This is a genomic window from Agrobacterium sp. MA01 (assembly GCF_009650195.1).
Lineage (GTDB): Bacteria > Pseudomonadota > Alphaproteobacteria > Rhizobiales > Rhizobiaceae > Allorhizobium.
This window is the reverse complement of the sequence record NZ_CP045855.1, coordinates 1-57,138: the sequence shown is the minus strand read 5'-3', so window position 1 is coordinate 57,138 and position 57,138 is coordinate 1. Positions and strand designations below refer to the sequence as shown.

Annotated in this window: 55 protein-coding genes and 4 pseudogenes (1 of these 59 only partly in view); 33 read left to right on the top strand and 26 right to left on the bottom strand. The window is 56.1% G+C overall.

Annotated elements, in window-relative coordinates:
• The 3 genes in view from GH983_RS22285 to GH983_RS22275 are tightly spaced (at most 28 nt apart) and all read right to left on the bottom strand, a layout consistent with a single transcriptional unit that may run on beyond the window.
• Positions 1-1,829: the 5' portion of an excinuclease ABC subunit UvrA gene (locus GH983_RS22285; RefSeq protein ID WP_153763718.1), read on the bottom strand. 514 nt of this gene lie to the left of the window's left edge; the window shows 1,829 of its 2,343 coding nt (coding positions 1-1,829); its start codon is at positions 1,827-1,829; the stop codon falls past the left edge of the window.
• A 10-nt stretch (positions 1,830-1,839) separates the two neighbouring features.
• Entirely contained in the window at positions 1,840-2,229 is a 390-nt protein-coding gene (locus GH983_RS22280) for a VOC family protein (RefSeq protein WP_153763717.1), read from the bottom strand.
• 28 nt (positions 2,230-2,257) lie between these two features.
• Positions 2,258-3,073, bottom strand: coding sequence for an alpha/beta fold hydrolase (locus tag GH983_RS22275; RefSeq protein WP_153763716.1), 816 nt, complete (start codon positions 3,071-3,073; stop codon positions 2,258-2,260).
• Positions 3,074-3,141: 68 nt separating this feature from the next.
• Here GH983_RS22275 and GH983_RS22270 point away from each other — a divergent pair, with 68 nt between their 5' ends.
• From GH983_RS22270 to GH983_RS22260, 3 genes are read left to right on the top strand one after another with little or no spacing between them, the layout of a single operon-like run.
• A complete protein-coding gene (locus tag GH983_RS22270; RefSeq protein WP_153763715.1) occupies positions 3,142-3,825 on the top strand; it encodes a TetR/AcrR family transcriptional regulator in 684 nt (227 codons plus the stop codon).
• A gap of 3 nt (positions 3,826-3,828) precedes the next feature.
• Positions 3,829-4,431 (top strand): ASCH domain-containing protein, encoded by a 603-nt coding sequence (locus GH983_RS22265; protein WP_153763714.1) that lies wholly within the window; start codon positions 3,829-3,831, stop codon positions 4,429-4,431.
• Positions 4,428-4,910 carry a GNAT family N-acetyltransferase gene (locus GH983_RS22260; protein WP_194842853.1) on the top strand — a complete coding sequence of 161 codons (483 nt, stop codon included), beginning with the start codon at positions 4,428-4,430 and terminating at the stop codon, positions 4,908-4,910. The genes GH983_RS22265 and GH983_RS22260 overlap by 4 nt, the downstream gene beginning before the upstream one ends.
• A gap of 70 nt (positions 4,911-4,980) precedes the next feature.
• Here the strand turns inward: GH983_RS22260 and GH983_RS24595 are convergent, their stop codons facing one another.
• Positions 4,981-5,328 carry a cupin domain-containing protein gene (locus tag GH983_RS24595; RefSeq protein WP_371418516.1) on the bottom strand — a complete coding sequence of 116 codons (348 nt, stop codon included), beginning with the start codon at positions 5,326-5,328 and terminating at the stop codon, positions 4,981-4,983.
• A 157-nt stretch (positions 5,329-5,485) separates the two neighbouring features.
• Positions 5,486-6,112, bottom strand: coding sequence for a glutathione S-transferase family protein (locus GH983_RS22250; RefSeq protein WP_153763711.1), 627 nt, complete (start codon positions 6,110-6,112; stop codon positions 5,486-5,488).
• 427 nt (positions 6,113-6,539) lie between these two features.
• Here GH983_RS22250 and GH983_RS22245 point away from each other — a divergent pair.
• Positions 6,540-6,886: pseudogene (locus GH983_RS22245) on the top strand (transposase); the annotation flags it as partial.
• A gap of 70 nt (positions 6,887-6,956) precedes the next feature.
• Here GH983_RS22245 and GH983_RS22240 read toward each other — a convergent pair.
• Positions 6,957-7,532 (bottom strand): TetR/AcrR family transcriptional regulator, encoded by a 576-nt coding sequence (locus GH983_RS22240; protein ID WP_153763710.1) that lies wholly within the window; start codon positions 7,530-7,532, stop codon positions 6,957-6,959.
• A 30-nt stretch (positions 7,533-7,562) separates the two neighbouring features.
• On the opposite strand from GH983_RS22240, the gene GH983_RS22235 reads away from it, so the two are divergent.
• Positions 7,563-7,970 carry a hypothetical protein gene (locus tag GH983_RS22235; protein WP_153763709.1) on the top strand — a complete coding sequence of 136 codons (408 nt, stop codon included), beginning with the start codon at positions 7,563-7,565 and terminating at the stop codon, positions 7,968-7,970.
• 824 nt (positions 7,971-8,794) lie between these two features.
• Here GH983_RS22235 and GH983_RS22230 read toward each other — a convergent pair.
• A complete protein-coding gene (locus GH983_RS22230) occupies positions 8,795-9,637 on the bottom strand; it encodes a LysR family transcriptional regulator (RefSeq protein ID WP_153763708.1) in 843 nt (280 codons plus the stop codon).
• 90 nt (positions 9,638-9,727) lie between these two features.
• Between GH983_RS22230 and GH983_RS22225 the strand changes: the two genes are divergently transcribed.
• The 3 genes from GH983_RS22225 (at position 9,728) to GH983_RS22215 (ending at position 13,319) form a co-directional block, all read left to right on the top strand.
• The gene (locus GH983_RS22225) at positions 9,728-10,960 is read left to right on the top strand and encodes an MFS transporter (protein ID WP_153763707.1); all 1,233 of its coding nucleotides are present in this window, start codon (positions 9,728-9,730) and stop codon (positions 10,958-10,960) included.
• A gap of 80 nt (positions 10,961-11,040) precedes the next feature.
• A complete protein-coding gene (locus tag GH983_RS22220) occupies positions 11,041-11,694 on the top strand; it encodes a trans-aconitate 2-methyltransferase (protein ID WP_153763706.1) in 654 nt (217 codons plus the stop codon).
• Positions 11,691-13,319 carry an FAD-dependent monooxygenase gene (locus GH983_RS22215; RefSeq protein ID WP_153763705.1) on the top strand — a complete coding sequence of 543 codons (1,629 nt, stop codon included), beginning with the start codon at positions 11,691-11,693 and terminating at the stop codon, positions 13,317-13,319. The genes GH983_RS22220 and GH983_RS22215 overlap by 4 nt, the downstream gene beginning before the upstream one ends.
• 37 nt (positions 13,320-13,356) lie before the next feature.
• Here the strand turns inward: GH983_RS22215 and GH983_RS22210 are convergent, their stop codons facing one another.
• Positions 13,357-14,247, bottom strand: a complete 891-nt coding sequence (locus tag GH983_RS22210) for an NAD(P)-dependent oxidoreductase (RefSeq protein WP_153763704.1) — start codon at positions 14,245-14,247, stop codon at positions 13,357-13,359.
• Between the two features lie 218 nt (positions 14,248-14,465).
• Between GH983_RS22210 and GH983_RS22205 the strand changes: the two genes are divergently transcribed.
• The 3 genes from GH983_RS22205 to GH983_RS22195 all read left to right on the top strand — a co-directional run bounded on the left by GH983_RS22205 (position 14,466) and on the right by GH983_RS22195 (position 18,694).
• Positions 14,466-15,266, top strand: coding sequence for an endonuclease/exonuclease/phosphatase family protein (locus GH983_RS22205; protein WP_153763703.1), 801 nt, complete (start codon positions 14,466-14,468; stop codon positions 15,264-15,266).
• 469 nt (positions 15,267-15,735) lie between these two features.
• Positions 15,736-17,181 carry a toll/interleukin-1 receptor domain-containing protein gene (locus tag GH983_RS22200; RefSeq protein ID WP_153763702.1) on the top strand — a complete coding sequence of 482 codons (1,446 nt, stop codon included), beginning with the start codon at positions 15,736-15,738 and terminating at the stop codon, positions 17,179-17,181.
• Positions 17,182-17,185: 4 nt separating this feature from the next.
• A complete protein-coding gene (locus tag GH983_RS22195) occupies positions 17,186-18,694 on the top strand; it encodes a hypothetical protein (RefSeq protein WP_153763701.1) in 1,509 nt (502 codons plus the stop codon).
• Positions 18,695-18,754: 60 nt separating this feature from the next.
• On the opposite strand, the gene GH983_RS22190 is transcribed toward GH983_RS22195, so the two are convergent.
• The 5 genes from GH983_RS22190 to GH983_RS22170 form a co-directional block, all read right to left on the bottom strand.
• Positions 18,755-19,222, bottom strand: coding sequence for a TIR domain-containing protein (locus GH983_RS22190; protein WP_153763700.1), 468 nt, complete (start codon positions 19,220-19,222; stop codon positions 18,755-18,757).
• A 1-nt stretch (position 19,223) separates the two neighbouring features.
• A complete protein-coding gene (locus GH983_RS22185; RefSeq protein ID WP_153763699.1) occupies positions 19,224-19,817 on the bottom strand; it encodes a 7-cyano-7-deazaguanine synthase in 594 nt (197 codons plus the stop codon).
• Positions 19,814-20,518: a DNA lyase gene (locus tag GH983_RS22180; RefSeq protein ID WP_153763698.1), complete on the bottom strand. Its 705-nt coding sequence runs from the start codon at positions 20,516-20,518 to the stop codon at positions 19,814-19,816. The genes GH983_RS22185 and GH983_RS22180 overlap by 4 nt, the downstream gene beginning before the upstream one ends.
• Positions 20,515-21,918 (bottom strand): toll/interleukin-1 receptor domain-containing protein, encoded by a 1,404-nt coding sequence (locus GH983_RS22175; RefSeq protein ID WP_153763697.1) that lies wholly within the window; start codon positions 21,916-21,918, stop codon positions 20,515-20,517. The genes GH983_RS22180 and GH983_RS22175 overlap by 4 nt, the downstream gene beginning before the upstream one ends.
• Before the next feature lie 66 nt (positions 21,919-21,984).
• Entirely contained in the window at positions 21,985-23,166 is a 1,182-nt protein-coding gene (locus tag GH983_RS22170) for a carbohydrate kinase family protein (RefSeq protein ID WP_246727628.1), read from the bottom strand.
• A gap of 117 nt (positions 23,167-23,283) precedes the next feature.
• Here GH983_RS22170 and GH983_RS22165 point away from each other — a divergent pair, with 117 nt between their 5' ends.
• The 3 genes from GH983_RS22165 (at position 23,284) to GH983_RS22155 (ending at position 26,654) form a co-directional block, all read left to right on the top strand.
• Positions 23,284-24,627 (top strand): TRAFs-binding domain-containing protein, encoded by a 1,344-nt coding sequence (locus GH983_RS22165; RefSeq protein WP_153763696.1) that lies wholly within the window; start codon positions 23,284-23,286, stop codon positions 24,625-24,627.
• Positions 24,628-24,745: 118 nt separating this feature from the next.
• Positions 24,746-25,627 (top strand): DUF4231 domain-containing protein, encoded by an 882-nt coding sequence (locus GH983_RS22160; protein WP_153763695.1) that lies wholly within the window; start codon positions 24,746-24,748, stop codon positions 25,625-25,627.
• A gap of 193 nt (positions 25,628-25,820) precedes the next feature.
• Positions 25,821-26,654 carry an IS5 family transposase gene (locus GH983_RS22155; RefSeq protein ID WP_153763694.1) on the top strand — a complete coding sequence of 278 codons (834 nt, stop codon included), beginning with the start codon at positions 25,821-25,823 and terminating at the stop codon, positions 26,652-26,654.
• Between the two features lie 167 nt (positions 26,655-26,821).
• Here GH983_RS22155 and GH983_RS22150 read toward each other — a convergent pair.
• Positions 26,822-27,765, bottom strand: a protein-coding gene (locus tag GH983_RS22150) for an IS630 family transposase (RefSeq protein ID WP_194842851.1) whose coding sequence is annotated in 2 segments (ribosomal slippage) — positions 26,822-27,441 and positions 27,441-27,765 — 945 coding nt in all. Because the reading frame shifts where the segments join, the coding sequence is not laid out codon by codon here.
• A 137-nt stretch (positions 27,766-27,902) separates the two neighbouring features.
• On the opposite strand from GH983_RS22150, the gene GH983_RS22145 reads away from it, so the two are divergent.
• Positions 27,903-28,196, top strand: coding sequence for a TIR domain-containing protein (locus GH983_RS22145; RefSeq protein WP_153763759.1), 294 nt, complete (start codon positions 27,903-27,905; stop codon positions 28,194-28,196).
• Positions 28,197-28,264: 68 nt separating this feature from the next.
• Here the strand turns inward: GH983_RS22145 and GH983_RS22140 are convergent, their stop codons facing one another.
• On the bottom strand, positions 28,265-32,062 hold the full coding sequence (locus GH983_RS22140) for a hypothetical protein (protein WP_153763693.1): 3,798 nt from the start codon (positions 32,060-32,062) through the stop codon (positions 28,265-28,267).
• Between the two features lie 122 nt (positions 32,063-32,184).
• A complete protein-coding gene (locus GH983_RS22135; RefSeq protein WP_153763692.1) occupies positions 32,185-33,333 on the bottom strand; it encodes an RHE_PE00001 family protein in 1,149 nt (382 codons plus the stop codon).
• A 14-nt stretch (positions 33,334-33,347) separates the two neighbouring features.
• Here GH983_RS22135 and GH983_RS22130 point away from each other — a divergent pair, with 14 nt between their 5' ends.
• Positions 33,348-35,021: a transposase gene (locus GH983_RS22130; RefSeq protein ID WP_153763691.1), complete on the top strand. Its 1,674-nt coding sequence runs from the start codon at positions 33,348-33,350 to the stop codon at positions 35,019-35,021.
• 5 nt (positions 35,022-35,026) lie between these two features.
• On the opposite strand, the gene GH983_RS22125 is transcribed toward GH983_RS22130, so the two are convergent.
• The gene (locus GH983_RS22125) at positions 35,027-35,374 is read right to left on the bottom strand and encodes a hypothetical protein (protein ID WP_153763690.1); all 348 of its coding nucleotides are present in this window, start codon (positions 35,372-35,374) and stop codon (positions 35,027-35,029) included.
• 358 nt (positions 35,375-35,732) lie between these two features.
• Here GH983_RS22125 and GH983_RS22120 point away from each other — a divergent pair, with 358 nt between their 5' ends.
• From GH983_RS22120 to GH983_RS22095, 6 genes are all read left to right on the top strand, one after another.
• On the top strand, positions 35,733-36,026 hold the full coding sequence (locus GH983_RS22120; protein WP_153763689.1) for a type II toxin-antitoxin system Phd/YefM family antitoxin: 294 nt from the start codon (positions 35,733-35,735) through the stop codon (positions 36,024-36,026).
• Positions 36,023-36,400, top strand: a complete 378-nt coding sequence (locus GH983_RS22115) for a type II toxin-antitoxin system VapC family toxin (protein ID WP_153763688.1) — start codon at positions 36,023-36,025, stop codon at positions 36,398-36,400. Before GH983_RS22120 ends, GH983_RS22115 begins: the two co-directional genes overlap by 4 nt.
• Before the next feature lie 10 nt (positions 36,401-36,410).
• The gene (locus tag GH983_RS22110; RefSeq protein ID WP_194842850.1) at positions 36,411-36,659 is read left to right on the top strand and encodes a type II toxin-antitoxin system Phd/YefM family antitoxin; all 249 of its coding nucleotides are present in this window, start codon (positions 36,411-36,413) and stop codon (positions 36,657-36,659) included.
• Positions 36,656-37,786 (top strand): tyrosine-type recombinase/integrase, encoded by a 1,131-nt coding sequence (locus tag GH983_RS22105; RefSeq protein WP_153763686.1) that lies wholly within the window; start codon positions 36,656-36,658, stop codon positions 37,784-37,786. The genes GH983_RS22110 and GH983_RS22105 overlap by 4 nt, the downstream gene beginning before the upstream one ends.
• Positions 37,787-37,982: 196 nt before the next feature.
• Positions 37,983-38,471 carry a sigma factor-like helix-turn-helix DNA-binding protein gene (locus GH983_RS22100; protein ID WP_153763685.1) on the top strand — a complete coding sequence of 163 codons (489 nt, stop codon included), beginning with the start codon at positions 37,983-37,985 and terminating at the stop codon, positions 38,469-38,471.
• 74 nt (positions 38,472-38,545) lie between these two features.
• Entirely contained in the window at positions 38,546-38,779 is a 234-nt protein-coding gene (locus tag GH983_RS22095; protein WP_371418515.1) for a hypothetical protein, read from the top strand.
• Between the two features lie 53 nt (positions 38,780-38,832).
• Here the strand turns inward: GH983_RS22095 and GH983_RS24590 are convergent, their stop codons facing one another.
• Together GH983_RS24590 and GH983_RS22090 are read right to left on the bottom strand one after the other, a co-directional pair.
• Entirely contained in the window at positions 38,833-39,066 is a 234-nt protein-coding gene (locus GH983_RS24590) for a hypothetical protein (RefSeq protein WP_371418513.1), read from the bottom strand.
• Positions 39,067-39,091: 25 nt separating this feature from the next.
• Complete coding sequence (locus tag GH983_RS22090) at positions 39,092-39,355, bottom strand: hypothetical protein (protein WP_153763683.1); 264 nt, start codon at positions 39,353-39,355, stop codon at positions 39,092-39,094.
• Positions 39,356-39,890: 535 nt separating this feature from the next.
• Here GH983_RS22090 and GH983_RS22085 point away from each other — a divergent pair.
• Positions 39,891-40,274: pseudogene (locus GH983_RS22085) on the top strand (SMP-30/gluconolactonase/LRE family protein); the annotation flags it as partial.
• Positions 40,275-40,333: 59 nt separating this feature from the next.
• Positions 40,334-41,115, top strand: a protein-coding gene (locus GH983_RS22080) for an IS5 family transposase (RefSeq protein ID WP_246727627.1) whose coding sequence is annotated in 2 segments (ribosomal slippage) — positions 40,334-40,664 and positions 40,664-41,115 — 783 coding nt in all. Because the reading frame shifts where the segments join, the coding sequence is not laid out codon by codon here.
• Positions 41,116-41,144: 29 nt separating this feature from the next.
• On the opposite strand, the gene GH983_RS22075 is transcribed toward GH983_RS22080, so the two are convergent.
• The gene (locus GH983_RS22075) at positions 41,145-41,417 is read right to left on the bottom strand and encodes a hypothetical protein (RefSeq protein ID WP_153763682.1); all 273 of its coding nucleotides are present in this window, start codon (positions 41,415-41,417) and stop codon (positions 41,145-41,147) included.
• Between the two features lie 138 nt (positions 41,418-41,555).
• Between GH983_RS22075 and GH983_RS22070 the strand changes: the two genes are divergently transcribed.
• The 3 genes from GH983_RS22070 (at position 41,556) to GH983_RS22060 (ending at position 43,536) form a co-directional block, all read left to right on the top strand.
• Positions 41,556-41,957 (top strand): YsnF/AvaK domain-containing protein, encoded by a 402-nt coding sequence (locus GH983_RS22070; RefSeq protein WP_153763681.1) that lies wholly within the window; start codon positions 41,556-41,558, stop codon positions 41,955-41,957.
• Positions 41,954-42,838, top strand: a complete 885-nt coding sequence (locus tag GH983_RS22065; RefSeq protein ID WP_153763680.1) for a YsnF/AvaK domain-containing protein — start codon at positions 41,954-41,956, stop codon at positions 42,836-42,838. Before GH983_RS22070 ends, GH983_RS22065 begins: the two co-directional genes overlap by 4 nt.
• Positions 42,839-43,059: 221 nt before the next feature.
• Complete coding sequence (locus GH983_RS22060; RefSeq protein ID WP_153763679.1) at positions 43,060-43,536, top strand: MgtC/SapB family protein; 477 nt, start codon at positions 43,060-43,062, stop codon at positions 43,534-43,536.
• Between the two features lie 75 nt (positions 43,537-43,611).
• Here GH983_RS22060 and GH983_RS22055 read toward each other — a convergent pair.
• Both GH983_RS22055 and GH983_RS22050 read right to left on the bottom strand, forming a co-directional pair.
• Positions 43,612-44,963, bottom strand: a protein-coding gene (locus GH983_RS22055) for an IS3 family transposase (RefSeq protein WP_153763678.1) whose coding sequence is annotated in 2 segments (ribosomal slippage) — positions 43,612-44,627 and positions 44,627-44,963 — 1,353 coding nt in all. Because the reading frame shifts where the segments join, the coding sequence is not laid out codon by codon here.
• Positions 44,964-45,010: 47 nt separating this feature from the next.
• Positions 45,011-45,514 (bottom strand): FAD/NAD(P)-binding protein, encoded by a 504-nt coding sequence (locus GH983_RS22050; protein ID WP_246727625.1) that lies wholly within the window; start codon positions 45,512-45,514, stop codon positions 45,011-45,013.
• A gap of 275 nt (positions 45,515-45,789) precedes the next feature.
• Between GH983_RS22050 and GH983_RS22045 the strand changes: the two genes are divergently transcribed.
• The 4 genes from GH983_RS22045 to GH983_RS22030 are packed head-to-tail and all read left to right on the top strand — an operon-like array spanning position 45,790 to position 51,810.
• Positions 45,790-49,236: a response regulator gene (locus GH983_RS22045; protein ID WP_153763677.1), complete on the top strand. Its 3,447-nt coding sequence runs from the start codon at positions 45,790-45,792 to the stop codon at positions 49,234-49,236.
• Positions 49,233-50,066 carry a protein-glutamate O-methyltransferase CheR gene (locus tag GH983_RS22040; protein ID WP_153763676.1) on the top strand — a complete coding sequence of 278 codons (834 nt, stop codon included), beginning with the start codon at positions 49,233-49,235 and terminating at the stop codon, positions 50,064-50,066. The genes GH983_RS22045 and GH983_RS22040 overlap by 4 nt, the downstream gene beginning before the upstream one ends.
• Entirely contained in the window at positions 50,063-50,635 is a 573-nt protein-coding gene (locus GH983_RS22035) for a chemotaxis protein CheB (RefSeq protein ID WP_153763675.1), read from the top strand. Before GH983_RS22040 ends, GH983_RS22035 begins: the two co-directional genes overlap by 4 nt.
• Positions 50,632-51,810: a hybrid sensor histidine kinase/response regulator gene (locus GH983_RS22030; protein WP_153763674.1), complete on the top strand. Its 1,179-nt coding sequence runs from the start codon at positions 50,632-50,634 to the stop codon at positions 51,808-51,810. The genes GH983_RS22035 and GH983_RS22030 overlap by 4 nt, the downstream gene beginning before the upstream one ends.
• A gap of 273 nt (positions 51,811-52,083) precedes the next feature.
• Here GH983_RS22030 and GH983_RS22025 read toward each other — a convergent pair whose 3' ends face one another.
• From GH983_RS22025 to GH983_RS22005, 4 genes and pseudogenes are all read right to left on the bottom strand, one after another.
• Positions 52,084-52,743, bottom strand: a complete 660-nt coding sequence (locus GH983_RS22025; protein WP_256367285.1) for an HWE histidine kinase domain-containing protein — start codon at positions 52,741-52,743, stop codon at positions 52,084-52,086.
• Between the two features lie 306 nt (positions 52,744-53,049).
• Positions 53,050-53,445, bottom strand: coding sequence for a PAS domain-containing protein (locus GH983_RS22020; RefSeq protein WP_153763672.1), 396 nt, complete (start codon positions 53,443-53,445; stop codon positions 53,050-53,052).
• Positions 53,446-54,903: 1,458 nt separating this feature from the next.
• On the bottom strand, positions 54,904-55,185 hold the full coding sequence (locus GH983_RS22010) for a hypothetical protein (protein ID WP_153763671.1): 282 nt from the start codon (positions 55,183-55,185) through the stop codon (positions 54,904-54,906).
• A gap of 30 nt (positions 55,186-55,215) precedes the next feature.
• Positions 55,216-55,993 (bottom strand): annotated as a pseudogene (locus GH983_RS22005) (IS5 family transposase).
• A 56-nt stretch (positions 55,994-56,049) separates the two neighbouring features.
• Between GH983_RS22005 and GH983_RS22000 the strand changes: the two are divergent.
• Both GH983_RS22000 and GH983_RS24585 read left to right on the top strand, forming a co-directional pair.
• A pseudogene (locus tag GH983_RS22000) lies at positions 56,050-56,754 on the top strand (diguanylate cyclase domain-containing protein); the annotation flags it as partial.
• Positions 56,755-56,764: 10 nt separating this feature from the next.
• Entirely contained in the window at positions 56,765-56,959 is a 195-nt protein-coding gene (locus GH983_RS24585; RefSeq protein ID WP_153763670.1) for a diguanylate cyclase domain-containing protein, read from the top strand.
• The last annotated feature ends 179 nt before the right edge of the window (positions 56,960-57,138 follow it).

Here is a 57,138-nt window from a genome sequence, read left to right as displayed (position 1 = left end):
GGCAAGAATCGCTTGCCGTCGCAGGCCTCACAGGTTGTGACCATTGGATCGAGATGGCCAAGATCTGTAAAGATAAGGCCGAGCCCATTGCACTCCGGGCATGCCCCCTTGCTATTGGCTGAGAAGAGACCGGCCGCAACCCCGTTGGCGTTGGCAAAGGCTTTGCGGATCCCGTCGAGCACTCCCGTATAGGTCGCCGCATTTGATCGGCGCGAGCCGCGCGCGAGGTTCTGGTCGATGATAACAGCTTCTGGATAATGTTGCGGAAGGCACCGCCGGACAAGCGACGACTTCCCAGAGCCAGCCACGCCCGTGACAACAGTCATAACGCCTTTAGGTATATCGACTGAGACGTCGCGAAGGTTGTTAATCCGCGCGCCTTCGATACGCAAACTACCAGTCCTCTCGCGATGGGTAGCTCTGATCGAGTGGGGCTGCGTCAAGTATCTGCCTGTGCTCGTGCCGGATCTCAGAAGCCCAGCATAGTTACCTTGGTAGACGACCTCTCCCCCATTCGTACCCGCGAGCGGCCCGATGTCTACCACGTGATCAGCAATCATTATCATGTCGGGCTTGTGCTCAACGACAAGTACCGTGTTGTCCTTGTCCCGTAGCTGCAGCATCAGTCGCGCAAGCTGTCCTACGTCATGAGGGTGAAGACCGACTGAAGGCTCGTCAAAAACATAGGTGATGTCGCTCAATGAGGATCCGAGGTGACGGACCATCTTCACACGCTGCGATTCTCCACCTGACAGCGTCGCGCTTTCGCGGTCGAGATTTAAGTAGCCTAGCCCTATCGTCACAAGGTTCTGCAATCGAGCGATTAGAGCCTGCAGTAATGGCTTAGCCTCTTTCATATCGAAGGCACGGACTATTTCGATCAAGTCCGAAACCTGCATCGCCATTAGTTCAGCAATATTGTATCTGCCAAGTCGACTTCTTAGAGCCGCAGCATTAAGACGGGTACCGGCACAAACCGAACATTTTCCTCGGGTAAAGATGCGATCATACTCAACCCGCATGTGAGGTTGCAACAAGTCTGGATCTTTGGCCCCGAGCCCTCGCATCAGTTTGATAAGCACCCCTTGATAAGTCAGGTGCACCTTACCAACTTTTACCTTGCGTCCATCATCAAGGTGAAGAAGGGTGTGCATTTCTTCTTCAGTGAACTGATTGACCGGCTTGTCCATGTCAAAGAGTCCTGAATTTCTGTACAGGTCCCACCACCAGCTATTGATCGCGAATTCCTTGGGGAGGAGTGCTCCTTGGCTCAACGACAAGCGTACATCCATCACCGCGGACATATTTATTGTCGCCACCTGCCCGACACCTTGGCAATTTGTGCAGAGACCACGTGGATCGTTGAAGCTGTATGCCCCAGGCGGCCCGAGTCTCGGCTCCGCATGGCGAGAGAATAACAAACGCAACATCTGTGCAGTGTCCGTTACCGTGGCAACAGTCGAGCGAGAATCCCCGCTTAGTCGTTGTTGATCGACGATGATTGCAGCAGAAAGGTTTTCTAGCGAGTCAGCATCAGGTTCGCCGTAGCGGGGCATGAACTGTTGCACGAAGACAGGATAGGTCTCATTGACTAGCCTCTGGCTTTCAGCCGCTATCGTGCCGAAAACTAGGGATGATTTTCCAGAGCCTGACACACCGCTGAACACAGTGATTTTTCGTTTCGGAATGTCGATCGAAATGCCTTTTAGGTTGTTTGTGCGCGCGCCCGTAATCCGAATGTAGTGCTCTCTCGCGGGCGCCCCTTGTTCGCCATTGACCGGCAACGAAACTGAGACTGGCTGACGAGGCTCGTCGGACTCAATAACCATGTAACTGTACCTAGTACGGTCGGCCGCTGATCCATTGGACCAGCTGAATGATGAGGCCATTTGGGTCCAACACTTGGGCATGACGTTCACCCCAGTCGTCTTGCTCAATCTCGCTCCTAAGCATGACGCCATTGGCGGTTAGGCGAGTGACTTCGAGGTCCAAGTCTTGGACCGTAAGTGCCAAACTCACGCCCTGCACGCTTGAGTACCGCAACGACTGCTCTAAGTTCGAAGATCCAAACTGCATAAAAAACAAAGTCGGGCCCCCATCAGGCCTCTCAATCGCGCTGCCACCTTCGAAAGACAACACCTGCTGATAGCCAAAATGCTGAACGAAGAAGGAAGCCGACGCCAAAGGATCAGTGACGGTGAACGTCACAGTGGTGGCAACTACATGCATGAATGGAGGCTCCATGGCCGAGCATCGCTCAGCCTGCAATTTGAGGGCTCGAAACGAGATCGAAGAACTTGACGATCTCCACAGCGACCAGGTCCGGCGAAACGACATGCCACTCGCCCGGCAGGCTCTTGTGGTGTGCATTTGCAAGCAAACCGGCGACTCTCGCAGCTGAACCCGTCAGATCATCAGTGCTACCATTACTGTCTAATACCAGTGTCGGAATGGAAATCGTTCGTAGCTCCGCTGTATTCAATGCATCAGAGAGCCGGCAGTCGTATACCAACGTCGGGGCGACACTGACCATACGTCTCCAACGCTCAGTGCTGCGCATGTCATCGATAATCTCCTGCGGAACACCAATCGCAGTGTGGAACAACTCCACGGCTTCTTCATACCGTCCCGCCGTAGCCAATTCATCGAGCTGTGCCGTCAACGGATCTGGCTCTTGCTGATCCTCAGGCTGAAGCGGCGGCTCCATCAAAACGAGCCCTGATATGGCACTACCAGCCACAGCTGCATGCAAAGCTAGAAGTGCTCCAGATGAGTATCCATAAACAAGTGGGGTGCCTCCTATAGCAGTGATGACAGCGCCAAGGTCTTCCACCTCCCGCTGCGGATGGTAGTGCCCAACATCAGTACTCTCACCGCGGCCGCGGCGATCATAGCGGACCACGGTGAACTGGTCTTCGAGCAAAGGCACAAGCTCTTCATAAGCACTCATGCCACGGAAGTGGCCCGCAGGTTCAATCAAAATTAAATTTGGCCCGCTGCCTGTGAAGTCAAATGCGATAACCGTTCCATCCAGGGACGGTGTGAATGATGATCTGGACAACAAAGCCTCCATTTGGTACTCGCGAGTACTAAACTATCCACGCCGTGTTGGTACTGTCAAGTACCCGATGGGAGAGCCATGTGACTTCAGCCAAGAGGCGGCCGCGCCTTACCCCCGACGAGGCTCGCAATGCGATACTTGATGCGACGCTGCAGCTTTACCTCGACAAGGGTTATCTAGGCACCAGTACCGATGAGATCGCCAGCCTATCCGGCGTCTCAAAGCAAACGATCTATCGCCATTTCAACGATAAGGACGACCTGATCAGAGCGGCAATGCAGAGGTTAATCGCAGCTGCTGAAGACCAAGGTGCAGACAGCTTCGAGCGCTTGGCAGAGTCGGACAATCTGGCAGATGACCTTGAGGTCTTCGCGAAGCAGCACCTGATTGACATTATACAACCGGAAATCATGCGGATGCGGCGACTTATCATTGCCGAAGTTGACCGCTTTCCAGACGTGGCGCGAGCTTGGTACGAAGCAGCCCCCAAGCGAGCCCATCATAAACTCGCAGAAACCTTCAAGCGGTTAGAAGAGCGCGGCCTGCTTCTGGTCGAGGATCCATTGCTTGCAGCGGAGCAGTTCAATTGGCTGATCCTGTCCATTCCGATGAACCGCGCGATGTTTGATAGCGATTCGGTTTTCGACACATCACGCCATCAGGAGTACGCAGAGGCTGCCGTACGCGTGTTCCTCGCCGCATATTCAATAGACCGCACCACAAGAGACGGGCTGTGCCGCTCGACCCACTCGTCGGACGGATAGCCCATGCTTTTCAAAAAACAGGTGCTTGAGAAGATCGCGCGTGGAGAGGTATCGATTGCGTTGCGCAGGTGGCGGAAGCCTTCGGTGAAAACCGGTGGTCAGCTTATGACGCCTGTCGGAGAACTGACAATCGACTTGGTTACCACAATCTCTCCAGCTGATATCACCGATACTGTAGCGCAGTCAGCAGGCTATGAAGATCGGAGCGAAGCTTTGAGAGCTCTGTCAGAGTCACATGGCCAACTGTATAAGATCGAATTTCGATTGACCGCGGCTGACTGGCGAAAGACCCTTGCCGAGCGTGATGATCTGGATGCTCACGCTGTAGAAGCCATCAATCAGAGTTTGTACGATCTTGATTTCAGGTCACGCGGTGGCGCTTGGACTTCAGAGTATCTGCGGCTAGTTCGTTGCAATCCGGGTTCACCTGCAAGCAACCTAGCGAAAGCTGCCAACGTTCAACTGACTGTATTCAAAAGGAGAATGCGGCAAATCAAGCAGCTGGGGCTGATACACAGCCTGAACGTTGGTTATCTCCTCAGCAGGCGCGGAGAACGGTACTTGGAATGCGTAGAAGTGCCTACCAAGGAAGGGGGCGAGATTTGATCACCACCCTGATTTTACGGAACGCGTTGGCTGACGATGTCGAGCAACTTAGCCTTATTTGGTCCGAGGGTTGGAACGAGGCTCACGGCCACCTCCTTCCGGACTCGGTGACCAAGCTGCGCACTCGAGAGTTTTTCCGGGCGCGCCTAGCGAAAAACCTGGCCTCCGTGCGCGTTGCAGCTATAGGGCCGAACGTCGTGGCACTTGCTATCACCTCGAAGGATGAACTTGACGAGCTCTATGTTACTCCTTCAGCTCGTGGGCAGGGCGCCGCAGTTGCGCTCGTCTCCGACGCCGTTTCCTCCATCAGAAGTGCAGGATATCGTCGTGCGTGGTTAGCCTGCGCAGTGGGCAATGAGAAGGCTGCGCGGTTCTATCAAAGACTGGGCTGGTCGCTCGCCGGACCGAATACCATCCACATGAGTTCAGAAAACAAACTCATCCCGGTCCCGGTCTGGCGTTTCGAACTCGAACTCTAAAACTGCCTGCTGCTTGACGAACTCACGGGACTTCCCAGCCAGCGCGTTGCTGTGAAGAGGAGGTGGGAAATCAAACATGGGATAGGTATGCACGCGAGCAACGTCGTTGGCCCGAGCTAGGTGGACGCACAAGTCGTGCGACTGAACCCTCTATTCTTTCGATGCTTGGGTGGCGGACCATTTGACGATTGCCGGCATGTCTGGCTCGAAGACGCCACCTAGAAACATGCTGAAAAACCGTGCCGGCGTCGACCGCAGATTTCGAAAGTCGTGCGGGTACTCTCAGAAATGTGCCGGTAGGGCAGAGAGCCCAACGCTCACCAAGGAAAAATTTCGGCGCTCCTTCGAGAATGAGAAATATTTCGTCGTTCTCGTCATGGCGATGTGGACCTACTCCCTCCTGGCCCGGATCAAGCACCCACTTTGAGGCAGAGTAGCGCCTATCTGTCTCAACAGCGTCAGCTTTGAAGTAGGCGGTCAGGCCTACCACTTCATAGCGCTCCCAGGCAAAACATGTCGGACAGCATCTGCTTCAGAGTGCATCACGGTCGCGTTCTCCCGGCATAATCAGCTCACTACGATTGCTTCTGGGACAGAAAAGCCCGGACAAATGCTGGACGCGCCTCTGCTCGCTCCACATAAGCTGCCAAACTCGGATACTGCTGAAGGAAATCGGTACCATGTAGTCTACGCAGAACCGATACCATCATCAGGTCTCCCACTGAGAAAGATCCTTCGAGCCAATCTGAGGCGCCTAGCCACTTTGCGAGCTCGTCAAGTCGCCTAGTTATACGAGCTTCAAGCATCGGCGCTCTTTCGCCGTACCATGGCTTATCACGCTCAAGCATTCGAGTGAGGTCCCAGTCCCAAATCGGAGGTTCGACAGTGTCGAGAGCGGCGAACAGCCAAACCACTGCGCGCGAACGGGCTACTTCATCAACGGGAAGCAAACCGGAGTAGCGCTGCGCCAACAGCAACACAATTGCACCAGATTCGAATAGGTTGAACTGACCATCAGACCAAGTGGGAATCTGTCCAAACGGCTGGCGCATCCGGTATGCGTCCGTTTTAAGATCAGTGAAAGTGACCAGGTTCATCCGGTAAGGTTGACCCAGCTCCTCAAGCGCCCAACGAACTCGAAAGTCTCGAGCCAAACCTTTGCCGCCGTCAGGCGAGTTCCGAAATCCGGTCAACATATTCATCGGCGCATCGTTTAAGTACCGATCAGTACCGTTTCGCCTTTTTCGATCAAGGTGTCAACCCGGTCAATATGGGCATGGCTTCCCTTGAGCCACGCGGAGGCGGGCCCTAAGATGGATTTGTACCCATGACATATCTCGCGTTCAGGTTTTCGTGCTGAAGGTGTACCATTCCAAACGGCGTGTCACCTGCATGACCGAGTATGGCGCTTCAGCGCCATCACAGGCTCTGGCCAATTGTGCTCGCACGTCCTCGATTGAAAACACGCGTAAGAAAGTTCTGGCTCCCGATCGCCGTTCTTGGAAAGCGACAAGGTTCACAAGCTGAAAATTAGGCTGTTGCCGGCAATTCCTTGAGCCTTGGAACCCGCGAAGCGCAGATGGTGAGCAGTTGGACCAGGAAGCCGGCAGTCGCAACCAGATGCAGACCTGGCTTGTCCATCACCGTGCCCGTGTCGCGGCAAAGTCGCCACTCGGCGAGGCCATGGCCTACAGCGCCAAATACTGGGACGGCCTGAAGCTCTTTCTGACTGACGGCCGCATCGAGATTGACAACAATAGCGTCGAGCGGACCATCTGGCCGATAGCCCTCAATCGTAAGAACGCACTCTTTGCGGGTCATGATGCAGGGGCTGAGAACTGGGCACCATCGCTTCGCTCATCGAGACTTGCAAACTTAATGCCGTCGATCCGCAGCCCTATCTGACCAAGACGCTCACCGCCATCGTCAACGACCACAAGCAAAGCCGGATCGAGGGATTACTACCTTGGAATTACGATGGCATAAATCGTGCAAAAGTTTTATCCACTTCAAATCAAACAGGAATCCTTGAATGTCCGTCTGGCATCATCTCAGTCTATCGGCCCTGTCTAAAGCAGACCCGACGAGATCCCTGTAAGCTTCTTCACAGTCCAATGCTGGAGTGTAATGCCTGACGGAATACAGACCGATCAGACCGAGATAAATCGACTTCGCAAAGATCAAAGCGTGCTGTTGGGCTGCTCCCATGGCTGAAAGCTCCCTAACCAGATAATCCACGCGCAAGGCGTCAACTTCTGCTGCGACTTTGCCAATAGCCGGATCCTGTCCCGCCCACGCACGGATTGCCGCCTCTACTGCCGCGACCGATATTCCGTCGCTTTCATGGTCGAGCGACAGCTCAACTATGGCTTCGACCCTTTGTCTGGGAGTCGGAAGATGCCGCACTTTTTCAATAAGTGCCGTGGTCAGATCCGCTTTCCAATACTCAATCATCGCATCGAGCAATGCGTTTCGATCCTTAAAGCGCCAATAGAACGGAGCCTTACTCACACCGAGCACCAGGGCTAGCCTTTCAACCTTGACCGCATTGATGCCGCTATCAGCCAGCACTTTCATCCCGGCAATCACCCATGCTCTTGCGGGCAGATCCTTGTTCGCCATCAGCGACTCCCCTCCCTATACGGCACCGTATTGACGACCCACTATACGGCACCGTATACCGGTCCGCAGGTATGGCGGCAAGAAAAGGCCCTGAACATCATGCTTCAAAAAGTTCTCCTCGTATCAAGTGCACTCATTTTGATGATCACTGCAGCATTCCACATGACTGGGCTTACCAAAGCTATTGAGGGCCTGGTCGGTGAACAGCGCCAGTTTGCCAAGGCTGCCTGGATTATTGTGGCGCTCGATTGGCTCCTTATCGCAGTCGGGTCGCTCGCTGTAGCGGCAGGACTGCTCTCTCTAGATATCGTCTTGATGGCCGCTGCTCTGCCGATCGCGGCTGGGTTGCTTCTGGGTATCGTGATGGGCCCTAAGTTCCCGGGGTTTTGGCTGTTGAGTTTCGCTGGCTCGCTCACCCTGCTGAGTTACTTCCAGTGATAAGGCGCTGCGTCGCTTTGTGGCTAGCCGCAATTCGCGACGGTGCGCAATCAGTCCTGAAGTTACTGCTGCGCTACTGCCTCGCCTTCAGGCTGCTGAGCAGCCTTTCGAAGAATGGAAATCGAGCGTTTCACGTTGATGATCTGCCAGATTATCTGAAGAAAGACATCGGTCTGATCGCAGAGAATGATTGCCGTGCAAAGAACGTTCGCTCCGTTATCAACCAAGCTCCGTGGCTATAAGAGAGCGAGACATAGAAGATGTTGCTACTTCATTTACTCACGCTCTGCTTGATCGCTCTGACTTTTGGTCTATCGATTGCACACGCTTTGGAATACCCCGGCAAACGCCGTCTCTCGGAGTCGGAGTATCGGACTGTTCAGGCCATATACTACCCAGGATTTACAGTTGGCGGCCTGATCGGAGAGTTGGGTGGGATGGTAGCGCTGGCGAGCCTTCTTGGCCTCGGAACAGCTCCGACGATGACGTGGTGGGTTGTATCCTCGCTGGGATCGATGATCATTGGTCACGCCATATACTGGACAGTCACTCATCCCACGAACGCCGTCTGGCTTAAGGGGACAGATATAGACGCTTCGTCGGCAATCTTTTTCGGCCTCTGGGTCACCAGGGAAACTGATTGGCGTCGTTTGCGGGATGTGTGGGAGCTATCGCATGTTGTGCGATCAGTTCTCCATTTCAGCGCCTTCTTGTGCCTGGCATTCGCGCTCACTCGTTAGGTCGAATTGAAAACTGCCGAGAAATCCCGCCGCATTTCCCGGGCTGCTTTGCAGGCTCCCGCTCTTATGCACTGGTTATTTGTCTCAGAGATTCCTCGTCACCACCCGCCAGATCCCGTCGCTGACATGAGCCATATCCGAGCGACCGTATAGTGCCATGCAGACGGACGGTGCTGCTGGAAGCAAGGGCGACCTGTACGACACCAAGCCTGGGATCCGAAGTCCCTTTGGCGCAATCATCACTCCCAACCCTTCACGTGCAGCCGTCTGAAGGGCCGCGACTTGTGAAGCTTCATATCCGCAACGCCAAGCAACAGAAGCCTCCTCAAGCGCCTGTACGACGGCATTTCGCCACGCGCATGGTTGCTTCCATAGGAGAATTGGGATCGTTGCGCCCACAAACGCCTCTGTGCGGACTGTCATCCAGTCCAGCTCCACAGCCTTCTCGTGCAGGGGTGTAAGGTCCGGATGCAGTCGCGGATCGCTGACCCAGAAGTCAAAGCGGCGACCGCCTTCACTTGATGCAAATTCTGCACAAGGACAGGTGATGAATTCCAACACTGCGCTGGAGTGTATCAGCGCAAGATCGGTCAGTGCCTGTAGGGTCTTCTCCCCGACGAACTCCTCTGGAAGACCAATCCGCATCTTGGTGCGGCCAGGCCCGGAATCTGTACTGGCTCCTAAACCATCAATTAGATCAAGGATCCGGGCCGCGATGAGGACGGCGCGCTCACCGTTCGGGGTAAGCGATACTCCAGCGCTAGTGCGCAGGAACAGTTTGGTTCCCAATTGCTCCTCGAGCCGCTTCAAATGTTGTGAAACAGCCGGCTGCGTCCGATTCAAGGCGGCTGCGGCTCTACTGATCGCTCCAACACGCGCGGTTGCCACAAAGCTGCGGAGCAAGGCTGAGTCTAAGTCGTGTCCCATAACGTTTCGTTATGACCAACCATCACCAAAATCAAGCTTCCATCGTGCTGTGTGGTCAATAGGTTCAGCAAAAATTCAAAGGCAAGACCCATGGCACACCCTGTCCAAAAATCCCCCCTGCGCACAATAGCTCCGCTTCTAGCGATGACGGGCGTAAGCCTGCTGGCAACGGACATGTACCTCCCCAGCATCCCGCACCTGCAGATGCAACTTGGCGGGACCTTGTCACAGGCGCAGGCAACTTTGCCCGTGTTTTTCATAACATTTGCGCTGTGCCAGTTGCTTCACGGCACCCTTGCCGACACCTTTGGTAAGTTCAGGGTACTCGTCGGTGCAGCAGGCGTATTCCTTTTTGCAACGGTACTTGCCGCCATGGCCTCCGACATCACTATTCTCACCCTCGCCCGCGCGTTGCAGGGTGCAGGGGCGGCCGCGGCCACCGCGATCGTTCCAGCAGTTATCCGTAGCAGTTTCAATGAAGCGACCAGCATCCGTTTGATGTCATGGCTGGGAATGGCAGAATCACTTGTTCCCGCTCTGGGCCCGTTCCTGGGGGCATACATACTTATTTGGTTTAATTGGCGAGCCAGCTTCTGGCTGCTGGCAATTTGCGGCGTGCTGTCACTGCTAATGCTACTCTCCAATCGCAGGATCTACAGCGACGGCGCTTCCACAACGCGGAGGCAGATCGCTTGGTCGGAGGTGTTTACCAGCTACGGCGAGGTAATTCAGACGCGCGCATTCATTGGCTACGCGCTAGGATATGCATCGGCGTTCGGCGCACTGATGAGTATCGTCGGCATTGCACCTCATTTGCTGCAGAATCTCTATGGCTATGGACCGCAGGCGTTTGGGATCATGCAGATTGTGCTCGTAGCGGCGTTCATGGCGGGCAGCATGGGCGCTTCCGCCGCGGCCCAATCATTGGGGTTGCGGACAACAATAGCAATCGGCCTCGCCTTGCTTGGGTCGACGGGTTTCTTCCTAACGATGATCGCGCTGCAGATCATTCCCAGTACTCCTGCGTCCTTCACTCTGGCTGTCATTCCATCACAGATCGGGCTTGGCCTGCGTTTCGGAGTTTCCATGAGTGCGGCGATTGGCAGCGTGCCAAGTCGACCGTCCAGTGCATCTGCGATGGCTTCTTTCATGTGCTTCGCACTTGCCGCTTTAGGCAACACGCTCACGGCGATTTGGATCGAGGATGCGCTGGGTGCAACTGCCCTGGCTTGTGTCGCCTTTACCCTTTGCAGCTTTTTCGCTTTCTGCATCACTCCCCGGGACTCGAGGCGGATACAGTCCGAGAACGAGGCGACCTCTTGAATAGCCGACAGTAAAAGCAGGTCGATCAACAAGACCGCCTGTCTGGTTCTAAACGGTTGCCCCACAAAAGGAAGATTACCATGCAAGCCTTCGGTTCGACCCGGATGATGTCTGGCGACACCGCTGCAGACTATAATGCCATTGCCTGCTCGTATGCTCGCCATCTTAGCGACGAGCTAATAGGGAAACCATTCGATCGAGCGCTTCTAAATGCCTTTGCTTATCGCTGGAGCGGGTCCGGTCTTATCGGCGACTTGGGCTGTGGGCCAGGTCATGTAGCCGCATATCTCAAAGCAACAGGCCTTTCCGTTGAGGGCGTCGACTCGTCTGCTGGTATGGTGGCGGAAGCTAGTAGAGCGCATCCAGGTATACCCTTCCGCCTAGAGGACATCAGGTCCCTCGATGGCACCCCCCCTCGATATGCTGCTTGCCTAGCGCTGTATGCACTGCTGCATTTTGACGATACGGATCTACTGAGAGCGGTGAAGGCAATTCGGCATGCGACGATACCTGGTGGTGAGCTTGTTGCTGCTGTCCATCTTGGTGCCGGGTTGCTCGCTCCGGGAGAGATGTGGGGCACGTCGGTCTCTCTTCAGTTCCGCATGTTTGAGGTTGGTGAGCTTGAAGCGGCCTTAGCCACCGTAGGTTTCACGGTTATAGAAGTGCTAGAACGCGACCCCTATCCAGATGTGGAGTACCCCAGCAGGCGCCTCTATGTCAGGGCGAGAGCATGATGAATGTGACCAATGTTACCATCGTCGGAGCGGGCCCGACAGGATTAGTCTTGGCCTGTGATCTCCTCTCCCGCGGCATTAATGTAGTGATAATTGATAAGGCGAGTTCACCATCCACGACAAGTCGAGCAATCGGACTGCAGCCGCGAGGATATGAAATACTCGAACGCCTAGGTGCCACAGATGGACTGATCAACGAGGCCATCAGAGCCAGCGGCACTCTACTTCATCTGGGGAGCGAGCAGAGTCTCATGCTGGATCAAACAGTGGATTGCTCTGGACCTCTTTTGATTGGCCAGGACCGATTAGAGGCCAGGCTGCGTGCGAGGCTTGCAGAACTTGGCGGGCGCGTCCTGTGGGGATGGAAGTTGGATGATCTCCGACAAACGGAAGAAAACGTCGTGGCGACCATCTCCCACAAGAGCAGCAGGGAATTGGTGCGAGCCGATTGGTTGGTAGGCTGCGATGGTGCCCACAGTGCCGTCCGCAAGCTGTTGAACATTCCGTTCCAGGGCAGCACCTTTCCGGAGACCATGGTTCTGGCAGATGTCGATGTTGATACGAGCTTCCCGGCTGACACACTTCAATCGTGGCTGCATCCAGATGGGCTCTTCGCTATGGCCCCCTTGCCCGGCGGTCGCTGGCGCCTGTTCGCAGAATTGAATGGAAATGATCCGGCTATGGAACGGCGTTGTCAGGATTTGGCTGAAACGAACTTGGATCCATGTACTCAGAGAGAGCTGCAATCGCTTTGCAACAAGCGGACTGGCAACACGGTGGGTGCTATCGTGAAGTTGATCTGGTCATCGCAGTTTCGGTTCCACCAGAGGCTCGCGGCTTGTTACCGGGTCAATCGATGCGTGCTCGCTGGCGATGCTGCCCATGTGCACAGCGCACAGGGAGCTCAGGGTATGAACATGGGGATCGGGGATGCCTTTAACATTGGGTGGAAGTTAGCTGCGGTGATCGAGCGGTCTGCCCGCTCAAATCTCTTGCAGACGTATGAGCTGGAGCGACGCCCGGTCGCGGCGAAGGTGCTCGGGCGCACCAGCTATGGCTGGCGACTCACGCTCGGGAAGACCCTATTGAGTCGCGTCGTGAGAGACTTCGTGGTTTTACCACTCATGCGCACGGAGGCTATACAACGCTCTTTGGCAAGAAGCGCCTCTCAGCTACATGAGACATACAGGTCTGGTCCGCTAGGTGTCGACAGCCTTATCGGAAAACTGAAAGCCATGTGGCCTGGCAGAGTGGTGCCTGGTGATCGCCTGCCTGACCTTAAAGTCAAAGGCTACGACGGCGCCGAGGTAACACTCGGAAGAGTGATCGGCAACAACTGGGCGATAATTCGGTGGCGCGATGCCGCGTACTCAACAAACGCGTGGATAGTGGAGGTCAAAGTATGCAGCAGCCTCTTGGATTGCCAGCGTGAAGTGGAAGACATATTCCTGCATCAAACCTCCGTCTTTGATCCACCCTTTCGGACCGGACGTGGCTGCAAGACAGTTCGCCTGATTAAGCCTCAGCGCGATGAGCTGTTTCTTGTCCGTCCTGATGGCCATCTCGCCCAGAGAACGCAGCAGTTCACTGATATCACAAAATGGATTGAACGATTGCGGAGGTGATTGCCAGCGCACGGTTCGACGACATCGAATGCGGCGGCTACTCAGCCCGTTCCTTTGTCGCAGCTCGATGAGGCAGCACTTCAAGGCTGCCTCGATGGGCTTGGGCCAAAACCTCTTCAAATCCGTAGCTTGCGGTCCAGCCCAACTCGGCTTGGGCTACTCGGGAACTGTAGATCCGATCGATGGAATGCGGCAAATCCCAGCCCCGCGCAGCGAAACGATCCAGAAATTCGGGAACCTTGCGCGCGATTACTGCAGCGGCGTCAGACGATAAGTCTGAACAGTCTTCCGCCTCGAATGGCGAAAGGCCGGATATGATGTAACGTTGAAAGGTTGGCCTATCGTTTGTAAGCGCAAGTGCGTGTGCTTTTGCCACGTCTCGAACATCTACCCCTCGATGCAGCCGAAACGCTGCCATCAAGTCCGCAGGTTCGGGGAAGCTTCTCGACATGCGCATCACGCGGACTGGCATTCCCTCAGATGCAAGGTTCTCCAGAAGCTGTTCAGCTTCAAGCTTTGTCCGGTGGTAAACTGTCTTGGGCTTTGGCGGCGTGTTCTCATCGATCCAGGTGCAGGTTCCCGGCGCGACCGCATGACCGTATAAAGCGGTCGTACTGGTGAATACGAAGCGAGAGACCCCTGCTTTACGTGCCAGTTCAGCGATCTTGAATGTGCCTTCCACGTTGATACGGCGAAACTCTGTGTCAGGTACTATGCCGACGTGAGGGGCGTGAAGAGCTGCAGTATGAACCACAGCATCTGTCCCCTGCAGCACCTCGCGCAGAAGACTTTCATTTGTGAAGTCGTCAACGAAATGAGTGGTAGAGAACGCCGTACGATCAATCCCGATGATTTCATGGTCTGCGGCGAGAGCACCGAAGATTGCACGACCCACGCGTCCAGAACTGCCAGTCAACACAATGCGCAAGCTCATCTCCTAAACATGAGGGGTCCCTTGACCCAATGCGAGCAGTTCTAACATGCGGAAGCGACAGCGGGATGGAGAGGACTTAGATTTGCAGAGCTTTTCAGCTTAAACCAACCCACCGCGGCTGTTTTATGAGAGGAAGTATGGCCCTCGCAGCGATGCTGCGTAAGTTTGGCGCTGAGGCGAAATTCAGATGAACAGTACTCGAGGGTAAGTCCGTGAAAATAGTGAGCCTGAATGGGTGGGGCGGAAAGCTGCATGAGGATTTGCTGGCCTATGTTAAAGCGACGGAGCCCGATATCCTTTGCCTTCAGGAGGTTGTGCATAGCCCTGAAAGCCGGAAGGACTGGCTGACTTATCGCGACAACGATCAAATTTTGCCGCAGCGCGCCAACTTCTTCAGTGAAGTCGCATGTGTCTTACCCGATCACATCGCCTTTTTCTGCCCGGCGGCGCAAGGTGTTCTCTGGGACGATGAAGAGTCAGTTTCGTCTCAATGGGGACTAGCTACTTTCGTACATCGCTCGTTCCCGATCATCGGTCAGGCTCAAGGCTTCGTGCACAAGGATTATTCGCCCGTAGACTATGGCGAACATCCGCGATCTCGCTGCGCGCATGGGGTCAGAGTGTATGACTACGAGGCTAACCGATCCGTCAGCGTGACGCACATGCACGGGCTCCGTGATCTGAATGGCAAGATGGACACGCCAGAACGGCTCGCCCAAGCGAGGCGGCTACTTGAACTCTCTCGGCAGGTTTCGGCAACGGGAGACCTGATAGTAATGTGCGGCGACTTCAACGTAGAACCAAGCAGTCAGACGCTCGCTCTTATGAGCGAAGATGGATGGACCGAACTGGTGACAGGGCGGGGCTTCCAAAGCACTCGGACTTCACACTACAAGAAGCAGGGCCGTTTTGCAGATTACATGCTCGTTAATCGCGAAGAAGCAGTCAGAGCCTTCGATGTAGTCGATGATCCGGAGGTTTCAGATCACTGCCCGCTCGTGCTGGTTTTGTAACGCCCATCGGCCAAGCCTGCCTCGGGTATGACCATCTGCAATGTCTGCATTTGGGGTGGGCCTATGCTACGATCTACGTCCAGATTGAAGGCGCAAAGCGGTCGTGACGCAGTCGCATATCGCTCAACACAATACCATTTAGGCGTCTTCGCCTTGATGGGATACGAACCAATGACCCTGTTGTTACAAAAGCCATCCGGTTCAGATTCCCCAATCGCCGACATCGGCCCGGCCTGGGCGAAATGACCGATCTCAGGCCAAAGGCCGGCCTGTCAGATTTTGATATCGGCGACCAGAAAGCAGTCATCCGAATCGTCCGGTCCTTGCCAACCAAATGCGGATGACATTGCGCTTTTGTTGCTGGGGCCAATACTTTGGACGTGTACAGCATCGGTCCCGGCCTTGACTGCCAGCACCATTGTTTCACTATCTGTTCTCGCTCAACTCTGCCAGAATCGGGGACGTGTCAGTGACGAATGTTGCTCCTCTAACCGTAAAATCTAGTGCGGCTTCGGATGCTGTCCGAGAGAGCATCTTCATCAGTCATGCAACACCGGAGGACAACGCGTTTACCCTCTGGCTGGGTAATCGACTTGATGCCATGGGTTACGACGTTTGGGCGGATATCTTCCGCCTAAAAGGTGGAGACAACTGGGAGGTGATCCTCGAAGAGGCGATCCGCCACCGAGCCGGCAAGGTTCTAGTTGTCTCGAACCCGGTCAGTATGGCCAAACAAGGCGTACGAAACGAAATCAGTATCGCCCTGACGACCGGCAAGGGTATCAACGATGACAGTTTCGTCATTCCTTTGCGCACCGCCGAATATGAGTCCTCGTTCCAGATGGTACATGCGCAGCGCGTCGACTTCATGAAAGGCTGGGCCCATGGTTTGCGTGACTTGATCGAAACCTTGCAAGCCGCGGGTATACCCCGTCGAGGTGCTTCCGAGCGCTCCCGGATATGGCGCGAGATCTCCCTCCGAGACGGACGGGGCGTGGTGGAAACGAGCGAAAGACTCGTATCGAACTGGCTGCGTGTCAAAGTCCTGCCGCGGGATTTGCGGATCTATGATTTTGCGGGCGGGATCTCGATTGGCGCGAAGGACCGCGCCGTAAAGAGCTGCCCACTGCCGCTGGTGCCCTCTGGACGCGGTTTTCTTACCTTCGCCTCCCCACCGGCATTGCATGAACACTTCGGCGACAGCCTCCCGATTAGCATCACCGGAATAGTCGAAACGGAAGAGTTTCTCACGAGGGGTGCTCCCGGCTATCGTATCGACACTAATCATGCGCGACGCCATGTCGTCGATCTTATGAGACAAGGTATCGATCGCCGGCTGAGGCAGGCCGGATTGCAGGCAACGGAAATGGCAAGTGGCCGGAATATGTGGTGGCCTGACAAGAATGCGGCCGGCCTGGAGCAGAAAGCTTTTTCTTGGGAACACGGTCCATCCGGGCGCCGGCAGCTTGTTGGTCAGTCCAAGGCGCGCAATGTGTTCTGGCATTATGGGATCAGCGCATGGCCAGCCACCGCCCCGTTCCATCACTTTCGCCTCTCCGGCCACGTGATCTTCACGGTGGATGGTCGGTCTACGGTCGGTGACGCCAGGCGCATGCACACGATGCGGCGAACCATGTGCAAGTCTTGGCGCAATGATCGGTGGCGGGACCTGATGCTCGCTTACCTGGGATGGGTCGCCGGTAACGCGACCGAGCTGTCCATCGACATGGGCGGCGATGCTTTCATGACGCTCGAAGTACCTCCAGTGCAGTTCGACGTACCTTTCGGGCTGGCGGAGACCGCCGCTGCTGAGGAGCAGGAGGACGAGGAAACGGGCGACATTCTCGCAAGCTCGGATGACGACTTTGGGTTCGATGACGAGAATGACTTCGATATACCCGAAGATGAGGAGTGACGGGGTGAGAGCCATTCATGTTCCCGAGCCGTTGCTCGAGTTTCGCTATGGCCAGCGCATGGTCTATCCGCGGGACGGACTATTTCTTTTCGGCCCTGGCGATGGAGGGCGAGCACCCATAGATTTCGGCGTGATCGGCACTTCCGCGGGAGTCGCCCGCTTCCGGAGGTGGATGGGCTCGGTCGGCAATGTAATAGACGCCGCCAATGGCGACCCGCAGCATGTGCCGTTTCCGGGTTTTGGCGCCGCTTTCGCCAGTGCCTGGCCCGACAAGCCGCGGCACATCATCGATAGCATTGACCCCGCGGCCGTCTCGCGGGCTCTTCGCCTAGAGAACAGGAACGAGGCGATCAAAACAACCGTGGATCTTTACGTCGATCCACTGGTGGCGGCGGCCGATCGCTTGGAGGCGCCTCCGAATTTCTGGTTTGTGATCATTCCCGAGGAAATCTACAAGCTCGGGCGGCCCCAATCGAGCGTCCCCAAGGCGGACCGCGTCCGCGGCTCGGTGAATCTGTCCAAGTCCGCTGCCAGGGACTTGATGCTGGAGCCGACCTTTTTTCCCGAAGATCTGGAAGCGGCAGAGATTTATCAGTATGCCACCCATTTCAGGCGCCAGTTGAAGGCCCGCCTGCTCAAAGATCGTATCGTCACCCAGATCGTCAGGGAAACCACGTTAGCACCCAACGACTTCCTGAATAAAATCGGTAAACCGCTGCGACGGTTGGAGGACCCCGCCACGATCGCTTGGAAGATATTAACCGGCGCCTATTACAAGGATGGCGGACGACCATGGCAGTTGGCCGACGTCAGGCCCGGCGTTTGCTATGTCGGCCTCGCTTACAAGCGACAGGACCATAGCTCCGATGAGCGTTACGCCTGTTGCGCCGCCCAAATGTTTCTTTCGAGCGGTGAAGGCGTCGTATTTCGTGGTGCACTCGGCCCATGGTTTCATTCCGAATCCAAGCAGTTCCATTTAAGCGAGAATGCGGCATTCAGTTTGGTTGAGATGGTGATCGCCGAATATCGACAAATGCATGATGGAAAGCCTCCCGCCGAGCTATTCATTCATGCCAAGTCTTCGTTCATGGACCCGGAATGGAAAGGCTTTGAGGCTGCTGCTCCGGGGACCAATATCGTGGGGGTGCAGATTTCCGATGCGAAAGACCGTATGAAGCTATATCGGCCCGGTCGATATCCGGTCATCCGCGGAACGGCCCTGATCTTGCACGATCGCCGCGCTTTCCTCTGGACGTCAGGATTCGCTCCGCGCCTCGATACCTACCAAGGGCCGGAGACGCCCAATCCCATAGAAGTGCGAATACAGCGCGGAGATTGCAAACTCGAAACTGTGCTAGGGGACGTGATGGGCCTGACCAAGATCAATTTCAATTCTTGCCTCCACAATGATCGATTGCCGGTGACAATACGTTTCGCCGACGCGGTGGGCGACGTGATCCTCGCAGCGCCACAGACCGGCGAACCCAAGCTGCCGTTCAAATATTACATATGAGGCAACGCCAGCTACCGGTTAGAGTAGGACGTGATCCTTTCACGAAACTACCTAACGCAGCTATCTGAGCTCGTCGGACAGCTTATTCCAAGGCACAACTTTGATCTGATTTTCCTTTATCCAATGCGGATGAACTGTAGGAGCCTTGCCTTGCGGATGCACAGCGATGACCCTCTTGCCGAGACTAATGCTCTTCTCGACCTCCCACTGCACCCATTGGCTCTGCGCGGTGCTCTCCGACAGGTAGACCACCGTTAATGAGGAACGATTGATCCGTTCGGTGATCTTCTGCTTGATATAAGCCGCTCTCTCACTGTCGTAAGGTTCGCGGACCGAGTGATCATTGAATTCGATATCGCTGTTTTCGTTCTTCGCATGAGCCCGAAGCAGGTTCACCTCGTTGATGTCCTCGGTCGCGAAACTGATAAAGACGTTACGCTTGCCAACTTGAAGGGCCGCTTTTGCCTTTTCTTCAAGGGAACGAATGTCGCCCAGCCGACTCCAACTTCCGCTGCTTCCACCCCCCATTTTAAGCCTCCCCGACCTTGAATTCATTACATGCAATGCATTCGCCACAAGGTTCCTCTAGGCCAAGATGGCACGAGTATGTGCCGCCTACACCCTTAGCTTTTGCGAGCTGTATCACTTCAGCTTTGTGGAAGGCCGCTAACGGCGCGAGCACTTTGATAGAGCGGCCCATGATACGAGTGATTAGAGCTTCAGCGTCGTGCAAGAAGCCGGACGTTTGATCGGGGAACAGGCTTGTTTCCTCGTGAAGTAGACCAATCGACACCGCGTCGGCATTGACTTGGTGGGCGTGCGCCGCTGCCGTCAACAAAAACAGCATATTGCGACCGGGCGTGAACGCGTCTTCAACGATGTTCTTGGTGGGGTCAGTCAGTCCGGAGCGGATCAACCTTCCGTACCCGGGGAGGTCGGCTACTTCTAGCTCATTCAGGATGCCCAACTTTTTCATGGCGTTTTTACAAGCGGCGAGTTCCCGATCAATCGCCCGTTGGCCATAATTGACGAACAGGGGGTGAACCTTCAGCCCTTCTTCGACCGCCAAATAGGCCACCAAAGTGGAATCGAGGCCGCCGGACACCAATGCAACTACGCTCATATTAGAAGTTCCTCAGTGACCGGTTTTTGTTTGAACATTCGCATCACGATCCATATCGCCCAATCCATGAGGCCCACAGCCGCGCCAAGACTGCTAGCATAGGAACGCAAGGTATCCTCGCGCCTGCGGTACTCGGACATCTTCGAAATCGAGCTTGGAGCGGCTGAGCAGAGCCCCATCTCTGCCATAAACTCGAGCACATGCCGGTCAAGTACGGCGAGGTCGTAGCTGACCCCGCAATTGCGTAGAAACATACTGGCTTGCTTCGGTCCCATGCCAAGTGTGTTGTCCACGAGCCACGATCTCAACTTGGCAGGATCCTGATGTATCTCGAGCAAGTTTCCTAGAGTGCCGGCTTGCCGCGTTACGGCGACCCGCGCAGCTGCAAGTTGGCGTCCTCGCGAAGCAGGAAACCGGTAGCGCCTGAATGCTCCATCTACGAAAAGGGGCGCCTTTAAAATAGAGACGATCCGATCCTCGGTGTCGTCAAGCGCCTTGATGTGGAGAATGCTTTCGCGGTCGATAGCCTCGGCCGCTGCAACCGACAGGGGGTAGGGCACTTGGCTGCTAAGAACGCAACATGAAAACTCTTTCCAAAGGACACGTTCCTCGAATGTTGCTGGAATCGATAGGGCCCTCTCCTCGACGTCTGTATATATCGAGATGACTGCGCGCTCGAGACGGTTGCGCAGCGAGCTCATTGGAATATATCCGGAATAGCGTTCCTGATTTGCTGGACGCTAGCCGAGCCAATCATGTCCGTCAGCATATTTTCCATTTTCTTATACTTCACTGCATTTGCCAGTCTCACCTCGAACTGGCGGTAATAGTCGAGATTGTGCAGGGCTACTTTACCTGCGTATTCGATCTTCGGATCATCGATCGCGTCCAAAGTCACCTGCGAGTCTGAAAAACTCATCTGATATTTGAAGAAATCAAAATGCTGGAAATGATGCAATCGATGTGTCTGTTGATCAACAACCATCCGACACCACTCGAGGCCGTCGAAGCTATCCGCGCCCGCGGCGGCCAAAAGCGCAATACTCCAGGGGTTCCCGGTTCCAAGCACATGCAGGGGTTGGTAATAGGGTAACGTATCAAGCTCTCGCCTTATACGCTTCACCGTCTTCGCTCGGTCGATCAGGCCTGACCCTAGCTCCCTTTCCGCTACCGCAATAAGAGGAGCAGAGAGTGTGACGGCGACTTCTTTGACAATGTACGGCAGGTCTTTGACGTTGTATCCACTCAAGGTCTCTTTCGGTGCGTGGACGATTGGTAATATTTTTGCCGTGGCCGCAGTACGGTCCCGTTTCACCGCCTTGACTACGCTTTCTATCGCCCTTTCGGGCTCAACCCTTGGCGTCATGACATCAAAGCAATATGCCCAGTCATGGGGAACGTCTTTCATAGCTTCTGCGAATTTCGAGGCGGTCCAACTGTCGTCCCCCCGCCGAGTTGCCTCGTAGTTGCCCGAGTCAATCAGGATAAATCCACCATCCTCCTGAATCTGTCTTAATTCCTGGATTATTCCCTTGGGGCGCCGGGAGGGAAGCAGATCGTATGCCGATACCAGAATTGCTGACGCGCCGAACAACCTGAGTGCTTTGACGGCATCGAAAGGCACCAGTTGCGTCTCATGGGACGAAACGGACAGAAGAAGGCTTGGCCACGTGAGTGATATTTGCGGAGAAGGAGCCAGTTGCCTTACCGGCTTCTTTTGCGGGACTACATTTGAAATTTTGGCAACCAGTTGTTCAAAACACGAATGAGCGGATGAATCGTCCCACGAGTTGAAATCAACGCCGCTTCGGCCACCAAATGGATACATCATTTCAGCCGAATCCAGACGGATCGGAATTATCGGAACTTGATGCCTTTCGGCGAGGCGAACCTCTTCGCGTACTGGCTTGCTAACGCTGGCGTCTTTCGACCAAATGACGACCGCACATTTTGCCTTCGCAACTTCGCGCTCGATAACTTCCGAATAATCGCCAACTAGATTGTAGTCCCACCAGACGTCCCACTGCACTTCCAATAGCTTAACGATTTTACTTGTCGTTTCGTTATCTTTGCTGGAGTGGATGACATAAACATCCGCCATTACGAGCGTTCCCCCGACTCGCTAAAAGGTACCATAGCAATACATTGGCGCAATTTGAAATTGAAGTCATCGCTCTCTAACAGGCCATGCGGCGACATATAAGGCCGTGGTAAAATCATCTTTAATTACAACGTCGATCCATGGTTTAAGCCGCTTTTCTTCGTCCAATACGACAATGCGATGAGCTGCAGGACATTTGCAGATAAACTCTTCAACTGCTTGCAGATTCAGCCCATCAGCTAAGATCAGCAGTGTTTTAGGGCCTACGGGTTGTTCGATTGGTATATCGCCCAAATCAACAGCTTCTACCGCCATCCCAAGCGATTTGAGACAATGCCTTGCTTCTTCGAGAGAATAGCGCCGTCCGAGTGTCTCTGTGGAACCTCGCAGAGACACGCAAGCTGGTGAGGTACCAATGAGAGGAGTTCTTGATAGTGTGGCTAAAGGCGGCAACGGCACCTCACCCGCGTCGCAATAGAGTGACACGGCTTTCGAGGCGGTTTCCGCCGAGCTTACGGCCGGCATCCGTTGCTCAGCCCAGGTATATGCGAAGACCGCACTAAAAACGTCGCCTGTGCCGATTTTGAAAACACGCTCCGAACGGTAGGGCGGAATCTCGCTACTGCGCTCCCGTTCTACAACAAGCGCTCCTCGAACACCGCACTTAACGACGATGACGCTCGCGCGGCATTGATTGATTAGGGTGTCACAGGCGGACTTGATATCTGAGCGGCCGCTATATCGCAGAAGCTCTTCTTCATTGAGCACGATCGCCAGTTCAACCGCCTTTGACCCGTTTGCCTCGAACGGCTCGACAGCACCCGATCCTTGGGGGTCATAGACAGCCCTCTCGGCGTTGACGACTGCAGAACCTTCCAGAAAGCTAAATCTCAAAACACCATCACCAACTACGACCAATGGCATCTGAGCACGTTCGACAGCTGGCCGAATCAATGGATTTGACAGCGGATGGAAATACGCAAATACAATGTCGGTCGTACGCCGCTCACAGACAACATCGACGCCGAGGCTCTTTAGGTAGCCTATGGCCTCACCATCTGGGGACGAACGATAGGTGTGAAATCTTGTCCCCGGCGACAGCTTGCTTAGGACAGCCGCCGCTCTGACCCCAGATCCGAACTCTCTGTTCCAGGATGGCGTCTCACAGACTTCGCGATAAAGTCCGCCAGCGACGAGCATGCAGTCGATTCCTTGTATTTCAATGTCAGATTGCATTTCGTAGTACATGTTTGCCATATATCCAATAAACGAATAGCAGCGACTCAAAATCGTTGCCGATTTTAGCCTGGGTAAGTTTTCTCGCCTCCCGAATGAGGCTGCCCAATTGCAACCGGGAGTCAAGCAGTGGTCCATAAGCCGTTGTGTTTTGTCCTGATGCCTTTCGGAAAAAAGTCCGCCGGCGGCGAGAAGCCGATCGATTTCGATGCCGTTTATCGAGATCTCATCAAACCAGCAGTGGAGCAGGCCGGGCTGGAACCGATCAGAGCTGATGAAGAGCAGGCTGGAGGAATAATCCACAAGCCAATGTTTGAGCGGCTCGTTCTCTGCGATTTTGCGGTGGCGGATCTGACCACCGCAAACGCCAACGTCTTCTATGAACTCGGCGTTCGGCACGCTGCGAAACCGCGAACCACTGTACTCCTTTACGCAGAAGGGCAGGGTCGGTTGCCCTTCGACGTGGCGCCTCTCCGAGCAATGCCCTACCCGGTAAGCGGCAGAGGCGGCCCCGCGAACACGGAGGCATCCATTAAAACCTTAGTCGAGAAAATAAAGGCCGCTAAGAAAAACCTGGACAAAGACAGCCCTCTCTATCAGTTACTAGATGGATATCCTGACATCGCCCATGAAAAGACGGACGTTTTTCGTAGTCAAGTCGCCTACGCCGCTGAGCTCAAGAAGAAACTGCGCGAAGCTAGAAAGCTCGGCCGAGATGCAATTTATCAAGTGGAACTCACCTTAGGTGCGCTCGATGACGAGGAGGCTGGCGTTATAGTCGATCTATTCCTTTCCTACCGGGGCGCCAAAGCGTGGGATGACATGGTAAGGATTTTTGATAGGATCGATGCCCCCCTGCAGAACACAATTTTGGTAAGAGAACAGTACGCGTTCGCGCTTAACCGGGCAGGAAACAGTGAGAAAGCAGAGGAAATCCTGCTCGATCTCATCGAACAACGCGGCGCAAGCAGCGAGACGTATGGCATATTAGGTCGCGTTTACAAAGACCGGTGGCGGAAAGCTAGAGACGAGAACAAGCCCACTAAAGCCAAAGCATATCTAAAACAGGCGATCGAAGCGTACAGCAAGGGATTTGAGGCCGACTGGCGAGATGCTTATCCCGGTATTAACGCTCTGACGCTAATTTATGTGCTTGACCGAAACGATCCAAGACTATCGGAGCTACAACCCGTCGTCGAGTACGCGGTGAGGAGGAAGATCGCCTCCGGCACCCCTGACTATTGGGACTATGCAACACTTCTCGAATTTGCCGTCTTAAGCCATGATCAAGCATTGAGTGAAGAACACCTTGCCAACCTAATCCCAAGAGTGCGGGAACCCTGGGAACCAGAAACGACCGCCGATAATATCCAGCTACTGGCTGATGCTTTGCCGGACGAATCCGAGGAACGCCTCTGGATCCTGATAATCATTGCCGAGCTGCGCGCAATAGCGAAGGAAAAGACGGTTTGAGGTGCGCCCATTGACTGGGATGTTTTTTCTGGGGGTAGGCGGCGAGAATTTGGTAGAGACGCGGTGTACGCTGCGGTATGAAGCGAAAAGTCAACATAGCGACTGAATCGATGTCATTATGACAACTACCCAGTTCGAGTATCCAGCTCTCTACAACACCGCGAACATGATGTCGGCCGGGTCGCAAAGGTCCTTTCTGTGGCTGGTCAGGGCGGAGTATGGCCTTCTGGTCCTAGCGGCCGTCTTCTCAATGAATTTACATACGACTTCGCTGTATTTCGTTATCCCTACGCTTGTTTTGATCGCTTCATTAGCGATCATGATCACTCGGAGCCTGCTGAAGCCGGAGCAAGTCTGGTATCGTAGTCGTGCGCTCGCTGAATCTATAAAAACCTCATCCTGGAAATATTGCATGCGAGGTGAACCTTTTGGCGATGCCGACAACCTTGCGGTGCGCCGAACGGAATTTCGGACGTACCTCACCGAAATATTGGGTGCCAATAGACTTATTGGCGATCGAATGCCTCCTGACCAGGCCGCCGCCGACCAGATCACCACGTCAATGGAAGATGTGAGGGCGTTGTCTCTAGAAGGTCGGATCCAGTACTACGATACGCACCGCATTCTTGAGCAGCGCAAATGGTACGCAGAAAAGGCTGGCGCAAACAAAAGGGCGAGCAGTATCTGGGTTGTCGCGAGCGTGATCGCATATGCGGTTGCCATTGTGCTGAGCCTTTTCAGAATTACTCATCCGTCCTTCACATTCTGGCCGATAGAGCCAGTAATCGTGATTGCGTCGTCAATCCTAGGCTGGATGCAAGTCAAAAAATTCAACGAACTCGCCTCTTCATATACTCTAACCGCACATGAGATTAGCATTATTCGAAGTAAGATCCCGGAGGTGAGAACCGAGGGCGATTTCTCACATTTCGTCGTAGAGGCCGAGCAGGCGTTTTCTAGGGAGCACACGCAATGGGTGGCTCGGCAACAACACGCGTAATCTCTGGAGACAGTCTATCCTGTACCGGAAGAAACTCTTTCGACTGTTCGTAAAGGAGTCGACAGACGAGAATTCGTTGGCTAGTTCGTTCAACCACACCCGGCCGGTCGCTTAGAGGCTGCCTCAAAAAGAGGTGGGTGATTTCAAGAGGTTATGATTCCTTCGGATTTGCAAAGATTCGATGGAGTTCACGATGGCCTGGACAGAAATCACCCGCCGGCATTATGCCCGGCGGACGGCACGCTATGCAAGCGACATGACCGATCGGGAATGGGCACTGGTAGAGCCTTTTCTGCCCATGCCCCGCCGCCTGGGTCGCCCTCGTACCACGGATTTGCGCGAAGTCGTCAACGCGCTCCTTTACATTGCCACGACCGGTTGCCAGTGGCGCATGCTGCCGAAGGATTTTCCACCCTGCTCGACTGTTCAGCGCTATTTCTATGAATGGCGGGCATTGGGGCTGTGGCCACGCATCAATCATCATCTGGTGATGGAAGCCCGCGAACTGGAGGGCAGAGAGGCCTCACCGATGGCCGGGGTGATCGATAGCCAGAGCGTCAAAACCACGGAAAGCGGCGGTATCCGGGGCTATGACGCAGGAAAGAAAACCAAAGGCCGCAAGCGTCATATCATCGTCGACACACTTGGTCTGATGGTCGGCCTCATGGTGCATGGGGCCGATATCCAGGATCGCGATGGCGCTCCCGATCTCCTGAAATCCATCCGCCACAGGTGGCCGTGGTTGCTGCATATCTTTGCCGATGGCGGTTATGCGGGCGACAAGCTGAAACGGCGGCTGAAGAAGATCGGGCGCTGGACGGTTGAGATCATCAAGCGCTCGGACAAGGCGAAAGGCTTCGAAGTCCTGCCGCGCCGCTGGGTCGTCGAACGGACCTTCGCCTGGCTCGGCAGATGCCGCAGATTGGCAAAGGACGTCGAAAAGTCCATCGCCTCATCAGAGGCTTGGATCATGATCGCCCACATTCGACTGATCACCCGACGGCTCGCAAGGTATCGATATCTTTGAAGGCTTTTCGAGTCCGACTCTTAGCTATTTAGAATATTTCCACAATGGATTCGAGCATGAGATACGATGTTTTCATTAGCCATGCTTGGAGTTACAGCGAGCACTACGAAGGCGTCATTCGATTGCTTGCCACGGCGTCGCAAAATTCTTCCTAGAGCGCATCCGTTTTACTCGGGGTCATATCCGCACGATTTGAAGTAGTTGGCGCATTCTTGTGGTTCGAACAGCGTGACGATCTGGCCGACGGTATTCCATAATCCCTCGACCGTTCGCTCAGCTTTGGCGCGCAAGACGGCCTTAAGCTTCGCGAAGGCCTTCTCGATGGGGTTGAAGTCTGGACTGTAGGGAGGAAGGTAGAGCAACCGGCACCCCGCACCTTCGATTGCGAGACGCACGCCCTCCGCCTTATGTGCCGGCAGGTTGTCCATGATGACGATGTCGCCCGGCATCAAGGTTGGAATGAGAACCTGTTCGACATAGGCCTGGAACGCGACGCCGTTCATCGCACCGTCGAGGACCATGGGCGCGGTCATGCCAGATAGCCTGAGCGCGCCGGTAAACGTCGTTGTCTTCCAATGGCCGTGCGGGATCGGTGAACGGCAGCGATCTCCACAAGGGGCCCGGCCGCGAAGCCGAGACATTTTCGTGCTCAAGCCGGTTTCATCGATGAAGACAAGGCGCGCCGGATCGAGATCGAGCTGGCCATCGAACCAGTCCTCGCGACGTTTCAGGAGATCGGGACGCTCCTGCTCCAGTGCATGTGCGGTCTTTTTTTGAAAGTCCAGCCGCGCTTTCGCAGCCAGACGTCAAGCGCACTGCGGCCAATCGATACGGCTCTTTCCTCATGCAATCGCAGGACCATCTCGTTGAGCGTGATGTCCTTCGCCTCTTCGATCATGCCGATGATGAAGTCCTCTTGAGCATCCAGGCGCGAACCGCCGCGTCGGCCCTGCTTCGCCGGGGTCAACCGACCCTGCCGCGCACTCGCAATCCAAGCGATGGCTGTCGAAATTCCAATCCCAAATCGGGCCGCCGCTGATCGCGCCGACATGCCATCCCGTGACGCAGCCAGAACGCGGCTACGCAGATCATCACTGAACGCTCGGGTCATATTGCCTCCGACCAAATCACCAATCGGAGCTATGGAATCAGAATTCGGCAACCAGGGGAATCCTCAACGCGATTCCGCGTTCAATGGACGTGCTCTAGTTTTCCTACCGCGATTACTGCGTTCCAAGAAATGAGCCGATAGTAGCGCCCAATGAAGCTGTTCGCATTTCACTCCTCAAGGGGAAACTAAAGGAGCAGATTCGCCAAGCTAGTTGCGTGATCGTCCCGGCGGGAATGTACGTCAACGAACGGTTTTGGATTAAAACTGAAATCGACCTCGCCTTGAACGAGTTCATGTATCCTAAGCCGATCATCGGCATACGTCGTCGCAACCAACAGCGGACACCTGTTGAGCTCGAGCAACAGGCCGATATCATGGTCAATTGGAACAGTAACAGCTTGGCTAGGGCGATCCATGAAGTCTGTCGCTGAGCACCACGTTCGGCTCTGCCCCAACAGATCGTCGTACTCAATGTCCTAAGACGACCGGCGTCCCGCAATCATCTCCAAGCACTGCCGTCGATCGTGACAAGCGGATTGCCATAGAGCGTCATTGCCAGTGAGCGCTTGAGACTGTAGCTCGATACCCGCGCAACTTCTTGGTTCGCCGCATGACACGCATCGATTAACGGCGATCCGCTGCTCCAAGCTGGAAGAAAGGCTTTCAGCCAAGGACGAACAGCAAAGAACTCCAATGGCCACGATGGCGCAATGACCGCGCTTAATCCATGCCCTATCAGGCGCCGCGCCAGGCCCATCGCGCCGCCGCTTTCCGGATGAAAGTCGTGGCGCCCGCCGGAACAAACAAACAGAATTGCCAAGCGGCTGTTATGAAGAAGATCAACCAGCTGCTTTATGTCGGCGGGTTGATGATGATCATCGCTCACCGATCGGAAATACTTGTTTTCGTGTGAGAGCCCGCCATGCGCTCCAAGGATCGCAAGATCTGCTTTGGAAAAACTCCTCGGGGGTTTGGGTTCCGTGAACAGAGGCACGCTGGCGTCGTTAAGAACATCTACGATGTCATCTCGCAACAGCGAAAGGGTTTCTGTATCAGACAGGTCCGAGGCGACGGGTATCCACGCCGCTGCACTGCCATCTCCCCGACGGTCCGCATCGATCGACGCTCGCAACCATCCAAGCGACGGTGCGGTTGCGACTGCCCTGTCCAAACCGACAAGGTCACCTTCAACGCTCATGACGTTCGGCGGTAGCGGGGTGAGTTCGCCAGCGATGAAAAGCGCTCGTTTCGGGAGCTCGGTAAGGCTGAGGGACGCCGTTGATTCGCGAAACGCATCATCACCAAGCTCTCGATAGCCATAAGGGAAGATCTCCCGCCACTGTTCAAAGGTCTTTGTCTCGAACACTGTGGTCGGTACAGCATCCAGTCTGCATTCGCTTTCCCCACCAAGCCTCCCATACATCAGACCTGCCTCATCCCTTGTCAGGCACACGATCGGCAAACATCGGGCGAGATCGGATGCGACCGTAAGAGGATTGCCACTGGAATGAAGCAATCGAGTGGGCTGTACCAGCTCACCATTCCTCCCCCGCACCTGCAGACCTTGATCGCTCAAGGCTTCAGCAGCGAAGACGAAGCCTTCCAAGTCTTTGCTATCTATGGAAGACCGCGCAAGCTTCCTCGCAATTGATCTGACCAAGCGCAGGTCATAACTGGTGTCGTCGGCATATTGGGAATCAGTAACGCTGCCCGCCACGGCAACGACATCGTCCAGTGTCGGATTATCACTAATCGCAAGGGCTATGGGTTTGTGGGGTATGGGGAGTTTTTCGACAAGTTTGTCGAAAACCAACTGCGTATCTGAATGCCTGGGTAACCCAATTGCTTGCGCCTCGTTCATCAGCTGTCGCAAGAAGACGGTGACAGGGAGCAGCTCGTCATTGGCATTGAGGGCCTCTCGAGCATTTTTGGTTGCATCGGCCAATAGAGTCTCTAAGCCCTCAGCCGAAGCTGTATTTTTCCGGCGCATCTGATCTTTCGCCTGAAGCTCGAACGTGTCGAGGCGATGACCGAAGACATCTTCCAATCCCATCGCGGCCAACGCTTCGCGGCAGCGAGGTATGAGGTCGATAGCTCGATCGGCCAGACCCAGATCACGGAGTAATCTGAACAGAAGATTGAGCTCGTACCAAATTTCGTCCCAAGTGACTCTGTCACTTGCTTCCATGGCGGCGGCAAGCGCCAATAGGGATTCTCTCGTCATGCCCAGACGCGCATAAATATCGGCGAAGGAGAAGAGGGCCTGCCGTCGACGCGGTGGGCTATCGCCAGCAAGTGCAAGAGCCTGTTCAGCCAGATCGCGAGCCGCCTGCGGTTGGCCGCAGACTGCCAGCTTGATCGCCACTCCCCGCAAAACCGTCAAATCCTCATCACTCGCGGTGGCGAGCGGTGCAACAGCAGCCGCGACGACTACCAGATTGTGCAGCACCTGCGTATCGACGCTCTCCCGTCGTCCAGGTTCGAAAAAATTGACAAATTCAAGGATTGCCGCGAGGACTTCATCTGGATCAGCTCCAAGTTCACTCCTGGAGACGGTGTGCTTCGCGATGACGATCACTCCCTCCCCTTTTGCTGCCAGCGCATCTAAGACTCTGCGCGAGACCGCTGGCAAAGAATCAATACCTTTCAATCTGGACCGCGGTTGGATCGTGGTTCGCTCGCGGACCGTGACCGGACTGCCGGCTCGCTCAAGAACTGCACGCAAAAGAATCGCAGGCCCCAACGTTGCGATGTGTGATGCGTCGAGAAGGTCCGCGATGGATGTGCGGACGCGTCCGTCAGTCGGATGAGACGCGAGATATCGAAGCGAAACATCCACCAGTTGGGGAATAGCTGCTTTAACGGCATCAAGATCGCCGGCCAGGATCGTCTGCTCAATTAGATTTGATGCAAGCGTCAGCCAGGTGGCCTCTGTAGAGAAGTCCGTGGCGAGCAGTAGCGCGATCGCGTCCAGCCGCCTATCGATGCGCTCCAATGACCTGATGACCTGCAGACGAATAGTGTTGCTGTGGTCGGGGAACCGGTCGATCAGGTTTTCGATCAGCGCCTCTGGCTGCTTCAGCGCACCAGACTCGATTTGGCCATTGAGTGCCCGATAGAATTGAGCTCGATCATGGTCTTGTGGGGTCGGCAGACCTTCAAATATTTCGGAGGCCTCCTCATACTTTCCCTCTGTTACGGCGTCAAATCCATGCTGTCGGCGAAGAACAACGGAATCCGGATGCAGATTGGTGAGAACAATCATCACCCGTTCGACCAAAGGTCGCCGATCGATCCTCCGCGCAACATTCAAAGCAGTTTCGAGATGAGATTGGGATTGCAGATCAGGCAGACTTTGATCCAGCAGCCAGAAAGATAAATCGTCACGATCGGCTTCGGCAGCAATTTCAGCGATACGAAGAAGGACAGTTGCCGGAAGCGATGCCGTATCTGGCAGGTGTTCCTGAAGGAGTTGTTGAACGGGCGGCTTCAAACCCGCTCGCGAGAAAACGTCTACCTTTAGCGCCCATCTCTGGTCTTCAGACAACCGCACCTCGTTTTCTATGAGGGACAGCGCAGCGCCGGCGCGATCGTGGTCAACGAGATCAGTCAGGCATTCAACGAAAGCCACGACCTCTTCCGCGCCCATTGTGACCGACATACGGAGCTCAAGTAGCCCAACATCTCCTGCATCGCGGAGCCGATCGATATTGGGCTGTCTGGCTGGCAGACCTGTTCTCGTGACCAAGATGATATAGCTGCCATGCGCGCGAGCCACTGTTTCAGCCGCGAGCATCAAATGAGCCAGATGAGGCACCCACTGGTCTTCATCGAGTATGGCCTCGGGCGGAACTGAGGCACCGGCAAATCGATATTCGTTCGCATCAGCGATGATCATCACGTCATGCCCGCCTGCAACCGAAATGGCAGAGATCAGGTTTTCACCGCTGAAGCTGGAGCTTTCGATAAACTTGAGATTTTCGAACCTTGAATCGGCAATATTAGTCGCTCTTTCATCGCGGGCCATGGCGAAATGGGCACGGCGAACACCCCCACGCACTTGGGACCCGACAGTGTCACGATCCCGCTCGCCAAGCGGCGGAAGAACCAGATAGACATCTTGGACTCTGCGCTTGCCGTCCAGCATGCTCAAGTAGCCAGCAATCTCCCCGAGACCATCAGGTTCGCCGAGCGAGCTAAGCGCGAAGACGTCAGCGTTGCCCCACTCTAAATATCCGAAAATCGAAGCCAAGAGTTGATTTTCAGACAAGTCTATTTTTTCCAGATTCTGTGACATCAGACGCACTTTCTTGTACCACGCGTCCGCACAGTGCTGCGGATCTAGGGTTCAATGCAACAATGAACAACGCAGAAAATGAACCGACGGAAGGCGAGATTAATCGCGATAAATTTCGGAGGCTATAGCACCCCCCACGCCCGAAACCTCCCCCTGCCCGTCATCTCGCGAAGCCCCAGTTCCCGCACGATCCGCCGCGCGCCTTGCGGCGTGACCTCAAGCGTCTTCGCCACCATTCCAGCCGAGATCAACGGTCGCGCCATGACGAGCTCGACGAGCTCCGGCAGCCTGGAAGACGTCCGCCGCCCCTCCAGTTTGCGCATCATCATCTGCCGCGCCAGCACCAGCCGGTCATGCTCTTTAAGCCCCGTCTCGGCGGCAATGATCAGCGCCTTGGTTATTGCCAGCAACCGCGTCTCCCGATCACGATGCCGGCGCCGATCGACAGGAATGGCCTTGAGCCCCAGATTGATCGCCGCGAGATGTCCGCCGGTGGTAACGCCGCCCTGGCGCAGGACCGAGGCGGCCAGCAGCCGACCGAGCCAGGGTGCGTGCTGGAGGACGGCGATCTCATTCCAGGCATCGAGGGCTATGATCGCCTGAAGGACCGGTGGCAGATCCTGGGCGCGAGCCAGCACGGCCTGCCACTCCGCCAGACGCTCGTCCTCATCCCAGTCAAGGTCGTAAACGAACGGATCCTTTTCCGGAGCGTCTTTGACACGGCCCGGCTTCTTCGCCTCTTCAATAGCCGCTTCCGAGCGGGCAATTACCGCATCGATCGCAGCGAACGCGTCACCCAGACCGTCTTCAACTTCGTCCTCCACCTCCCCCACCCCGGCCGGAGCAACGGTCGGCTCGACCTTCCCATCCGGCACCGCCTCCCCGTCTTCACCCCATGATGCCGCGGGCCACGCCCGCCCGCGGAGGGAGGCGAGGCCGGGGCTTGAGAGCGCCCAGGCCGGGGGATGGGCGGCGATGCGACGACGGGTTTTCAGGATGTCGCGGGCAATGGTGAGTTCGTGGGTCGGTGCGCGGATGTCGCGAAGCGCGTCATGCAGGACGAGGTCCTCGAGATGGACAAGCTCGCCATCGACCCAGAGCGAGGCATGCGCGTCGAGGAAATGCGAGCGCTTGAGGAAACCCTCACCGACGGGAGAGCGGGCGATGCGCTCGTCGAGTCGCGCAAGGGCGACCGCTGCCTCGGAGATCGGCCGTAGCAGTACCTGGAGCAAATCCGGTGGCACGAGGGATTCCTGTTTGCGGTAATTCATGAGATTCTTCCTTCATGACGAAGCGCCGCCTGCCCATGGTCGAGCATGCTGACACGCTGTCGCTGAAGGCGCTGCGCGAGCTCGTGACCGGCCTGGTGGAGCGGGCTGATCGGGCAGACGCCCGGATTGAGAAGCTCGAAGCTGAAAACCAAAGACTTCGGGATGAGAACGATCAGCTCAGGCTGGAAAACACCCGGCTGAAGATCGACAACCAGCTTCTGCGTGACGAGATTGCGCGGCTTAAAAATCTGCCGCCCCGACCGCCCTTCAGACCATCGGGTATGGAGAAAGCAACGGGTGACAAGCCGCTCTCGGCCAAGGATCCGGCGCCCCGGCCGCGTGGGCCGAAGAACGACACGAAGCGGGTGACGCGTGAAGAGGTGCTGCCTGTCAGTGTGCCGGTCGGATCGCGCTTTAAGGGCTACAAGGACTGCTTCGTCCGAGATCTGGTTCTGCAGGTCGAGGTGGTTCGTTACCGGCGGGAGTGCTGGGTGACGCCGGAGGGAGACACCATCACAGCACAGCTGCCCGCGGGGATAAGAGGTGGCTTTGGGCCCAATCTGCGACGGTTCTGTCTGATGCTGCATGCGCATGGCCAGGTCACGACGCAGCGAATGACGACGTTGCTCAACGACGTCGGTGTCGAGATCTCCAAACGCCAAGTGGTGCGGTTCCTGACAGAAAGGCTGGATGGCTTTCATGCCGAGGATGCCGCCGTGCTGCATGCCGGCCTTGTGTCTGCGCCTTACGTGACCGTCGACGACACCGGTGCCCGTCACGCCAACCGCAATTTTCATACGACGCATATCGGCGGCGAGCATTTCACCGCCTTTCGCACGGCGTCTTCGAAGTCGCGGCTGAACTTCCTCGCCCTCTTGCGCGGCAACTACCAGGACTATGTTCTCAACGACGCCGCTTTCGCGCTGCTGGAAGAACGGCAGGTCGACCCTGCCCTTGCTGCTCGGTTGAACACCCATGAACCGCTGCGGTTTGCCAATCGGGTGCCCTTCCTCCAACATCTTGCCGAACATGGTATCGACATCTTCGACACGGAGACGCTTCGGCCATTTGCGGAGGCCGGCATATGGGGCGCCATCCGCCATCATGGCCTGGTTGGAAACGCGGTGATCGTCTCCGACGATGCCGGGCAGTTTCGAGTTGGTACCCACGCGCTGTGCTGGATCCATGCCGAACGGCTGCTGCACAAGCTGATGCCGGCCACGCCCGGCCAGGTGAAGCACGTCGAGACCCTGCGCGAGCTCATCTGGCACTTTTACAAGGCTCTCAAAGCCTATCGACGAAGGCCTGACCCAGCTATGGCCAAGGGCCTGCAGGCGCGCTTCGACCGGATTTTCTCGATCCGCACCGGCTATGGCGATCTCGACAAACTGCTGTTTCGCCTCAGGCGCCGCAAGCCGGAGCTGCTCATGGTTCTCGAGCGACCGGAGATCCCGCTCCACACGAATGCGTCGGAGCGCGATTTGCGCGGCTTTGTCATCAAGCGGAAGATTTCCGGGGGCACGGTCAGTCTCAACGGCCGTCAGGCGCGCGACAGCATGCTGGGCCTCTCGAAGACCTGCCAGAAGCTCGGCCTGTCGTTCTGGCACTATCTCGGCGATCGGCTGGGGATCAGCACATCGCACCCTGCCATTCCTCCACTGGCCACCATGATCGTTGCCAGGTCCTGAGCGCATCACCGACGTTCCGACTTTGGGAAGGATACGACCTTGCCGTCGTCGGACTGGGTCTGCCCCGCGGTGTCGAGCACGTGGACGCCGGTGGGTTTCAGCAGGGTCGGCGATACATTCCATTGACGGTTATCATCGGCATGCACCGTCACCGTCTTCTTGTTGCGGCGGATGACGACACCACGAACCAGAATACCGCCAGGGCCTTCAAACACCACGCCGCTTCCGACTCTGATTTCTTGAAGGGCTGCGGTGGTTCGCTGGTGATGCAAATACTGGAGACGCTCGACGATGCGCGCGTTGAGTTCAATGAGGGTTGCCTCGTCCAGGCTGTCGATATCGATCTGCCGCATTTGCTCCGCCCCACTCTCCTGTTGATCGTCAACGCCACCATGCCAATCGGCACTTCGGCAGACAACCACACGCCCACGGATCGGCTTGTTTTCGCGCGCTGCCACCGGATTAGCCCCGCTTACCCCTCAGCAGTACCTGGATGGGTACTCTGGCAAAATCGTAAGACATTGAAATTATGGTAAATGATTCGTTAAGAGAAATCTATCTCTACACTAGTGTTCGCCACCTCATAGAATGCTCCAGGCCAAGCCTGGCCGCCGATAAGTAACCCTTATCGGAAGCTACATGTACGCCCTTGTTGTACACATTGGAATCCAATGCTAGATTTGTGTCAGAGCGCAGAAACCGGAGCCAACAATGCCCCAGACGCATTACAAGATCAGTGAGGCGCGCAAGAACTTCGCCGAGGTTCTCGATCGCGCCAATCAGGGCGAAGAGATCATCATCATGCGCGGTAATGAGATCTATGCGCGGATCGGTCCGGCAGATCCCGCTGGCAGGAGACCCTTCGGTCTCTTGGCGAACCGGGGTCTTCCGGACGACCTATTTGACGAGCATGATGCTGAGCAGGCCGCAATCGATGCCGGCGACTGGAACGACGACGTCGGAGTCTTCCAAGGTGAAATGGCCAACGCAGGCGAGCGCTCGTGAAGCTTCTTCTCGACAGCCATGCGGTCTATTGGTGGACGATAGGTAGTGCGCGGCTTTCATCAAATGCACGCTCCCTCATCGAGGACAAGAGCAACGCTGTTCTCGTCAGCGCCGTCTCCTTCTACGAACTGGACAACAAGATGCGGCTGAAGAAGCTTGATCTCAAGCCGCAGGAATTGCGCGCCGCTATCACCTCCAGCGGCTTCCAGACACTCGCCATCAGTGACTTGCATGCGGAACTTGCGGCGGCCTTCGACTGGGAGCACCGGGACCCATGGGACCGGATCCTCGCTGCGCAGACACGGCTCGAGCATTGCGCACTGATCTCGACGGACGTGGTGTTCGATGCCGTGCTCCAGGAGAGGGTCTGGTGAGGAGAAAGCTGTGAGAATTCTCGTTGACGTAACGGAAGCGGCAGAGCGGCTCGAGGAATTGATTGAGCTCGCATTGCGTGGCGATGAGATCGTAATCTGCCGAGACGAGAGAGCGGTCGCGATGCTCAAGCCGATCGCTCAGAAGACCGATCCTTTCGAGAAGCTCCTTGCTCTGGCAGAGGAGGGTCGCAAAAATGTACCGCCTGGCACAACTTCCGACCATTCCGATTTTTATGATGAACACGGCCTGCCCAAATGAGTGCGGTTGATCGCCGCGTCCAGGATCTTGACACCATTGCCGCAGTCCTGCCGATGGAACGCCGTGACGAACTGGCTGAGCTTCTGACCGACCAGGATGTCGAGACGCTGCGTCATCTGGTCAACGAGGGCATGGGCGATAATACCCTTCGAGCCCTCACCTCTGATCTTGCCTATCTGCAGGCCTGGTCGCTCGCTGCGACAGGCCGGTCCCTCCCTTGGCCGGCATCCGAAGCCCTGCTTCTGAAGTTTGTTGCGCACCATCTCTGGGATGCGGAAAAACGTATTCAGGATCCGGATCACGGCATGCCAGCTGACGTCGAGCAGAAGCTCCGCATTCAAGGATTGCTACGATCGCCCGGCCCGCACGCTCCTGACACCGTCCGCCGGCGTCTTGCAACCTGGTCGACGCTGACGAAATGGCGCGGACTGAATGGCTTTTTCGGTTCCCCCGCCCTCAAGTCTGCAATCCGACTGGCCGTCCGTGCGACGCCGCGGCCAAGAAGGCGGAAGAGTGCCAAGGCCGTCACCGGGGATATTCTGTCCCGACTGATCGCGACCTGCTCGACGGGCAGTCTGCGCGACATCAGGGACCGGGCTATCCTCATGGTTGCCTTTGCCTCGGGCGGCCGTCGCCGCAGCGAAATCGCGGGCCTCAGGATCGAGCAACTGCAGCAGGAAGAGCCGATCCAGATCGACGGGGCCCCTCCCCTGCTCTCTCTTTCCATTCATCTTGGTCGCACGAAGACCAGCGGCGCAGATAACGACGAAGTCGTCTATCTCAGCGGTCGACCGGTCGATGCGCTTAACGCGTGGCTTGCCGCGGCGAATATCGACAAGGGCAGTGTCTTTAGGGCAATCGATCGCTGGGGCAATGTTTCGCACCGGCAGCTGGACCCCAAGGCGATCAATGACATCCTCAAGCGGCGGGCGGAACTGGCCGGGCTCGATCCGACAGAGTTTTCGGCGCACGGACTGCGGTCCGGCTATCTGACGGAGGCCGCCAATCGCGGCATTCCTCTGCCTGAGGCGATGGAGCAGTCACGCCATAGATCGGTGCAGCAAGCCTCTGAGTACTACAGTCATGCTCAAAGGAGGAGCGGCAGAGCGTCGCGGCTGCTCGCATGATGGATATCCCACCGGGGCCGCCCAAGCGCGCCAGAAGGTGCTTTGTGTCAAGCACGATTGAGAAGTTTTAGTAGCGTCTCTACCCTGCTTGATTTCCTGTCGCTCAGGCTCCGATCATCTGTTGGGGAATAGGCGGAAGCTCAGAAGGAACCTTGGCCGGTGCCTCGCGTTCACCAGTGTCACGGAGCACCACGTCATGAAGCCTGACACGACAGCAGTTGCCAGCTGCCTTCCCCATCTGCGCTTTTTTGCGCGGGCCATGTGCGCAGATGCAGGTAAAGCGGATGAGGTTGTCGCGGAGTGCCTTGTACTTGCATGTCAGCGTTTCACCGCCGCATCACCGATGGGCCTGTTGCCTCAATTGCTGGCCGAACTGGCGACGCTCATTCGGCAGCAAGAGCTGTCGAAACTCTCAGGCGGCCCTTCAACTCAGAAGGGAACAATGGGGCGATTGCAAAGGCTTCCACCATACCACCGGGATGTCCTGCTGACTGTAGAGCTGTTCAACTTGCGGTATTGGGAAGCAGCAGTAATCTGCGATTGCCCGATCGGGACTATCAAGAGCCGATTGAGCCGCGCCAGAACGTCATTTGCAGCCGTTGAGCCTCGCCCTTTAACCGTAAATCGAAATAAAGGTAGCCAATCCAGGTTCCACCCAGTTGTGAAGTCCCCCCTTCAAGGCTGACTTACGCCGTTACGACCCAAACCCTGATTTCGGTTTTTGGCGGAACTTGCTGGCCGACGGCTCGTTTGGCCAGGATGCCGAGGTACTTTTTCAACATACGTACAGATCGTGAGACACTCCTTGACGAGGAGGGTATCTCCTTCGCCTCGTCCGAACATGCGGTCAAGGAGGCACGTCTGGCCGCGAAGGAGATGGCTGCGGAAGCGGTGCTCAGAGAAGAGGCTGTGGACGGGACAGGGATCGACGTGCTCGACGAAGACGGCAACCTTATTGCCTCCGTCCTCTTGGCTAACATGCTCAAGATCTAGCTCAAACGTCGCCGAGCCACCTGACGTGTCAGATCTTGAAGGTCATTTCAGATCTAGAGGCCCGCGACAGTCGTCAGCCACACCGTAGCGACACATCTGTCCCCTTCGTCACATATCTCGATACGCTTCTCGCGGTCTAGGGTGCCACTTAGTTGATCTTGTACTGCCATGTCTCGAGCCGCCATTATCGCTGTGACATGCGCGGCATCAGCGCTGGTGAACAGACCGCCCTCTTTATCGCGTTCCAATCGATGACGTGTGCGAACATGGAAGACATAGCGTGGCATCTTGAACATCCCGGTATTCGGCTGATCAGTGGAGTTGTGAAAGTGGAGGCAGCTCATCCAGATCAATAAAACGCCCGAGGCTGCGCAGATGGGCGGCAATCTCCCGACGCAAATGTTCGCGACGACCGTAGCGGTCACAGATTACCTGGACATCCGTGATGACTTGTTCGTACATCTCCTCCGGAACCTCCGCCTCCCCCATGAGGTAGATGTCATGGCCGATGGCAATCATCTGCGCCCCTGCTGCCAATATGTCGGCGACGAAATCAGGTATCTCTTCTGCTCGCATTTTCCGGCTCATCATTGGCTTAAATCAGACGACCGTCAGATTAAGAGGTCCCTCCCAGAACCGAGTAGCCAAGTCACCGTTCCGGGAACAAACTCCCTTTTCGCCCAGAACAGCTGAGTCACCCAGTCGCTAATCCTTCCCATTGTGACCAGCAAGTTGCAGCTCAGGGACAACACTTTGCCGTATTGAGGAACTGCCGGGCCGGGAGTGCGTTGCTCACTTGGAAAATGCACCGTGTCAACCGGACGCAATGAAATGGAAAACACGAGGGTTTTTCCGGTTTCACCTTGTGGCCAACGAAATGGCAGACGAGTTCTTACGTCATCCGGTGCGTTTTCTGCCCCTCCTTTGCTAGAACCCGCTGCTCGTCAACTTGCAACCAGACGAGCGCCGGACTTGAATGGCCGCCGGTACCTTTGCCTCCCCCTAGAATGGTACCCCATGGTGAGAGATCGTTGTGCCGTGCGGCGATTTCCTGCATAAGGGTTGATGAAGCTGCCAACGTCCGGCTGTCCATAGCGCTTCCAAGCTCTACAGTTATTCGTTTGATCTAAGAGAAAGTCACCTGTTGGATCGTGGTACCTTGCTATCAGGTTTTGAGCGTGGACTTCCAGACGGGTCATGCCTGGATGATGAGGGGTATATCTGGAACTGCCGCGTGGGCGGCGGAAACTGCTTAGTTCGCATTCATCCGGAAGGAATTCTCGATTGCGTAATTGAGCTTCCCTGCTCTTCGCCGACCAGTTGCACCTTCGGTGGGAAGCATCTGGACACTCTGTATGTGACCTCAGCTCGCTTCGGGATGACCAGCGATGATGTACGGTCCAATCCGCAAAAGGGTGCGCTCTTCGCCGTCAATACGGGGCACAGAGGTATGCCCGCGAACCGATTTGGGAGGCAGGGACTTAGGTCGTGTTGACAAAGTGGATTCCCAAATCAGCGGAAGCGTGATTCAAGACTGCCTTTTAGGAGGCAGTTTTGGCGCGCGGCGACCTGACGGATATGGAATGGCGGATCATTGAGGGGCTGTTGCCCACCGAACGGGGTAGGAGGTCCCGACCCTCGCACGATAATCGGCAGTATCTGAACGGCATGCTGCATGTTCTCCGGGTCGGCTGCCCATGGCGCGACATGCATGAGCGCTACGGGAAGTGGAACTCCGTCTATGTGCGCTTCCGCCGTTGGGCCGAACAGGGCGTTTGGGACGCTCTGCTTGAGACCCTCGTTGAACTGGGGCTGACGGATGACTGGCAGCACATGATCGACAGCACCACGGTTCGCGGCCATTCGCAGGCTGCGGGCGCTAAAGGGGGACTTATCAGGAGGCTTTTGGTCGATCACGCGGCGGCTTTACGACGAAAATCCACGCCCGAGCAGACGGTCAGGGACGCCCTCTTGGCTTCGTCCTGACGGGCGGAGAGGCTTCGGACTATAACGCCGTTCCTGACTTGTTGGCTATACCGGTCGGCAAACCGAGACTGTTCCTTGCAGACAAGGGCTACGACGGTGATTTCCTGCGTGAAGAACTCCTGATCCACGGCATCAGGCCGGTCATTCCGCCGAAGGCCAACCGGAAGAACCCGCCTGCCTGCGACTTCCGGGCCTATAAGGATCGAAACCGCATCGAGCGGATGTTCAACCGCCTCAAGCAGTTCCGTCGCGTCGCGACCCGATACGACAAGACCCGAAAATCCTTCTCAGCATTCCTCGCCCTGGCCGCCGCAAAGATATGGCTGCCATACTTTGTCAACAGGACCTAGTTGATTGATCGCCGCTCATAAATGCAGCTTCATACGACACGCAGCTGTGGTCTGCGACGATACCGCTCAAGACGTACGTGGACCATCTCGCCTGACACTTCAGCGACGCTGAGGGAATAGCGAAAACGATCGGCGATTGGCTTCAGCTGATCCAACGCCTGCACCGATATCTCACGCTCCAGGACGGGATTGCCCTGCGCGAGCAGCACGCTCAAAGCGCCGACTTCGACGCCAAGGTTAAACTCCTCATCCCGGCCGGGAAAGCGTATCCGCACATCCTCGATGATCTCGATCTTCCGCATTTGGAGTCCCCAAGTTCTACCGGCATCTTGGACCGCCTTGGTTAATGATCAGAAAACGTCTTCATGTGTTTGAGGATGTGGAGGGCGGGAACTTTAGCGAAATACTAACGTTCTCATGTCGATCCGAAAGCGAAAACGATGCCCCAAGTTGACCAGCCCAAAATAGAACTCGTTGAAGAAACGGTCAGCATTGATACCGAGCGTGTCATGACAGGCCGCGTGCGGGTTGCGACGCAGACCGAGTTTGTCGAAGAATTTGCCCACGCTTCGCTAGGCGGTGAACGTGTCGAGGTAACACGCGTACCGGTAGGCCAAGAAGTCACTGCTGTCCCGCAGACCCGGGTTGAAGGTGACGTCACCATCATTCCGGTTTTGGAAGAAATTGTCGTTGTGGAGAAGAGGCTGATGCTGGTCGAAGAAATCCGCATTCGCAAACTCGCAACCATAGAAGATGTGTCCGTTCCGGTCACTCTTCGCAAGCAGCGCGCAACAGTGGAGAGGCGCGATATCGAAGCTCGTAACGAGGAGACATCACGATGAGCTACACCAATCAAACTGGTCAAACGTCAGCAACGAACACCAATACCATAACCGCATTCTTCGACAGTCGCTCGGATGCTGATAATGCTGTCGAGCGCCTGATCGATGCCGGCCTCCCGCGCTCGTCAATACAACTGATCGAAGGCGCAACCGCCGAGGCAGTCTCCGGGTCGCGAACGGAAGAAAGTGGTTTTTGGGCGGCGCTCGAAAACTTCTTCTTCCCGGACGACGATCGCAGCACCTACGCTGAGGGCCTGCGACGCGGCGGCTACCTCGTTACGGTCACAGGCTATCCACTGGACATGCACGACACCGCACTCGACATCCTTGATGACGAAGGCAGCATCGATCTCGACGAGCGCACGCGCGCCTGGGAGTCTGAGGGCTGGTCGCGCTCAGGAAGCATCACCTCGTCTCGTTCGACGCAGTTTGAAAACAACGCGACCGGGTACCAGGCGGAGCAGCTGAATTCTGAACATGACGACGTTATTCCCGTCGTTGAAGAAGAGCTGCGCGTCGGCAAGCGTGACATCAACAACGGTCGGGTTCGCGTCCGCTCCTATGTGACGGAAATGCCGGTCAGCGAAAACATTTCGCTTCGCGACGAGAACGTCGAGATCACGCGTCGCCCGGTTGATCGTCCAGTGAGTGCTACAGACAGTGCGTTCATCGACCGCACGATCGAAGCGGAAGAACACCATGAAGAGGCTGTCGTCTCGAAGGACGCGCGCGTCGTCGAGGAGATCGGGCTTCGCATAACAGCCGAGCAGCGTGAAGAGACGATCACGGACACGATCCGCAAAACCGACGTTGAGATTGAGGATGACCGTGAGAGCGGTATGGTACGCAAAGACGGCACAAGCGGCATTCAGCGCGACTAAGACCAGTGAATGAGCGATAGACGGCGGTGTCAAGCACCGCCGTTTTCCGTTTCACTGCCCCTTCTATTTGGGTACCTTTGCTCGCAAAATTATCTCCGCAAAGCTTGTTGAACTCGGTCCGAAGTCGGATAAGCCCAAGACGTCAACTAGCTGGCATTTGCAATTCTCCTGCTCATCAAAGTCCAACAGGATTAGAGGCTGGACACGGAAGATCTTCATCGATGCATGAGATATGGACAACGATAGCCGCGGAATTCGCCGACATTCCCGATACCTCCACAATTACCCTAATCACCGTCCGCCTCTTGGTCGCGGCGGTGTTAGGCGGGATCCTTGGTTACGAACGTGAACGGAAACGGCGAAGTGCTGGCGTGCGAACCCATATGCTGGTCGCCGTTGGTGCGGCACTCTTCGTGATCGGACCCCTTCAGAGCGGTATGGAAGTAGGGGACCTATCGCGCGTCTTGCAAGGGGTTATACAGGGTATCGGCTTTCTAGGGGCAGGCGCGATACTCATTCGTTCATCACCGCGCCAAATCGAGGGGCTCACCACAGCGGCAAGTATTTGGGCGACAGCTGGGATCGGCATCATCGCGGGATTGGGGCTCGAATCAACTGCGGTACTATCGACAGTAGTCGTACTGCTCATCCTGGCCGTCGTGCCCCTAGTTCTGCCGAAGAACGAAGATCCTGAATAATTGTCCGTCGTCGAATAATTTGAGACTTTTGGGGCTCTGGAAGAATGGAGTTTCCGGCTCGGTTTGCGGATTGATTTAAGCTGCTTTGGCCTGGTGGTTCAAGCGGCGCTGTCTGATGGTGTCGCGTTTGATCCTTTCGCGTTCGAGCAGGATGGTCTGTCCGCGTCCGAAGTAGACGTCGGCCGGAGTGAGATTGTCGAGGCTTTCGTGGTATCGACGATGATTGTAATGCTCGACGAAGGCCGCGATCTGCGCCTCAAGGTCTTCCTTGAAGAAGTAGTTTTCCAGCAGGATGCGGTTCTTCAACGTCTGATGCCAGCGCTCGATTTTCCCTTGTGTCTGCGGATGGCCGGGAGCGCCATGAACCTGGTTGATCTTGTATGTCTCCAGCCATTCACCGAGATCGGAAGCGACGTAACACGGGCCGTTGTCGGACAGCAGGCGCGGCCGGTGTTCGACCTTGACCTTGTCGCAGCCTGAGGCGGCCAGCGCCAAGTCGAGCGTGTCGGTGACGTCGTCCACCTTCATGCTGGTGCACAGCTTCCAGGCAATGATGTAGCGGGAATAGTCGTCGAGAATGGTCGACAGGTAGAACCATCCCCAGCCGATGACCTTCAGGTAGGTGAAGTCGGTTTGCCACATCTCGTTCGGCCGCGTGGTCTTGTCCTTGAACTCATCGTTGGCCTTGATGACGATATAGGCTGGCGACGTGATCAGATCATGGGCCTTGAGCAGGCGGTAGACCGAAGCCTCTGACACGAAGTAGCTTTCCGTGTCGGTGAACTTCACCGCCAGCTCGCGCGGCGACAGATCGGCGTGGTCCAGCGCCATGGTGACAATGCGATCCCTGATATCGTCAGGAATGCGGTTCCACACCCGTGATGGCGCAGAAGTCCGGTCTTCCAGCCCCTCGACGCCATGGGTCTGGAACCGGTCATACCATCGATAGAAGGTAGGTCTCGGAATGCCGAGCTTTTCGAGTGTCTGCCTGACTGACAAATGCGACTGCTCGACCAGCCGGATGATCTCAAGCTTTTCGGTGGCGGGATATCTCATTCGTCGTCGCCCCCATGCCCGATCATGCTTTTTTTGAGCAGGCGGTTCTCCAGGGTGAGGTCGGCCACCGCCTCCTTCAGGTCGCGGCTCTCCTTACGCAGCGCCTTCACCTCGTCACTCGTTGCCGAACGGGAGGTATCGCCCGCAAGGCGCTTCTTGCCAGCTTCGAGGAATTCCTTCGACCAGCTATAATACAGGCTCTCGGCGATCCCCTCGCGGCGGCAGATCGCGGCGATGCTGTCTTCGCCACGCAGGCCTTCCAGGACGACACGGATTTTGTCCCCGGCTGAATGGTGCTTGCGCGTGGCGCGGCGGATGTCCTTGATCGTCTTCTCTGCCGCCGATGTCTGCGGCCCGGATTTTTGTCTCATCTTCGCTTCCTGTGAATGAGCTACGATGAGCCGAAAATCCTCTCTTCTCAACTAAGCCAGGTCTGTCTCATGGGCGCTGATGTCGGACACTCCTCGCCCTCGGAATGGGCGACGCGCAGGCGTATCGCTTCCGGCTGGATTTCGATGTCCACCACCTTGTGGCGCGCGCGCACATAAATCTCATGACCGTGATCGGCGGCAATGGTCAGCATCCGCTCGAACTGCGCCTGCATGTAATCGCCCAGGACAAGGCGTGGATAGAACTCCCGCTCGCCGATCGTCTCGCGGCGAATGCCATGACGCATCAGCGCGTCGTCATCCTGCCGCCGCAACCAGTCGACCAGGGTCTCGGTGAAGGCCGGCAATTCGATGCTCGGGATGTTGGAGAGCATCGCCGGATCGTTCATGTCAGGGTGGTAAGGCGTGCCCTTTCCGGGCTCACCTTCCGCTTCGTAAAGGGTGATCGAGAGGGGAGTTGTGGGGCTCAGCAGATGTTTGAACGTGTAGAGGCCGGTGGGACCGGTACCGATAATCGCAATTCTGGAACGCATGGACACCTCGCTTGCCCAGAACTTGTCTGTCTCAGGCTCCGGATAATGGCAGCGGCGTGAACAGGTTCCCTGTACCCCCCGAAGAACCGGACACCTTGTCGTGACCCAAGCTGCAAATGCATTTCAATGGCTTCTTCACGATAGGGACGTCGGTCCCGTAGCAGCCGACACGCACCCATCGCCGAATGGTGAGGACCTCATTGAATTCGAGCGCTAGACTCAATACCTTCCAGCCGAATTGGGCGGCAAATCCTACAAACGAAAAGAGTTACCTGATGCATCGAAAAGCGTCCGCGACGGCAGCTACGCACTCATTTGGCTTGGAGCGGAATGTCTTCATCGGTCTCTCTTGCGCGTTCATCTTTCTACTCATCAGCACCGCAGTTTCGATTTACACCATCGACAATGTAAGGAGAAGCAACGCGAGTGTGACGCAAACACACGGGTTCATCGTCGCACTTGACCTGCTTCTCATCGACATTCAAGACGCCGAAAGCGGACTGCGAGGGTTCCTGCTAACCTCCGATGAGACCTATCTTTCGCCCTATCTCCGCGCCGTCCCCCAGATCGAAAGCCGCATCGCGAGCATCAATTCGACCGCCACTGATGAGATGCGTCAACGCGGAACCGTTCAGGCACTACGGGCCTACGTTTCTTCGAAGTTGGAAATTATGGCGCAGACCCTTCAGTTATTCCAGCGACAAGGAGAAGTGGAGGCGTTGGCCCTCGTGGCGTCGGACCGCGGCCGCAGTGACATGGAGGGTATTCGCGAAATGGTGGGCCAACTGCGGGATGAAGCGGGGGAAGATCGTAGCCAACGCTTGGCCGCGATGGAGACTTCGTACCTCATCGCGTGGGCCAGTGCTTTGTCTGCCGGCGTACTCGGTATTCTCCTGACACTCGTGATTTCGGCGCTGGTTCGCAAATCAGCCTTGAAGCAAAAGCGCGAGCATTGGTTGCGCGAGGCACAACTCGGGCTTACGTCTTCTGTGACAGGCGATCAGCCTATTAGTGAACTTGGAGCCAACATCCTTCGTTTCCTGACAAACTATCTCGGTGCGGTAGCCGGCGTTATGTATGTCGAGAACGCTGGCAGATTCCATCGGCTAGCCGCACATGGCGTACCATCAGACGCTGTTATGCCCACAAGCTTCGGTCAAAATGATAGTCTTTTTAGCCACGTTCTGCGGGATCACCATCCCATCGCGGTCGGGGAAGTGCCCGATGGCTACATCAACTTCGGCTCCGGCCTTGGACAAGAGAAACCCCGTTATCTTGCCTTGGCGCCTGCGATCGTCGAAGGCGACATCCGGTGCATGATTGAGCTCGGCTTTCTCTCGCCCATCAATGACCAGGTCCTGAAGCTTCTCGAGCACGTCTCCGAACTCATTGCGGTTGCGATCCGGTCGGCGGAGTTTCGAACGCGTCTCCAAGCGCTCCTTGAAGAGACGCAGCGGCAAGCAGAAGAACTGCAGGTTCAAGGAGAGGAACTGCGCGTTTCGAACGAGGAGCTGGAAGAACAAGGGCGCGCGCTGCGCGAACAGCAGGCGCGCCTTGAGCAGCAGCAGGCCGAACTTGAGCAGACAAATTCGCAGCTTGAAGAGCAGGCAGAGGAACTGGCGCAACAGCGCGACAGTCTCGAGCGCTCCAAGAATGCTATCGAAGCCAAGGCTAGAGAGGTCGAACAAGCAAGCCGCTACAAATCAGACTTCCTGGCAAACATGTCTCACGAACTGCGGACGCCTCTTAACTCATCGCTGATTCTGGCGAAGCTGCTTGCTGATAATCCGGAAGGCAACCTGACAGCACAGCAGGTGCAGTTTGCCCAGACGATCCAGTCCTCCGGCAACGATCTGCTGAACCTGATCAATGACATCCTTGATCTTTCGAAAATCGAAGCGGGTCACGTAGAGATCCATCCTGAAGCTGTATCTGTTGAGCGCATGGTCAATAGTCTGCGCCACATGTTCGAACCGCTGGCAACCAGCAAGGGACTGGAGCTGAATGTCACTGTCGCGGCATCAGTGCCCCCCATCGTTCAGACCGACGGACAGCGTCTCGAACAGGTGCTCAAAAACCTCTTGGCCAATGCTTTAAAGTTCACCGAGAAAGGTAATGTGTCGCTGGACGTTCGCCGACACGCCGATGGGCAACTTGCATTCGACATCAAGGACACAGGCATCGGCATACCCGAAGAGCAGCAAAAGCAGATATTCGAAGCCTTCCACCAAGCAGACAGCACGATAAGTCGCAGATTCGGCGGCACGGGCCTAGGGCTGTCGATCTCGCGCGAGCTCGTCCGACTGCTTGGCGGCTACCTGTCACTGGAAAGCAGGGTTGGTAGCGGCAGTACGTTTACGGTTGTCATCCCCGCTGAATTTAAAACCAAGCTCGCCCCGCCAGCAGGGCAAGAGGTCGCTCGTCAGACTGAGACAGCCGCGATGCCAGTGTTGTCTCCCCCCTCCGAGAACTTTGCGAGTAAAGCAGAGGCGATTGCCTTCATCGAGGATGACCGGGCCACAGTCACCGATGCGGAGCGTAAGCTGCTCATCGTCGAGGACGATAAATCTTTCGCGCTCATCCTGCGCGATCTTTCCCAAGAACTTCGCTTCAAAGCCTTGGTGGCCGGCACCGCACACGAGGCTTTAGAGCTCGCCCATAAGTTCCTGCCGAATGCCATTCTTCTCGACGTGGGCCTTCCTGACCAGTCTGGATTGTCTGTGCTCGATCGCCTTAAGCGTGACGTTCGGACACGCCATATTCCTATCCACATTATCTCTGCTGAGGATTACTCAGAGCGTGCGCTTTCACTCGGCGCCGTCGGGTACGAACTTAAACCCGTCCAGCGCGATCATTTGATTTCAGTAATGGAATCTCTGGGTGCCAGGGCTGAACAAACACAGCGGCGCGTGTTGATCGTCGAGGACAACGTAGTGCAGCGCGAGGCCTTATCGAAGCTTCTCTCCTCGCACGACGTTGAGACAATCGGTGCCGGCACAGCTGCGGAGTGCATCGCTCTCCTTGCAGAACAGACCTTCGACTGCATGGTGCTGGATCTCTCCCTACCGGATGCTTCCGGCTTCGCGCTTCTGGAGACACTGAGCCAGGAAGGCATGCACTCGTTCCCGCCTGTGATCGTCTACACCGGTCGCGTTCTTTCCGCGGAGGAAGAGCAGAGGCTGCGCCGCTATTCGAAATCGATCATCATCAAGGGCGCCAAATCGCCGGAACGGCTCCTGGACGAGGTCACCCTCTTCCTCCACCAGGTGGTATCCGAACTGCCCGACGAGCAGCAGCAGATGATCCGCAAGGCGCGCAATCGCGACGAACTGCTGGAGGGACGCCGCATCCTGATCGTCGAGGACGACGTGCGCAATGTCTATGCGCTGACCAACATCCTCGAACCGCGCGGCGTGCTGGTTGAAATCGCCAGGAATGGCGAGGAGGCGATCGACAAGCTGGAGCAGTCGCTCGACAAGCCGGACGGACGCATCGATCTCGTTCTGATGGACGTCATGATGCCGGTGATGGACGGACTGACGGCAACACGGCATATCCGCAAGAATGCGGCCTGGCAGAAGCTGCCGATCATCACGCTGACGGCCAAGGCCATGCCGGACGACCAGAAGCGCTGCATCGAGGCGGGCGCCAACGACTATATGGCAAAGCCGCTCGACGTTGAAAAACTGCTGTCGCTCGTGCGCGTGTGGATGCCGCAGTGACCGAGACATTCGAAAAGGTCGAGGACATCGAGATCCGGCTTTTGCTGGAAGCCCTCTATCATCGCTACCATTACGATTTCCGCAGCTATGCGATGTCGTCGCTCCGTCGACGGCTCCGCCAGGCGCGGGAGCAGCTGGGCTTTGCGACGATTTCGGCCATGCAGGAACGGGTGCTGCACCATCCGGACATGCTTGCCGACATGCTGCGCTATCTGACGGTGCAGGTGAGCGAGATGTTTCGGGATCCCACCTATTTCGCGGCCATGCGCGAAAAGGTCATTCCGCACCTGCGCACCTATCCCTCGCTGAAAGTGTGGATCGCCGGATGCAGCTCGGGTGAAGAGCTCTATTCCTTTGTCATCCTGTTTCGTGAAGAGGGTCTTGAAGAGCGCACCATCTTCTACGCCACCGATATCAACCCCAATGCCCTCGCCCATGCAGAAACCGGGATCTACGACATCGAGCGGATCAAGCTGTTTACGGAGAACCATCGCGAATCCGGCGGCAAGGGCTCTCTGTCCGACTACTACTCCACCGGCTACAACCGCTGCATTTTCGACAAGAGCCTACGCCGAAACGTGGTGTTTTCGGATCATAGCCTGGTGACCGACCAGGTTTTCGGAGAGATGCAGCTCGTCTCCTGCCGCAATGTGATGATCTATTTCGACAGGGAACTGCAAGACCGCGCGGTTGGCTTGTTTCGGGATGCATTGCCGCGCAACGGGTTCCTCGGCCTTGGCTCGAAAGAAACGCTGCGGTTCTCCGCCCATGCCGAAAACTTCCGGGAGTTCGTTCGCGAAGAGAAGATCTATCAGAGGATCGGCTCATGAGCGACCAGGCTAAGGGGGCTGTGATCATTGGCGCATCGGCCGGCGCCCTTGAGGCTCTCACGGTGATCCTGGCATCGCTGCCGCCAAGATATCCGTTTCCAATTTTCGTTATCGTGCATCTGCCGCCGAAAAAGCGCAGTGTGCTCGCCGAAATCTTCGGAAGAAAATGCCAGCTCCGGTCCATCGAGGCGGAAGACAAGGAGCCGGTCGAGGCCGGCGTTATTTACTTCGCACCACCGGATTACCATTTGTTGCTCGAGGGGCGCGGTCAGATTTCCCTGTCGAATGAAGAAGAGGTGCTGTTTTCGCGCCCGTCTATAGACGTGGCTTTTGAAAGTGCGGCAGATGCATGGGGTGACAAGCTGACTGCGATCGTTCTCACAGGTGCCAACAATGACGGGGCGCATGGGCTCGCCGCTGTTGTGCGCGCCGGTGGCAAGGCAATCGTTCAGGAGCCGAGCGGCGCCTATGCGCAGGCCATGCCCGAAGCCGCCATTCGAGCCTGCCCGCAAGCACAAATCATGACGTTGCCCGACATTTCAACCTTTTTGCAGAATAAATCCCAATGAACCCCGCTGTTAAATTCCTTCTCGTCGACGATCTGCCGGAAAACCTCCTCTCCCTGGAGGCCCTGCTGCAGCGCGACGACCGCATGCTCCTCAAAGCCCGCTCCGGTGACGAGGCGCTGGAATTGCTTCTTCATCATGACGTGGCGCTGGCTTTGATCGACGTCCAGATGCCGGGCCTCAACGGTTTCGAACTGGCAGAACTGATGCGCGGGAACGAGCGCACCCGACGGGTTCCCATCATCTTCGTCACCGCCGGAACCCATACCGCCGAACGGCGCTTTCAGGGGTATGAAGCGGGCGCTGTCGATTTCATCCAAAAGCCGATCGAGCCGGATGCGCTTCGGAGCAAGGCGGAAGTGTTTGCCGAGCTTTACCTTCAACGGAAGAAGCTCGCCGAACAACGCGATTTGCTGGAAGACCAGACGCGCGCTCTGCAACTGGCGGATCAGCGCAAGAATGAGTTCATCGGGATCCTCGTCCACGAGTTGCGCAACCCCTTGGCAGCGCTGAACGGCGGGCTAAAGCTTCTTTCGAGACAGCCGGATAAAGTCAAGACCGAACAAATCCACGGCCTCATGCATGAGCAGATGGACCACATCATCCGGCTGGTTGACGATTTGCTGGACGTTTCGCGCATTACGCAGGGCAAGATCAATCTCAGCAAATCGGAATTCGAGTTAAAGGAAGCGATATCGACCGCACTGGAAATGACGCGCCCAACCGTCGAGGAGAAGCGCCATGCATTGACTTTGAGCGCACCCGAGCAGCCATGTATGATCTTGGCGGATAAGGTCCGATTGACGCAATGCGTTTCGAACCTTGTCAACAATGCTGCGAAGTACACCCCTCATGGGGGTCGTATCCAGATCACGCTAGAGCAGCATCCCGCCGGTTACCAAATCACCGTGACGGATAATGGACTGGGCTTAACCCAGGAAAGTTCAGAGGCGATCTTCAAGCTGTTCGAGCAAGTCGAAGAGCATAGAGACCACGCACATGGGGGCTTGGGCATAGGCCTTGCACTCGTCAAGCAACTCATCGAATTACATGGGGGTAGCGTTTCTGTGTCGAGCGACGGGCCGGGTCAGGGCAGTACCTTCAAACTCTATCTTCCTAAAGTGACTGAAGCGCCTGCGTGGGTGCCCGCTGCACCAGAGGACGATCGCGCTCCCTGAAGGAGAAAATTCGCTCCCTTGAACGACAGTAGCCCGGTCCTGCGTCGCCAGCGCTCGTCAATTGCAAAGAGCGCATTTGCAGTCATCGTCTGCCGTCCCATGTTCAATGCGTCGTCCCATCGGAAATCGAGCTCAGCGGGATATCGATCTTCATAAGGTAGCGCTCGTGAACCTGGACATCGATGGTCCCATGCCATTTGCTGACTACGAGCTGTTGGATCAGTTTCGTCCCAAGGCCATTTGACGATGAGGACGGGGCCCGCGCGACTTTTGTCACAGGATCGTCCCAGCGTATATGAAAAGTGCGGCTCTTTGGTTGCCCGGAGATATTCCAGGCCAAGGAAACAATACCATCGTCACCACCCAGACTTCCGTACTTGACGCTGTTGTGCAGAGCTCATTCAGTACAAGACCTAGGTCAAAACAAAGCTCAGCAGGAAGCTGTATATCACGTCCTTCCATCCGGATTCTGGCCGCTACCGGCGAGAGCGTATCTTCAGCAACTTTCTGGAAGCGAGTGTCGCTCCAGCCCTGCTGCGCGATTGCATGATTGGCGCGAGCAAGAGATGCCAGGCGCTGATTAAATGCCTCCCGAGCCTCTTCCGGGTCCTTTGAATGGCGAAAGGTCTGGGCGGCTATCGAACTTACTAGTTGCAGCATGTTACCTGCGCGGTGCGACATTTCCCGAATTAGCAGATTGCTTTGGGTTTTGGCCGCTTCTTTGCGCACGGCATTGGAGATGATGGCGGCAAGCGAGAGCAGGAAGTCTCGGTCACCTCTGTCAAAGGTTCTTCGTTCTGTGGCGTGGATTGCGATTACGCCGTAGGGCCGCCCTTCTGGTCCGGCTATGGTGACGCTCATGCCGCTGACCACTCCATGCTCCTTGAGCAGCGGGAGGCCCGGAGAAACGTTCCTCGAGCGCCAGCGCGTCAACAACGATTAGCTCCCCCGAAAGCAGAGTGTAACCAGCTTGGGATTCACGCTCGATACCGACACTCGCTACGCCAACAAGTCCTTCTGCCCATCCAACTCCCGCGACCAGCTGAGTTGATCTGCGGTATCCTCAAACGCCAGCACCTTAGTCAGTGGACATCAAGGGCTGTCGCCGCCGCCTCAACTATTCTGTTGAGAACGATCTGGAGCGCGGTATCTTGAAGAGCCAGTTGTCCGATCTCGGCAATTGCAGTCTGCTGCTGCAACCTTCGCTCCGTTACCCTGAGCGCCTGGTCCTTTTCGCGCTCAAGCCGTTTTGCGCTCCGTAATCTCGACGGCAGCCACACTTGCGCCGACAATATGCCCCAGCGCGTCAGTGACTGGTGACCAGAATTCCATCCAGAAGCGCTGCTCTTCCGGCTCCGCGGGAGTTTTGCCGGCTACCTCGAACGGGCCAATTGTTTCGCCAGTGTCTGTTATTTTCTTCATCAGGCCGCGCGCGACGTCCTCCAGATCCGGAACGATCTCGGAGACTGTTCGCCCTATGTGCTCTTCCGGCGCATAACCGTTGAACATCGCCATGGTTTCGTTCACGCGTAGAAATCGCAGATCGCGACTGAGAACGCACAATCCTACAGGAACGGCGTCATAGTCAGACGCAGCAGATTGCTGTGCTGACAAACCGGAGCTGGATGCATGCATTATCTCCTCCCATCATGGGCCAAAGCGTGAGATAGGCAGCTTCATCTACCGTATGACAAGTTCGCACACGCAGCCGAACCGCGCAACAGTTCTCACAGTCTAAACATAAGGCGAGAATATCGGGGAGCTACACCCGCTTGCATCAGTGTAGCATTCGGGCCGACAGACGCGATCCCATGTGAAAACACGAACAGTTAGATCTCTTCTGACGGGAAGATCGTAACCGAGGAAGCATAGAACGAATCCAGCTCGGAACAAGCCAACTCCGATATTCGCATAACCGAAAATAAATTGAGGCTGAAACCCGTGAACAAGTCGTCCTTGCGCGTTACAAAGAAGATATAAGCTGGATCTTGGACATACCCGTTGATTTCAAGGTGATTGTCTACAATAAAGGGGACGAGATCACGTCAGAAGAAATCTTGAAGCGGGCGGAGGTAATTAATCGACCGAATATCGGTCGTGAGTCTGAGACGTACATCCATCACATGATGACATCTTGGGAAAATACCGAAGATTATACAGTCTACAGCCAAGCCGAACCCGTTCCTGCATAGCCCCGACTTCTTAAAAGCTGCTGGCGGCGTGGCGTGATTGGGCTGATGTTCAAGCGCTCTCCTGGTGCTGGAAGGAGAACGGGACGTCCCCCCACGAGATTTGCTTGTCCGTCGCCAGAGCATCGTTGGAATGGTCGACTTCTCGTGAGGCCAGAGCTCTTTTCGCTCAACAACTGGGGGCCCGCTGGAGTTTTTCGATAAGGGCGCCCGAGGAATGGGCCTGGTCTATACCATGATCAACGGTGGTGCCCCGGAGCAGTTCAACATAGCAGCGCATGTGTTTCGGCGGTGGCAAGCTGGAAGCCTTGGCACAGGCTGCAGAAGCACACGCCGTGGGGTCTTTTCGTACGGGGCTATCTTTGCCGCACGCAATACATGCGCTTACAACATTCCGCGGGAAGCGCTGATACATCTGCGGAATTTCGCATGCGAGCCAATACCTGCGCATGGCTACATGCTGGAGCGTCTGTGGCTTCATCTTATGGGGAGCACCCTTTGTCAGGCCGAAATCGAAAACGATCGAAGCCCGACCTGCATATGAACTACCATCTCATTTGGTGCCTGTCCTGCGGGTGAAATAGACGTGGGTGTTGTTAGCCTCCTGAAGCCTTCGGAAGCAAGTATCCACCGCGGGTCTGGGAGCTCGCTGCCGGTGCCATATATAGGCCGCGGCTGCCGTCGCTCCCGGTTGATCGCTTGTAAGCTGCACCTTGAACCTAAGGCCTCACCAAGACATACAGATTATGTGTTTGAATGCGCGACAGACAAAATTCTATACAGGCATTACATTTTACATGTTCACAGTTGAACAGTTAAGTTTGACATTTGTCAGATCTTTACCGGAGGCTGCTAAGTTTACTCATTGGCAATACTCGGCAGAGTAATAATCATTCTTGTCGTTTTAATCGTCTTTGACGTTTGGGGTCATGTCGTGCCAGACGCCGGTTTTCTGCTGCTCATCAATGTATCGATTGGCGTCCTGTTCGCCGCTTCCTTCGTCGGATTCTCGCGGCAGAGCGGTTTCAAGCTGGGCTACTGGTGCGCTGCGGGTTTTGTAGCCGCGGCCTTGACCCCCTTGGCTGAATCCTTTGCGGAAACCCTCCCCGCTAAGCTTGTATCCAGCTTTTCTTATGGGTTTTTGCTCACCGCGCTTTCGTGCATCTTTATCGGGGTCTGGCAACATTATCATGTCGCGCGAGCACGGATGCCTACCCTAGGTCCTGTTGACAAAGTATGGCAGCCATATCTTTGCGGCGGCCAGGGCGAGGAATGCTGAGAAGGATTTTCGGGTCTTGTCGTATCGGGTCGCGACGCGACGGAACTGCTTGAGGCGGTTGAACATCCGCTCGATGCGGTTTCGATCCTTATAGCCCGGAAGTCGCAGGCAGGCGGTTCTTCCGGTTGGCCTTCGGCGGAATGACCGGCCTGATGCCGTGGATCAGGAGTTCTTCACGCAGGAAATCACCGTCGTAGCCCTTGTCTGCAAGGAACAGTCTCGGTTTGCCGACCGGTATAGCCAACAAGTCGGAACGGCGTTATAGTCCGAAGCCTCTCCGCCCGTCAGGACGAAGCCAAGAGGCGTCCCTGACCGTCTGCTCGGGCGTGGATTTTCGTCGTAAAGCCGCCGCGTGATCGACCAAAAGCCTCCTGATAAGTCCCCCTTTAGCGCCCGCAGCCTGCGAATGGCCGCGAACCGTGGTGCTGTCGATCATGTGCTGCCAGTCATCCGTCAGCCCCAGTTCAACGAGGGTCTCAAGCAGAGCGTCCCAAACGCCCTGTTCGGCCCAACGGCGGAAGCGCACATAGACGGAGTTCCACTTCCCGTAGCGCTCATGCATGTCGCGCCATGGGCAGCCGACCCGGAGAACATGCAGCATGCCGTTCAGATACTGCCGATTATCGTGCGAGGGTCGGGACCTCCTACCCCGTTCGGTGGGCAACAGCCCCTCAATGATCCGCCATTCCATATCCGTCAGGTCGCCGCGCGCCAAAACTGCCTCCTAAAAGGCAGTCTTGAATCACGCTTCCGCTGATTTGGGAATCCACTTTGTCAACACGACCTAGTTTTCAGTTTCACATCGATACTGTTTCATCAATTTGTACTGCTCGAAGCTCCCCGCGATGGGGCTTTGCATGCAATCGGCTACCAGCTCAGCTTTGCAGTGTTGAGCTTGCCTCAGCGATAGCGATCCTAGCCGGACGCCGTCGGCGGTCGCTGGACTTGGCTGTTTCTGCAGTATTCACCCTGTCGGGAATCCAGTTCCTGATCAAGAGTTGGCTGGCCTATCAGCTGACAACCGGAACCAGCACCCAAACCTACATCTACAGTCAATATGCCCTCTACTCGCAAACGGCAGGCGCCATATTGTCTCTGTCGCTCGGCATTGGTCTGCTCGCTCTGGTCGTCAGCGAAGTCTACGGAACCCGTCTTGATCGTGCCTTTCGCGACAGTCTTTCAGGACTGCTCGGACGCGATGCCTTCATAGAGGCCGCAACTCATGGTGAAGCCATCGATGGCTCTTGGCGACAGGGCTGTTTCTTGCTAGCGGATCTTGACCGCTTTAAAACCGTGAACGACACCTTCGGTCATGCGGCTGGAGACATGGTCATATCGACCTTCGGCAACCTCTTGCTTGAAGTGGCTCCATCTCGATCCCTCTGCGGTCGCTTCGGCGGTGAAGAATTTGCGATACTCCTACCGGAGATCGAGCTTCCCGAAGCGCGCGAGATCGCACGTCGAGTAGCCGCGAGACTAGAACACCATGGATTTTTCATTTGCTCCCGATACCCACTTCACGGTCAGCATCGGCATGACTGTATTCGGACATCGGGAACAGTTTTCGACCGTCTTGAAACGAGCCGATGTTGCCTTATACCGCGCCAAGCGGCTTGGCCGAAACCGGCATGAGATAGACCTCCCCGATCAGAACTTGGCCGCGAAGAGAGGCGCGAGATAGCAAAGAACGTGGCATGAGCGAGTTACAGAACAGAATTATACAACGGCTTTCCCGAACTGGAGTGGCAGTAGGTTCAGGCGTCCCCTATGCTCGGCACGCCTCTTTCCTTGCCGCGGCATTTGAGCTTTTCGTGCGGCGGGAGGACACCCAGAGGACGCGCTTCAAGTCCTGAGTTCACA

Coding starts and splice junctions, on each gene's coding strand:
- GH983_RS22275 (WP_153763716.1), bottom strand. CDS start 3,073: ATGGAGGCTTTGTTGTCCAGATCATCATTCACACCGTCCCTGGATGGA.
- GH983_RS22045 (WP_153763677.1), top strand. CDS start 45,790: ATGCATCGAAAAGCGTCCGCGACGGCAGCTACGCACTCATTTGGCTTG.
- GH983_RS22175 (WP_153763697.1), bottom strand. CDS start 21,918: ATGGCGGATGTTTATGTCATCCACTCCAGCAAAGATAACGAAACGACA.
- GH983_RS22160 (WP_153763695.1), top strand. CDS start 24,746: ATGACAACTACCCAGTTCGAGTATCCAGCTCTCTACAACACCGCGAAC.
- GH983_RS22180 (WP_153763698.1), bottom strand. CDS start 20,518: ATGAGCTCGCTGCGCAACCGTCTCGAGCGCGCAGTCATCTCGATATAT.
- GH983_RS22095 (WP_371418515.1), top strand. CDS start 38,546: ATGCCGAGGTACTTTTTCAACATACGTACAGATCGTGAGACACTCCTT.
- GH983_RS22035 (WP_153763675.1), top strand. CDS start 50,063: ATGAGCGACCAGGCTAAGGGGGCTGTGATCATTGGCGCATCGGCCGGC.
- GH983_RS22020 (WP_153763672.1), bottom strand. CDS start 53,445: ATGCATGCATCCAGCTCCGGTTTGTCAGCACAGCAATCTGCTGCGTCT.
- GH983_RS22105 (WP_153763686.1), top strand. CDS start 36,656: ATGAGTGCGGTTGATCGCCGCGTCCAGGATCTTGACACCATTGCCGCA.
- GH983_RS22030 (WP_153763674.1), top strand. CDS start 50,632: ATGAACCCCGCTGTTAAATTCCTTCTCGTCGACGATCTGCCGGAAAAC.
- GH983_RS22215 (WP_153763705.1), top strand. CDS start 11,691: ATGATGAATGTGACCAATGTTACCATCGTCGGAGCGGGCCCGACAGGA.
- GH983_RS24590 (WP_371418513.1), bottom strand. CDS start 39,066: ATGCCACGCTATGTCTTCCATGTTCGCACACGTCATCGATTGGAACGC.
- GH983_RS22240 (WP_153763710.1), bottom strand. CDS start 7,532: ATGGCGAACAAGGATCTGCCCGCAAGAGCATGGGTGATTGCCGGGATG.
- GH983_RS22060 (WP_153763679.1), top strand. CDS start 43,060: ATGCATGAGATATGGACAACGATAGCCGCGGAATTCGCCGACATTCCC.
- GH983_RS22070 (WP_153763681.1), top strand. CDS start 41,556: ATGCCCCAAGTTGACCAGCCCAAAATAGAACTCGTTGAAGAAACGGTC.
- GH983_RS22130 (WP_153763691.1), top strand. CDS start 33,348: ATGACGAAGCGCCGCCTGCCCATGGTCGAGCATGCTGACACGCTGTCG.
- GH983_RS22090 (WP_153763683.1), bottom strand. CDS start 39,355: ATGCGAGCAGAAGAGATACCTGATTTCGTCGCCGACATATTGGCAGCA.
- GH983_RS22185 (WP_153763699.1), bottom strand. CDS start 19,817: ATGAGCGTAGTTGCATTGGTGTCCGGCGGCCTCGATTCCACTTTGGTG.
- GH983_RS22065 (WP_153763680.1), top strand. CDS start 41,954: ATGAGCTACACCAATCAAACTGGTCAAACGTCAGCAACGAACACCAAT.
- GH983_RS22225 (WP_153763707.1), top strand. CDS start 9,728: ATGGCACACCCTGTCCAAAAATCCCCCCTGCGCACAATAGCTCCGCTT.
- GH983_RS22280 (WP_153763717.1), bottom strand. CDS start 2,229: ATGCATGTAGTTGCCACCACTGTGACGTTCACCGTCACTGATCCTTTG.
- GH983_RS22140 (WP_153763693.1), bottom strand. CDS start 32,062: ATGTCACAGAATCTGGAAAAAATAGACTTGTCTGAAAATCAACTCTTG.
- GH983_RS22220 (WP_153763706.1), top strand. CDS start 11,041: ATGCAAGCCTTCGGTTCGACCCGGATGATGTCTGGCGACACCGCTGCA.
- GH983_RS22075 (WP_153763682.1), bottom strand. CDS start 41,417: ATGCGGAAGATCGAGATCATCGAGGATGTGCGGATACGCTTTCCCGGC.
- GH983_RS22265 (WP_153763714.1), top strand. CDS start 3,829: ATGCTTTTCAAAAAACAGGTGCTTGAGAAGATCGCGCGTGGAGAGGTA.
- GH983_RS22250 (WP_153763711.1), bottom strand. CDS start 6,112: ATGAATATGTTGACCGGATTTCGGAACTCGCCTGACGGCGGCAAAGGT.
- GH983_RS22170 (WP_246727628.1), bottom strand. CDS start 23,166: ATGTACTACGAAATGCAATCTGACATTGAAATACAAGGAATCGACTGC.
- GH983_RS22120 (WP_153763689.1), top strand. CDS start 35,733: ATGCCCCAGACGCATTACAAGATCAGTGAGGCGCGCAAGAACTTCGCC.
- GH983_RS24585 (WP_153763670.1), top strand. CDS start 56,765: ATGGATTTTTCATTTGCTCCCGATACCCACTTCACGGTCAGCATCGGC.
- GH983_RS22125 (WP_153763690.1), bottom strand. CDS start 35,374: ATGCGGCAGATCGATATCGACAGCCTGGACGAGGCAACCCTCATTGAA.
- GH983_RS22050 (WP_246727625.1), bottom strand. CDS start 45,514: ATGCGTTCCAGAATTGCGATTATCGGTACCGGTCCCACCGGCCTCTAC.
- GH983_RS22010 (WP_153763671.1), bottom strand. CDS start 55,185: ATGTTGCCAGACCCCGATAAAGATGCACGAAAGCGCGGTGAGCAAAAA.
- GH983_RS22135 (WP_153763692.1), bottom strand. CDS start 33,333: ATGAATTACCGCAAACAGGAATCCCTCGTGCCACCGGATTTGCTCCAG.
- GH983_RS22230 (WP_153763708.1), bottom strand. CDS start 9,637: ATGGGACACGACTTAGACTCAGCCTTGCTCCGCAGCTTTGTGGCAACC.
- GH983_RS22100 (WP_153763685.1), top strand. CDS start 37,983: ATGAAGCCTGACACGACAGCAGTTGCCAGCTGCCTTCCCCATCTGCGC.
- GH983_RS22190 (WP_153763700.1), bottom strand. CDS start 19,222: ATGGGGGGTGGAAGCAGCGGAAGTTGGAGTCGGCTGGGCGACATTCGT.
- GH983_RS22155 (WP_153763694.1), top strand. CDS start 25,821: ATGGCCTGGACAGAAATCACCCGCCGGCATTATGCCCGGCGGACGGCA.